The sequence below is a fragment of the Streptomyces cinerochromogenes genome (assembly GCF_014648635.1).
GTDB lineage: Bacteria > Actinomycetota > Actinomycetes > Streptomycetales > Streptomycetaceae > Streptomyces > Streptomyces cinerochromogenes.
Genome location: NZ_BMRM01000018.1, coordinates 129,635 through 186,640 on the forward strand (window position 1 = coordinate 129,635; position 57,006 = coordinate 186,640).

The 57,006-nt window shown below is 69.6% G+C and carries 46 protein-coding genes and 10 pseudogenes (1 of these 56 running past the window's edge); 27 read left to right on the plus strand and 29 right to left on the minus strand.

Annotated features, from left to right (window positions below; genetic code table 11):
• Together IEZ20_RS30325 and IEZ20_RS40790 are read right to left on the minus strand one after the other, a co-directional pair.
• On the minus strand, positions 1–1,012 hold a 1,012-nt coding region (locus tag IEZ20_RS30325; RefSeq protein ID WP_373303997.1), incomplete at its 3' end, for an alpha/beta hydrolase.
• Between the two features lie 301 nt (positions 1,013–1,313).
• Positions 1,314–2,572: pseudogene (locus tag IEZ20_RS40790) on the minus strand (MFS transporter).
• A gap of 125 nt (positions 2,573–2,697) precedes the next feature.
• On the opposite strand from IEZ20_RS40790, the pseudogene IEZ20_RS30335 reads away from it, so the two are divergent.
• Together IEZ20_RS30335 and IEZ20_RS30340 are read left to right on the plus strand one after the other, a co-directional pair.
• Positions 2,698–2,905: pseudogene (locus IEZ20_RS30335) on the plus strand (transcriptional regulator); the annotation flags it as partial.
• Positions 2,906–3,408: 503 nt separating this feature from the next.
• Entirely contained in the window at positions 3,409–6,174 is a 2,766-nt protein-coding gene (locus IEZ20_RS30340; protein WP_189304562.1) for an AfsR/SARP family transcriptional regulator, read from the plus strand.
• A 233-nt stretch (positions 6,175–6,407) separates the two neighbouring features.
• Here the strand turns inward: IEZ20_RS30340 and IEZ20_RS30345 are convergent, their stop codons facing one another.
• The 3 genes and pseudogenes from IEZ20_RS30345 to IEZ20_RS30355 form a co-directional block, all read right to left on the minus strand.
• Positions 6,408–6,986, minus strand: coding sequence for a TetR/AcrR family transcriptional regulator (locus IEZ20_RS30345; protein WP_189304565.1), 579 nt, complete (start codon positions 6,984–6,986; stop codon positions 6,408–6,410).
• 82 nt (positions 6,987–7,068) lie between these two features.
• Positions 7,069–7,959, minus strand: coding sequence for an SDR family NAD(P)-dependent oxidoreductase (locus IEZ20_RS30350; protein ID WP_189304567.1), 891 nt, complete (start codon positions 7,957–7,959; stop codon positions 7,069–7,071).
• A gap of 345 nt (positions 7,960–8,304) precedes the next feature.
• Positions 8,305–8,505, minus strand: a pseudogene (locus tag IEZ20_RS30355) (IS701 family transposase); the annotation flags it as partial.
• 590 nt (positions 8,506–9,095) lie between these two features.
• Between IEZ20_RS30355 and IEZ20_RS30360 the strand changes: the two are divergent.
• Complete coding sequence (locus IEZ20_RS30360) at positions 9,096–9,611, plus strand: transglycosylase SLT domain-containing protein (protein ID WP_189304570.1); 516 nt, start codon at positions 9,096–9,098, stop codon at positions 9,609–9,611.
• Between the two features lie 513 nt (positions 9,612–10,124).
• On the opposite strand, the gene IEZ20_RS30365 is transcribed toward IEZ20_RS30360, so the two are convergent.
• Positions 10,125–10,772 (minus strand): DUF7691 family protein, encoded by a 648-nt coding sequence (locus tag IEZ20_RS30365; RefSeq protein ID WP_189304571.1) that lies wholly within the window; start codon positions 10,770–10,772, stop codon positions 10,125–10,127.
• Positions 10,773–11,692: 920 nt separating this feature from the next.
• On the minus strand, positions 11,693–12,286 hold the full coding sequence (locus IEZ20_RS30370) for a YdeI/OmpD-associated family protein (protein WP_189304574.1): 594 nt from the start codon (positions 12,284–12,286) through the stop codon (positions 11,693–11,695).
• 432 nt (positions 12,287–12,718) lie between these two features.
• Between IEZ20_RS30370 and IEZ20_RS30375 the strand changes: the two are divergent.
• The 3 genes and pseudogenes from IEZ20_RS30375 to IEZ20_RS39985 form a co-directional block, all read left to right on the plus strand.
• Positions 12,719–13,306: pseudogene (locus IEZ20_RS30375) on the plus strand (hypothetical protein); the annotation flags it as partial.
• Positions 13,307–13,447: 141 nt separating this feature from the next.
• The gene (locus IEZ20_RS30380) at positions 13,448–14,374 is read left to right on the plus strand and encodes a YhjD/YihY/BrkB family envelope integrity protein (RefSeq protein WP_189304577.1); all 927 of its coding nucleotides are present in this window, start codon (positions 13,448–13,450) and stop codon (positions 14,372–14,374) included.
• Positions 14,375–14,376: 2 nt separating this feature from the next.
• Positions 14,377–14,524 (plus strand): annotated as a pseudogene (locus IEZ20_RS39985) (erythromycin esterase family protein); the annotation flags it as partial.
• A 31-nt stretch (positions 14,525–14,555) separates the two neighbouring features.
• Here IEZ20_RS39985 and IEZ20_RS30385 read toward each other — a convergent pair.
• Complete coding sequence (locus tag IEZ20_RS30385) at positions 14,556–15,314, minus strand: DUF2182 domain-containing protein (RefSeq protein WP_229896332.1); 759 nt, start codon at positions 15,312–15,314, stop codon at positions 14,556–14,558.
• Complete coding sequence (locus IEZ20_RS30390) at positions 15,311–15,925, minus strand: DUF1326 domain-containing protein (protein WP_189304580.1); 615 nt, start codon at positions 15,923–15,925, stop codon at positions 15,311–15,313. Before IEZ20_RS30390 ends, IEZ20_RS30385 begins: the two co-directional genes overlap by 4 nt.
• A gap of 637 nt (positions 15,926–16,562) precedes the next feature.
• On the opposite strand from IEZ20_RS30390, the gene IEZ20_RS30395 reads away from it, so the two are divergent.
• Together IEZ20_RS30395 and IEZ20_RS30400 are read left to right on the plus strand one after the other, a co-directional pair.
• The gene (locus tag IEZ20_RS30395) at positions 16,563–18,515 is read left to right on the plus strand and encodes a cytochrome P450 family protein (RefSeq protein ID WP_189304582.1); all 1,953 of its coding nucleotides are present in this window, start codon (positions 16,563–16,565) and stop codon (positions 18,513–18,515) included.
• 521 nt (positions 18,516–19,036) lie between these two features.
• Positions 19,037–19,771: a hypothetical protein gene (locus IEZ20_RS30400; protein ID WP_189304584.1), complete on the plus strand. Its 735-nt coding sequence runs from the start codon at positions 19,037–19,039 to the stop codon at positions 19,769–19,771.
• 245 nt (positions 19,772–20,016) lie between these two features.
• On the opposite strand, the gene ypfJ is transcribed toward IEZ20_RS30400, so the two are convergent.
• The 3 genes and pseudogenes from ypfJ to IEZ20_RS30410 form a co-directional block, all read right to left on the minus strand.
• Positions 20,017–20,904, minus strand: a complete 888-nt coding sequence (gene ypfJ / locus IEZ20_RS30405) for a KPN_02809 family neutral zinc metallopeptidase (RefSeq protein ID WP_189304585.1) — start codon at positions 20,902–20,904, stop codon at positions 20,017–20,019.
• Positions 20,905–21,369: 465 nt separating this feature from the next.
• A pseudogene (locus tag IEZ20_RS39990) lies at positions 21,370–21,570 on the minus strand (hypothetical protein); the annotation flags it as partial.
• Positions 21,571–21,690: 120 nt separating this feature from the next.
• Positions 21,691–22,683, minus strand: coding sequence for a LacI family DNA-binding transcriptional regulator (locus IEZ20_RS30410; RefSeq protein ID WP_189304586.1), 993 nt, complete (start codon positions 22,681–22,683; stop codon positions 21,691–21,693).
• A gap of 322 nt (positions 22,684–23,005) precedes the next feature.
• On the opposite strand from IEZ20_RS30410, the gene IEZ20_RS30415 reads away from it, so the two are divergent.
• From IEZ20_RS30415 to IEZ20_RS30425, 3 genes are all read left to right on the plus strand, one after another.
• Positions 23,006–24,736 (plus strand): discoidin domain-containing protein, encoded by a 1,731-nt coding sequence (locus IEZ20_RS30415; protein WP_189304588.1) that lies wholly within the window; start codon positions 23,006–23,008, stop codon positions 24,734–24,736.
• A 136-nt stretch (positions 24,737–24,872) separates the two neighbouring features.
• Positions 24,873–26,210 (plus strand): DUF1996 domain-containing protein, encoded by a 1,338-nt coding sequence (locus tag IEZ20_RS30420; RefSeq protein WP_229896333.1) that lies wholly within the window; start codon positions 24,873–24,875, stop codon positions 26,208–26,210.
• Positions 26,186–26,740, plus strand: a complete 555-nt coding sequence (locus IEZ20_RS30425) for a DUF305 domain-containing protein (RefSeq protein ID WP_189304592.1) — start codon at positions 26,186–26,188, stop codon at positions 26,738–26,740. Before IEZ20_RS30420 ends, IEZ20_RS30425 begins: the two co-directional genes overlap by 25 nt.
• Here IEZ20_RS30425 and IEZ20_RS40795 read toward each other — a convergent pair.
• Positions 26,733–26,888 (minus strand): hypothetical protein, encoded by a 156-nt coding sequence (locus IEZ20_RS40795; RefSeq protein WP_189304593.1) that lies wholly within the window; start codon positions 26,886–26,888, stop codon positions 26,733–26,735. The genes IEZ20_RS30425 and IEZ20_RS40795 overlap by 8 nt on opposite strands.
• 416 nt (positions 26,889–27,304) lie before the next feature.
• Between IEZ20_RS40795 and IEZ20_RS30435 the strand changes: the two genes are divergently transcribed.
• Together IEZ20_RS30435 and IEZ20_RS30440 are read left to right on the plus strand one after the other, a co-directional pair.
• Positions 27,305–27,478 (plus strand): hypothetical protein, encoded by a 174-nt coding sequence (locus IEZ20_RS30435; protein WP_189304595.1) that lies wholly within the window; start codon positions 27,305–27,307, stop codon positions 27,476–27,478.
• A gap of 866 nt (positions 27,479–28,344) precedes the next feature.
• Complete coding sequence (locus IEZ20_RS30440) at positions 28,345–28,737, plus strand: hypothetical protein (RefSeq protein WP_189304596.1); 393 nt, start codon at positions 28,345–28,347, stop codon at positions 28,735–28,737.
• Positions 28,738–29,178: 441 nt separating this feature from the next.
• On the opposite strand, the gene IEZ20_RS30445 is transcribed toward IEZ20_RS30440, so the two are convergent.
• From IEZ20_RS30445 to IEZ20_RS30455, 3 genes are all read right to left on the minus strand, one after another.
• The gene (locus IEZ20_RS30445; protein ID WP_189304598.1) at positions 29,179–30,066 is read right to left on the minus strand and encodes a helix-turn-helix transcriptional regulator; all 888 of its coding nucleotides are present in this window, start codon (positions 30,064–30,066) and stop codon (positions 29,179–29,181) included.
• A 70-nt stretch (positions 30,067–30,136) separates the two neighbouring features.
• The gene (locus tag IEZ20_RS30450) at positions 30,137–31,111 is read right to left on the minus strand and encodes an SDR family NAD(P)-dependent oxidoreductase (RefSeq protein WP_229896334.1); all 975 of its coding nucleotides are present in this window, start codon (positions 31,109–31,111) and stop codon (positions 30,137–30,139) included.
• 170 nt (positions 31,112–31,281) lie between these two features.
• The gene (locus tag IEZ20_RS30455; RefSeq protein WP_189304600.1) at positions 31,282–31,686 is read right to left on the minus strand and encodes a winged helix-turn-helix transcriptional regulator; all 405 of its coding nucleotides are present in this window, start codon (positions 31,684–31,686) and stop codon (positions 31,282–31,284) included.
• A 144-nt stretch (positions 31,687–31,830) separates the two neighbouring features.
• Here IEZ20_RS30455 and IEZ20_RS30460 point away from each other — a divergent pair, with 144 nt between their 5' ends.
• Positions 31,831–32,703 (plus strand): SDR family oxidoreductase, encoded by an 873-nt coding sequence (locus tag IEZ20_RS30460; RefSeq protein ID WP_189304602.1) that lies wholly within the window; start codon positions 31,831–31,833, stop codon positions 32,701–32,703.
• 130 nt (positions 32,704–32,833) lie between these two features.
• Here the strand turns inward: IEZ20_RS30460 and IEZ20_RS40625 are convergent.
• The 3 genes and pseudogenes from IEZ20_RS40625 to IEZ20_RS30475 all read right to left on the minus strand — a co-directional run.
• Positions 32,834–33,082 (minus strand): annotated as a pseudogene (locus IEZ20_RS40625) (helix-turn-helix domain-containing protein); the annotation flags it as partial.
• Between the two features lie 132 nt (positions 33,083–33,214).
• Complete coding sequence (locus IEZ20_RS30470) at positions 33,215–33,730, minus strand: SigE family RNA polymerase sigma factor (protein ID WP_229896335.1); 516 nt, start codon at positions 33,728–33,730, stop codon at positions 33,215–33,217.
• Between the two features lie 222 nt (positions 33,731–33,952).
• Positions 33,953–34,483: a peptidoglycan-binding domain-containing protein gene (locus IEZ20_RS30475; RefSeq protein WP_189304606.1), complete on the minus strand. Its 531-nt coding sequence runs from the start codon at positions 34,481–34,483 to the stop codon at positions 33,953–33,955.
• A 408-nt stretch (positions 34,484–34,891) separates the two neighbouring features.
• On the opposite strand from IEZ20_RS30475, the pseudogene IEZ20_RS40805 reads away from it, so the two are divergent.
• From IEZ20_RS40805 to IEZ20_RS30485, 3 genes and pseudogenes are all read left to right on the plus strand, one after another.
• Positions 34,892–38,164 (plus strand): annotated as a pseudogene (locus tag IEZ20_RS40805) (nSTAND1 domain-containing NTPase); the annotation flags it as partial.
• A gap of 7 nt (positions 38,165–38,171) precedes the next feature.
• Positions 38,172–38,447: a WD40 repeat domain-containing protein gene (locus IEZ20_RS40000; RefSeq protein ID WP_229896347.1), complete on the plus strand. Its 276-nt coding sequence runs from the start codon at positions 38,172–38,174 to the stop codon at positions 38,445–38,447.
• 539 nt (positions 38,448–38,986) lie between these two features.
• Positions 38,987–40,108, plus strand: a complete 1,122-nt coding sequence (locus tag IEZ20_RS30485) for an FAD-dependent oxidoreductase (RefSeq protein WP_189304608.1) — start codon at positions 38,987–38,989, stop codon at positions 40,106–40,108.
• A 191-nt stretch (positions 40,109–40,299) separates the two neighbouring features.
• Here IEZ20_RS30485 and IEZ20_RS40005 read toward each other — a convergent pair whose 3' ends face one another.
• Together IEZ20_RS40005 and IEZ20_RS30495 are read right to left on the minus strand one after the other, a co-directional pair.
• Positions 40,300–40,716: a class I SAM-dependent methyltransferase gene (locus IEZ20_RS40005; RefSeq protein WP_229896336.1), complete on the minus strand. Its 417-nt coding sequence runs from the start codon at positions 40,714–40,716 to the stop codon at positions 40,300–40,302.
• 341 nt (positions 40,717–41,057) lie between these two features.
• Positions 41,058–41,573 (minus strand): hypothetical protein, encoded by a 516-nt coding sequence (locus tag IEZ20_RS30495; protein ID WP_189304611.1) that lies wholly within the window; start codon positions 41,571–41,573, stop codon positions 41,058–41,060.
• 135 nt (positions 41,574–41,708) lie between these two features.
• On the opposite strand from IEZ20_RS30495, the gene IEZ20_RS30500 reads away from it, so the two are divergent.
• Positions 41,709–42,983, plus strand: coding sequence for a sensor histidine kinase (locus IEZ20_RS30500; protein WP_189304613.1), 1,275 nt, complete (start codon positions 41,709–41,711; stop codon positions 42,981–42,983).
• Positions 42,971–43,621, plus strand: a complete 651-nt coding sequence (locus tag IEZ20_RS30505) for a response regulator transcription factor (RefSeq protein WP_189304615.1) — start codon at positions 42,971–42,973, stop codon at positions 43,619–43,621. Before IEZ20_RS30500 ends, IEZ20_RS30505 begins: the two co-directional genes overlap by 13 nt.
• 167 nt (positions 43,622–43,788) lie before the next feature.
• On the opposite strand, the gene IEZ20_RS30510 is transcribed toward IEZ20_RS30505, so the two are convergent.
• Together IEZ20_RS30510 and IEZ20_RS30515 are read right to left on the minus strand one after the other, a co-directional pair.
• Entirely contained in the window at positions 43,789–44,553 is a 765-nt protein-coding gene (locus IEZ20_RS30510) for a transposase family protein (RefSeq protein ID WP_189304617.1), read from the minus strand.
• Between the two features lie 306 nt (positions 44,554–44,859).
• Positions 44,860–45,603: a dienelactone hydrolase family protein gene (locus IEZ20_RS30515; RefSeq protein WP_189304618.1), complete on the minus strand. Its 744-nt coding sequence runs from the start codon at positions 45,601–45,603 to the stop codon at positions 44,860–44,862.
• A 413-nt stretch (positions 45,604–46,016) separates the two neighbouring features.
• Between IEZ20_RS30515 and IEZ20_RS30520 the strand changes: the two genes are divergently transcribed.
• Entirely contained in the window at positions 46,017–46,619 is a 603-nt protein-coding gene (locus tag IEZ20_RS30520) for a transposase family protein (RefSeq protein ID WP_189304620.1), read from the plus strand.
• A gap of 367 nt (positions 46,620–46,986) precedes the next feature.
• Positions 46,987–47,364: an HIT family protein gene (locus IEZ20_RS30525; protein WP_229896337.1), complete on the plus strand. Its 378-nt coding sequence runs from the start codon at positions 46,987–46,989 to the stop codon at positions 47,362–47,364.
• 894 nt (positions 47,365–48,258) lie between these two features.
• On the opposite strand, the gene IEZ20_RS40810 is transcribed toward IEZ20_RS30525, so the two are convergent.
• Entirely contained in the window at positions 48,259–48,606 is a 348-nt protein-coding gene (locus tag IEZ20_RS40810; RefSeq protein WP_373303991.1) for a hypothetical protein, read from the minus strand.
• 72 nt (positions 48,607–48,678) lie between these two features.
• Positions 48,679–49,163 (minus strand): annotated as a pseudogene (locus IEZ20_RS30530) (DUF8841 domain-containing protein); the annotation flags it as partial.
• Positions 49,164–49,328: 165 nt separating this feature from the next.
• On the opposite strand from IEZ20_RS30530, the gene IEZ20_RS30535 reads away from it, so the two are divergent.
• The 5 genes from IEZ20_RS30535 to IEZ20_RS30555 all read left to right on the plus strand — a co-directional run bounded on the left by IEZ20_RS30535 (position 49,329) and on the right by IEZ20_RS30555 (position 52,933).
• Positions 49,329–49,724 carry a MerR family transcriptional regulator gene (locus IEZ20_RS30535; RefSeq protein WP_189304622.1) on the plus strand — a complete coding sequence of 132 codons (396 nt, stop codon included), beginning with the start codon at positions 49,329–49,331 and terminating at the stop codon, positions 49,722–49,724.
• A 106-nt stretch (positions 49,725–49,830) separates the two neighbouring features.
• Positions 49,831–50,754 (plus strand): NADP-dependent oxidoreductase, encoded by a 924-nt coding sequence (locus IEZ20_RS30540; RefSeq protein ID WP_189304624.1) that lies wholly within the window; start codon positions 49,831–49,833, stop codon positions 50,752–50,754.
• 390 nt (positions 50,755–51,144) lie between these two features.
• On the plus strand, positions 51,145–51,333 hold the full coding sequence (locus IEZ20_RS30545; RefSeq protein ID WP_189304626.1) for a hypothetical protein: 189 nt from the start codon (positions 51,145–51,147) through the stop codon (positions 51,331–51,333).
• A gap of 549 nt (positions 51,334–51,882) precedes the next feature.
• Positions 51,883–52,077 (plus strand): hypothetical protein, encoded by a 195-nt coding sequence (locus tag IEZ20_RS30550; protein ID WP_189304628.1) that lies wholly within the window; start codon positions 51,883–51,885, stop codon positions 52,075–52,077.
• Entirely contained in the window at positions 52,070–52,933 is an 864-nt protein-coding gene (locus IEZ20_RS30555; protein ID WP_189304630.1) for a sigma-70 family RNA polymerase sigma factor, read from the plus strand. The genes IEZ20_RS30550 and IEZ20_RS30555 overlap by 8 nt, the downstream gene beginning before the upstream one ends.
• Before the next feature lie 69 nt (positions 52,934–53,002).
• Here the strand turns inward: IEZ20_RS30555 and IEZ20_RS40010 are convergent, their stop codons facing one another.
• Together IEZ20_RS40010 and IEZ20_RS30560 are read right to left on the minus strand one after the other, a co-directional pair.
• Positions 53,003–53,464 carry a hypothetical protein gene (locus IEZ20_RS40010; RefSeq protein WP_229896338.1) on the minus strand — a complete coding sequence of 154 codons (462 nt, stop codon included), beginning with the start codon at positions 53,462–53,464 and terminating at the stop codon, positions 53,003–53,005.
• Entirely contained in the window at positions 53,461–54,030 is a 570-nt protein-coding gene (locus IEZ20_RS30560) for a hypothetical protein (protein WP_229896339.1), read from the minus strand. Before IEZ20_RS30560 ends, IEZ20_RS40010 begins: the two co-directional genes overlap by 4 nt.
• A gap of 510 nt (positions 54,031–54,540) precedes the next feature.
• Between IEZ20_RS30560 and IEZ20_RS30565 the strand changes: the two genes are divergently transcribed.
• Positions 54,541–54,948 (plus strand): HEAT repeat domain-containing protein, encoded by a 408-nt coding sequence (locus IEZ20_RS30565; RefSeq protein WP_189304678.1) that lies wholly within the window; start codon positions 54,541–54,543, stop codon positions 54,946–54,948.
• Between the two features lie 27 nt (positions 54,949–54,975).
• Here IEZ20_RS30565 and IEZ20_RS30570 read toward each other — a convergent pair.
• A pseudogene (locus IEZ20_RS30570) lies at positions 54,976–55,910 on the minus strand (IS110 family RNA-guided transposase); the annotation flags it as partial.
• A gap of 523 nt (positions 55,911–56,433) precedes the next feature.
• Positions 56,434–57,006 carry the 3' portion of a PfkB family carbohydrate kinase gene (locus tag IEZ20_RS30575; protein ID WP_189304633.1) on the minus strand. 327 nt of this gene lie beyond the right edge of the window, so 573 of the gene's 900 nt are visible here — the last part of the coding sequence; the start codon falls outside the window, past its right edge — the gene reads right to left on this strand; it ends in the stop codon at positions 56,434–56,436.

Below are 57,006 nucleotides of genomic sequence, written 5' to 3' on the forward strand. Positions count from 1 at the left end.
GGGGGGGGGGGGGGGGGGGCTTCAGCGCGTCGTGCTCCTGGGCGTGGCCTGCTCTGCGCGCCTTCAGGGCTGGGGTGTTGCAGCTTGGGAAAGGGCTCGCTGCAGCAGTCCTGGAGTGTGTCCTGCTCCTGCCGGGGGCCATAACGGCATCGGATGCACAGGCGGCAGCGCAGGTGCGGGCTGCTGCCGCTGGGCGGCTTGCCTGCCGCCTCGGCTGCACTTGCGAGGGCTCCCCGCCAGGCCGGTGGGGGTACCGGCCTGGCGGGGACATCCTCGGAGTAGTAGCGCGAGTGTGCGCGTTGCTGCCGGTCACCAGGAGGGCCTTGCGGGGCGCCAGCATGTCGATGTTCGTCATCTGCTGGAAGGCGAAGAACGACATCGGCGTGGTCGCGGTCCACACGGTGGTGGAGTTGATCGAGTGGGGTGGTAGCCGCGCTCGGTGCGGTAGTAATCGAAGAAGATATTCGTGATCGGGTCGGCGTCCGCCGGGAGGGTCTTGGGCAGGACGCGGTCGGAGGGGGGCGACGTTGCCGTCCGAGCCGAAGGGAACCTCGTGGGAGCCCCAGGCATAGGTGCCTTTCTCGGCGTCGGTCCAGCGCTGCCGGCTGAGGTAGTCGATGACCTTCTGGCGCTGCTCACGGGTGTAGGAGTCCTGGTAGCCGCGGGACATGCTGCGCGACATGTCGAACATCGCGGAGGTGACGACCGCCTTGATACGGCTGTCCGCGGCCGCCGCGGTGAGCGCCATGCCGCTCAGGCCGCACATGCCCTGGACGCCGATCCGCTCGCGATCGACCATCTTCTGCAGGCCGAGGAAGTCGATGGCGGCGCTGAAGTCCTCGGTATACATGTCGGGCGAGCCCACGTCGCGCACCGTGCCGCCGCTCTCCCCGGTGAAGGAGGGGGCGAAGGCGAGGGCGACGTAGCCGCGGCGGGTGAACCCGTTGGCGTCCAGGCCCGAGGACTGTTCCTTGACCGCGCTGCACGGGCCGCTGACCGCCAGCGCAGGCAGCCTGCCCGTCGCGTTCTTCGGTACGTAGAGGTCACCGGACGACCGTGAGGCCGTAGCGGTTCTTGAACCGCGCCGAGGTCCGCCTGACGTTCTTGTCCAGCGGGAAGGTGCAGCCGTCTGAGGTGGTCATTGCTCTCTCCTGGTGCCCAGCAGTGTTTCCTGTCCTGTCCTGTCCTGTCCGGGCCGGTGCTGGGGTCGATTCGTTTCTGGGTTCGGGGTCTCCGGGGCCGGTGGCACCCGCATGTCCGGGAAGCCGCCGTGGTCGCACCCGGAGAAGGGCGGACAGGTCGGGGAGGGGAGGTCAATGGGCCCCGGTGCCGACCGCAGCAGGGCGGTGGTGGCGCAGGGCGAGGGCGATGGTGGGGACCAGGGTCAGGGCGGCGATGGCGGTGCCGACCATGGTGGGGCGGGTGGCGCCGGTGCTCTCCAGGGTGAGGCCGGCGATCCAGGAGCCGATGGCGGTGCCGAGGTTGAACGCCGAGACGGTCAGGGCCGAGGCCAGGGCGGATGCCTGGCCGGCGTAGCGGACGGCCAGGGCCATCAGGACCGGGTGGGCGCCGAGGCCGAAGAAGCCCAGCAGGGCGACGAGGACGATGGTCGCGGGGGCGGAGTCGGCCGACAGCACGATTCCCAGCAGCAGGAGCGCGGCGCCGGCGGCGGCGGTGACGGTGACGGTCACTGTGTGCGGACGGCGGTCGCCGAGCCGCCCTCCCGCGATCGATCCGACCAGCGCGCCGAGGCCGAAGCCGACGAGGACCAGCGGCATGAGCCCGGCGGCGAGCCCGGCCCGGTCGGTCAGCAGCGGTGCGATGTGGGAGTACGCGGCCAGCACACCGCCGGTCGTGGTGGCGCAGGCGGTCAGCACGAGCCACAGGCGGCCGGAGCGCAGCGCGGTCAGCTCGGAGCGGATCGATCCCGGCGGCTGGGCCGGGCCGCCCTGGGGGACGGTGCGGGCGATCAGCGGGACGGCCGCGGCCGCGAGGGCGGCGGGGCCCAGAACGGTCCGCGCCAGCCCATGAGCTGTCCGGCGAACGCGCCCAGCGGCACGCCGACGACGTTGGCGAGTATGGCTCCTGCCCCGACCAGGCCCAGGGCGCGGGCACTGGCGGCCGGGCCGGCGGCGCGGGTGGCGGCCACGTTGGCCACGGCCCGGAACGTTCCGGTGGCGATCGCGGTCAGGAACCGTGCCGCCAGCAGCAGCGTGAAGCTGGAGCCGACGGCGACGATCACATGCCCGAGGGCGAACACGGCCAGGGCGAGCATCAGGGGCAGTCGGGTGGGGAGCCGCAGCGTGAGCATCGCCATCAGCGGTGCCCCGACGATCACCCCGACGGCGAAGACCGTCATCAAAAGTCCGGTCTGGGCGACGCTGACCTGCAGATCTCCCGCGATCTCGGGCAGCAGGCCGGCCACGACGAACTCCGTGGTGCCCATCAGGAACGTGCCCAGTGCGAGCACGTAGACGACCAGCGGAAGGCGGGCGGACGGAGGCTGACCGACTTCGGCCCGTACCGCCTCGGCCGGAGCGTGGAGGGTTGCGCTCGCGTACTCAAGGTTCATCTCCGTGGGGGTTGTGGTCGGGGTACGTCACCCAGAGAACAAGCTGCTCCACACTGGAGGAAGGCCGCGTTTACAGGGGGGACAAACTCAACCTCCCTCTTCGCGAGCCGGTGGCAACCGAAAGGCTGGAACCGCTCCCCGACGACCGCCCTGACCACCGCACCGAGATCCGCGACTTCCGCGCCAGCCGCCGCGCGAAGATCACCCCTCAGCAGGCGGGGCTGCCCACCAGCGGCCGACGCCGGGTGCCCGGGCTGCGGCGGGAGGAGGTTGCCGTGGTGGCCGGGGTGAGCACCGAGTGGTACACCCGCCTGGAGAAAGGCCAAAAGATCACCGCCCTCTCAGAAAGACCGCCGCACTCCTACAGAGGGCAATCCGCGCAGCAGCACGAGCAGCAAGCTGCTGCCGGGAACCTGAGCGGCCCCGTCAATTCGGGTACACGGCCTCCTCGTCGTCCGCGCCTGATCGACATGGCGCTGGAGTCCATCCCGCGGACAGTTCAACCGCGCATCAGGCATCCGTGCGGTGTCACGCCGCCACGGCGCGGATGGCCCTGCGACGGGCGCGTGCCGTGGCCATGAAGACGGTCCGGCGATGTCACGGACAACTGTGGGCAGCCGCCCCGGTGCAAACCTGGTGCCAATCTTGTATCTGCTACTGAGGCGGGGTATCCAAGACGCGGGGAGCCTTGGATACGAGAGGAACTATGGCGACGGTGCTTGGTCTGCCGGCGGCCGTGAGGCACATGTGGGCCCCATCGTTCGCCTGCAACGTGCCTGGCGATGGGTAAGCGGCGCTGGAGTGAACGATGTCCGGGAGCGTCTGGGGAGGGGACGATGACGGCTGAGTTCCGCTTACTGGGGGACATTGAGGCCCGTGTCGATGGCCAACTGGTTGATCTGGGACATCGTCGACAGCGGTCGGTGCTGGTCGTTCTGCTGGTGGAGGCCAATCGGATCGTGCCTGTCGACCAACTGGTCGAGCGGGTGTGGGCGGGGCGGCCCCCGCAACGCGCACGGGACACGCTCTACGGTTACTTGCACAGGTTGCGCAAAGCTTTGGCTGTCATGCCGGGGGTGGACATCCTTCGGCAAACCGGTGGCTACCTGATCTCGGTTGATGAATCCCTGGTCGATGTGCACCGGTTCGGTGAGCTGATTCGGCAAGCGCGCGCGGCGGAGGACGACTCAGATGCGATGGCGTTGTTCGACGAAGCGTTGGCATTGTGGCGGGGCGATCCGTTCCCCGGTGTGGACACGCCCTGGCTGAACGACGTCCGGGATGTCCTGCGGAAGGAACGGTTCGCGGCCGAACTTGACTTCACCGATCTCCGGCTGGCGCATGGCCAGCACACGGAGTTGGTGCCCACGTTGGTCAGCCGGGCCGGCGAATACCAGTGGGACGAGCGACTGGCGGCGCAGCTGATGCTCGCCCTGTACCGCTCGGGCCGGCAGGCTGACGCCCTTGCCCGCTACGAACAGACTCGAACGCGGTTGGCCGAGGAACTCGGTCTCGACCCCAGTCCCGCCCTGCGGCAGCTGCACCAGCGGATCCTGACCGCCGACCCGAACCTGGCCGCCTCCGGGGCGCCCGCGACCGCCGCTCCCGAAGAGCCCACACCGGACACTCAACTGGATCGGGCGGCCCGCGAACTGGCCACCGCCATAACCCGGCAGTGGACCGCGGAAGCCGAGATCCGCTCATTGCACCGGCCGGCGCCGGTACGCTTACGGTGGTCGACCACCGGTCGGCCAGTGACAGGCGTGAGTGAGGTGCTCAGTGGTGACATCTCTGACGTGGCCTTGAAGTTCCGGTCGCTTCCGGTACGTCAACTGGTGGTGCTCGGCGAGCCGGGGGCAGGCAAGACCGTGCTGGCGATCTTGCTGACCCTGGGGCTGCTGGCCGACCGCACGCCGGGCGATCCGACGCCGGTACTGCTGTCGCTGACGTCCTGGAATCCCCACCAAGACCACTTGCACACCTGGTTGGCGCGCAGGCTGTTGGAGGAGTACCCCGGTCTGGGCAACACCAAGGCGTACGGACGCGATGCCGCGACCCACCTGGTGACCGATGAGCGGGTGATACCGGTGCTCGACGGGCTCGACGAGACGCCACCGGGCCTGCACACCGCCGCGATCGACGCCATGGACCAGGCGATAGCGGGCGGCCGGCCACTCGTGGTGACCTGCCGCACCAACGAGTACGAGAACGCAGTCCGGCACGGCGCCATCCTTGCCAGCGCCGCGGTGGTGGAGATCGAACCCGTTGAACTCGACGACGCCATCACCTTCCTCACCGCACGCCACCACCGCGGCGACACCCGCTGGCAACCCGTCGTCGAACACCTGCGCCACCACCGCGACGGCCCGCTTGCACAGGCGCTGTCCACCCCGCTGATGGTCGACCTCGCCCGGACGGCGTACCGCGATCCCACAAGCGACCCGGCAGAACTCCTTGATCCGCAACAGTTCCCCGACCGAACCACGATCGAGGACCAACTGCTCGACACATGGGTGCCCGCCGTTTATGCCCGACGTCCTCAACCGCCGGGACCGCAGACCGCGGCGGTCCGGAACTACGGTCCGGACGAGGCCCAACAATGGCTGACATTCCTCGCTCGCCACCTACAGCACCTGCAAACCCGCGACTTCGCCTGGGAGCACCTGGTTCGCGCGCTACCCCGGCCGGTACGAGGACTTGTCTTCAGCCTGCCCGCGGCAGGTCTGTTCGCGATCGCCGGCCTGCTGGCCAGAGGCCCCGTCCTGGCCTGGGTCTACGGGCTTTCGACCGCCGTGGGCGGCTGTGCCGCCCACGGCTGGGGAACACGGTCAGGACCATTGCGGGTCAAGGTTCGCTTCCGGCGCACGGCGTTGCCGTTCCTCGGCCGGTTCGTGATCGGGGTGGTCATCAGTGTCGTGATCGGGGCGGTCTGGTCACTCCCGACCTGGACGGTGGTCGTGCTCGCGTTCGCCTTCGGGTTCAGCATGGGACTGCACGTCTGGCTGGAGGCACCGCGGGAGATAAGCCGTGCCTCCAGCCCGGCGACGACCTACGCTCAGGACCGTCTCGCGACACTCGCGTTCGCGTTGTCGGTGGCCGTGTCGATCGGGCTGTTCTACGGGTTCGCGATCTCCGTCAGCCAGCCGCACTCCAACCTCGGCGCGGCCGCGGACCCCTTTCACTTCGTCCGGGCACTGCCGGCCGGACTCGTGTCGGCATTGTTCGGATGGTTCGCATTCCGGTACATCGGCAGCGTGAGCTACGGGCTCGCTGGCTTCGCCATCGGCGGCCAAGCAATGGCCCAACACATTCCGCTGAGCCTCGGCCTCGCGGCAGGAGCGGTATTCGGGCTCGCCATCGGACTCACCACGACACTGTCTCGATCGTGGGGTGTCTACCTGTTCAGCAGGGCTTGGCTCGCGCTTCTCGGGCGGACGCCCCTGCGGCTGAACCGATTCCTCGAAGACGCCCACCGCCGTGGCGTGCTGCGTCAAGCCGGCTCGATCTACCAGTTCCGCCACGCTCGACTCCATGACCGTCTCTCACAGACCCGACTACGATCTCTCGGCCCTGCGACCTCCTCATGCGGCGACCATCGGTGACTATCCGCATCCTGCAACCGTGACTTCAGTCCTCCCGCACTGTCCGCCCCTAGAGCGTGTCCCTTTGATGGGTTGATCAGCCGATCGAATGTGTTCGTCCGATCAGTGATCACCGATGTGATGTAGGGGGGATCGCGATGGTGGACGTACATCGACACGCCCCCGGTCGTGGTCGATCTTGAGTCGCTGGGCGGGTGCGCCTGGAGGCTGCCGGTACACCGGGGGCGGGTCGCTTACGCGCTCGGTGGTGTCGCGCGCAAGCCCTCGAGGAGGGCGGCGAGGTAGCGGTGTGCGGTGTCGACCCGGTCGGCGGGGGTGCCGCCGTGGACGCTCACGGCGTGGGCGATGCCGCACATGAGCGGGACGAGGTCGGTGGCGGTGAGGTCGGGGCGGACCACGTTGGCATCGCGGGCCCGGGCAAGGAGGGTGGCGCCGGCTGACGCGAGTGACTTCTTGAGTTCCGTGGTGCGCGGTATGGCGTCCGTGGCCGCGGCGGCGACGGGGGGCAGGGCGGCGTCGGTGACCTGCGCCTCGACGGTGTGGAAGAGGAAGTCCGTCAGGCTGCGCCAGGGGTCGGCATCGGTCAGCGCCTGCCGGCCGTGGGCGGCGAGAGCCTCCAGGCACGGCGCGGCGACGGTCTCCAGCAGCGCCTCGGGCGTGGCGAAGTGCCGGTAGACGGTGCCGACCCCGAGCCCTGCCCGGCGTGCGACGTCGTTGAGCTGCAGCGGTGTGCCCTCGTCGACCAGGTCGCGGGCGACGGAGACGATCCGCTTCCAGTTGCGGGCCGCGTCCTTGCGTAGAGGTGTCGTCATGCGGCCATGCTAATCGGATGGTTCATCCGGATAGTGCCGCCGCTCGTCCGGTACCCGCAGCGCCGCGCTGCCCGTACGACGCTCAGGCGGGGGCGAGCGGCGCGTGCCGTTCGCTGAGTCGGCGTACGGCTCCGGCGACGCGGGGGTTGGTCGCCGCGCGGTGCGGGGCGACCGGGTGTGCCTGGGCGCCGATGACGATGCCGGTCCGGCCCGTCAGTGTGTCGTCGGTGGCGGCCATGATGGAGGGCCTGGCTGCCCCGGATGCCGGACCGGAGGTCGAGCGTTCGAATGTACGGCGCACCAGGGGCCACAGCAGCCGCAGAGCGGGTGAGACGATCTTCGGGTCGGTCATGGTGCCGCTGGTCATGTCGGTCGCGGCCCCTCCGGGATCGGCGGCGAAGACCGAGACGCCCGTGCCGTCCAGCCGGGCTGCCAGGTCCAAGGTGTAGGCCAGGTTGGCGAGCTTGGCGCGACCGTACCAGTGGAAGCCGTAGTAGCCGCCCGGCGGCTCGACGGCGTCGAACACTCGCTTGGCCACGGCGACCGCGCCCGACGTCACGTTCACGATCCTGCTCGGCGCACCGGCCGTGAGTGTGGGCAGCAGCAGTTCGGTCAGCAGGTAGGGCGAGAGGTGGTTGACGACGAACGACGCCTCGACACCGTCCCGGCTCTGGCGCTCGGCGAACATCGCCCCGACGTTGTTGACCAGCACCGTCAGCGGCTCCCCCGAGGTGGCGTGGTCGGCCGCGATCCTGCGGGCGAGCGCACGCACCTGTTCGAGCGAGGCGAGGTCCGCGGACAAGAAGCGGGCCGGGTGCGCCGGGCTCGTCGCGTTGATCCGCTCGACGGCCTTGGCTCCCCGTTCGGCATTACGCCCGATCACCGTGACCGCGAACCCGGCGACCGCCAGCCCCAGCGCCGTCTCCAGACCGATGCCCCCTGTTCCGGCCGTGACCACTGCTGTCTTCTTCATGTACTCCTCCACCCCGGCAGTCAAACGGATAGTTCATCCGATTAGTCCCGGACGGTAGCACACATTCGGATGAACTATCCGGTTGAGGTGGCGCAGCGGGGTCCGCCCGCCGGTAGGAGCCTGGGGAATTGCGTGACCGTCGACACCGGATGAAGGGCGGCGGCGAGGTGGGGAGCGGCCTGGTAGGCGATGGCGAGTTGGTCGGTGTGCGGTCAGACCGCAGCACTGCTTGAGGTGGTTGAGGCGAAGGCAGGCGTGTCACCGGCCTGGCCCGCAGTGACGTCCAGCACCAGGGCCGCGCATGATCGTCTGCGGCCAGTTGACGATCTTTCCCGAGCTGCCGGTGTACTCCAGGCCCGCCGGGTCGCGGTGGCCAGCCCATTCGGCCAGCTGCCAGCCGTTCTTACGTCCCACCTGCGCCGGCAGGCCACGGATGTAGTCCCGCATCCGCCGCCGCAGATCCGCCCAGGCGAACCGGCCCACCACCCGAGCGAACACCGACTCCAACTCGTCTTGCCAATGGCCGACTTCAGCGATCGCCTCCATGGCCGGACGACGACAACCACCAGCTCGGGACGAGGAAGTGTTCCGGCTTGCGCTCGTAGCGGCGGTGGAGGCGTCGGTAGTCGGACAGCCGATCCGCGCGGCCGTGCAGGGCCGTCGATGCGGGTTTCTGGTTCGGTGGCCACTGGGTCGTGGTCCCGGTGCTGGTGGGGTGCGGGATGTCGCGGGTGGTGGTGATGCGGCTGGAGCAGGCCGGCTGGCTCGGGGGGTGGGTGGAGGTCCGGGTTGGGGCTGATTTGTCCGGATGGTGGGTGACCGGGCCCATAGGGGCCATGTCACATCCTAAGAGGGGTCGTAGTGGCACGCTCCGGTAAGCAGCAGCAAAAGGCCTAGGAATGTCTCTTTTGTCTCGTTTCTACGATGTCGGATAGTACGTCACATTCTTGCTTTGGTGTCGGTGGGCCCCTAAACATGTTTCTCGTTGCCGCAAGCCGCAGGGCCGACCGGGTGTTGATCACCGGACGTTCCCGCTGTGCCGTGCAGCACAGGGCCTCACGCTGACGCCCTGCAGGCCGCGACCGGGACTCCCGGCCGGCGCCTTCAAAGACGTCCTACAGGAGAGTCCCTTTCTCATGACCGCGATCACCGCCACCCGCCGCCTTGCCCGCCTCCGCTCCCTCGCTCTGACCGGCATCGCTACGACCGGCGCCGCGGCCGCTGCCCTCACCCTGATGCCGGCCTCCGCGCATGCCGCCGAGGCGTCGCAGGGCGCCCACGCCGTTGTGGCCCCCACGCGGGACAGTCGCACCGACTCCGCCGCGGGCGGCGCGAACAATGTCGATGGCTGGATCAAGAAGTCCCTGGCCATTATGAAGGAGAAGGGCATCCCCGGCAGCTATGAGGGTCTGCGCCGCAACATCATGCGCGAGTCCGGCGGCAACCCCAACGCCCAGAACAACTGGGACGTCAACGCGCAGAAGGGCACCCCGTCCAAGGGCCTGCTGCAGGTGATCGAACCCACGTTCAACGCCTACCACGTCGCCGGAACCGCCAACAGTCTCACCGACCCGGTCGCGAACATCACCGCGGCCGCCAACTACGCCGCGCACCGCTACGGCTCCATCGACAACGTCAACTCCGCCTACTGAGCCACACCCTGGCCGTTCACGCCGGGCCGTGCGGTGATGATCCGTGCGGTGACGATCCGCACCCTGCACCATGCCCCTGGACGTCGCAGCGAGGCCTGGCGGATGACTCGCTGCCCCTTGCGGGCCAGGTGGCGCCGGACGCCGCGGAAGCGAGCCCCACTCGGTGAGCCGTCGGAAGGCGTGCGGCGGCCCCTCGACAGCCCGAAGTCTGGTGGCGGTTGGCTGCAGGTGCGCCCGTGCCGGCCACGAAGATGATCGCGGCCGGCACGTCGCGACCCCCTCGCCGATGGTGCCTTGTGCCCTGCGGGCGAACCGGCGCCGACGGGACACCTACCCCTTGTCGCGCCTGGTGCGACCACTTGACGGTGAGGACAGACGGCCGCGGTCCTGCTCATCGCTGGGCAGCGAGAGGGTGTGTGGAGCACGCGATGCCGCCTGTGGAATCCGCAGAGAGGCGTGAGGCGTGAGGCGAGGGGGCGGGGGAGGGGCGTGGCGACCGGGGGCAGGAGCCGGTCAGCCCTGGATCGAGAAGAACAGGGTGTCCATGGTGTGTCCGTAGCGCAGAGCGGTCTGCCATTCGTCGTGCTCGACCCGCATCCTGTCCATGAGGCTACGCACCTCATGGGTGAAGGCGATGTCGACGCGGTCCAGGACGGCGGCGTAGGCGTCGGCGAGCGGCTTGGCCTTCGCCAGCGGCAGACGGCCGATGGCCGGGTAGCCGTCCGTGGGCGCCGGGATGGGGAAGGGGATCTCCTCGGGCGGCCCGGCGAACAGGAAGTCCAGCGGCAGCAGGTCGTCGGGGACGCCGAGGCGCCGCAGTTCCTCGCCCATGCGCCCGAAGAACGTGGAGGGCTTGGAGTACACGCCGAAATCCATGGGGTCGGACCCGCTCCAGTCGATGATGTGCTGAAGCGCCTTGTAGTACGCGTGGCCGACGTGTTGGCCGTCCGCGGTGGCGTGGCCCGCGAGGAGGTGGTCGAGCGCTTCGGGGATGGTGAGGCCCAGATCGATGCCCTGGCGTTCGAGGCTGAGCTGGTCGGTGTGGGCGTCCTTGCGTATGTGGTCGCGGAGCACGCGCTGCTGGGTCGCGTCGAGTTCACCCTGCAGGTAGGACACGACGTGGCTCTGGTTGGCGGTGGTCATCGTGATGATGTGACTCATGGGCCTCATGGTGGCAGTAAGTGTTCCGCGAACGCGCCGGGGCCCTGCGCGACCCGCGGTGAGTGAGAATGTGGCGCGGCGGCCACACCCACGCGTTCTACGCTGCCTGACGTCCGGGAGAAGGCGGGGGCGCCGGCCGCAGGCGTACCCGGCGCCACCGTCGTCGGTCAGCCGATCAGCTTGTGCAGCACCGCAACGCTGCCTTAAGCGGCCATCAGGCCCGCCGCGACGGCCGGGGGCACGGACGTGTCGTGGAGGAACACGACCCCGCCCGTGACGAGGCTGACGATGACGGCGGCCAGGAACGCCACGGCGGCCTGTACCGGCGGCAGCCGAGCCTTCCGACGTCGAATGCCGGTAAGTATCGCGGTTCCTTCGTTCTGACCGGCATGCGTGGCGTTGAACCGGGCCGAACAGTCGGCTGGTTGAGACCGCCGGTGTGCTGTGTGCCGACGAGGTGCCGGGCGTTGCACGCGGGCCCGGACTCGACTCGGCGGCCCCGTGGACCCCGGAGCCCCTGCTCCGGTTCGATCTCGCGGGTGTTGAACACCGTCAACTGACGAGCATCCCCTCAGGCAATGACCACACGTCGTGCACCGTGCGCCTCCCGGACCTGGCCCTGGAGCAGTACCCCGCGCTGAGCGCCCGCCTGCCCGCCGCATGCTCGCCTACCGGGTGTCCGCGTACGACAGCCTGCCCCGGCAGGCGCGCCTGCCGGTGGCCGAGGCGCCTTCACGTCCCACACCACGGCCAGGACGCCGAGGACGCGCGCACGACACTGCAGGCGCTGACCGCTCAAGGCGGCCTTGGGCGTTCCGACGCGCGGTGAGGGCATGCGGTGGCTGCTGCCCGGGCCGCAGGGCCGCCGGAACCCCAGGGCACCACACGGCCACGGCCGGCCGGTCACCCCTTTCCCGTGCCTACGGGTGCAGCTTTTCGCCCTTCGCCAGCATCGCTACGTACTTCTCGATCCGGCGCGCCCGGGTCTCGGCCTTCTTCGCGTCCTGGATCCGGTACAGGATCGCGTAGCGGTTCCGCCGGTCCAGTGTCGCGAAGAACTCCGCCGCGGCCGGGTCGGCGGACAGGGCCGCCGTGAGGTCGTCCGGCACCGTGGCCCTCTTCGCACCGTCGTAGGCCGCCTCCCAGCGGCCGTCCGCCTTGGCGCGGTCGACCTCGGCCTGTCCCGGCGGACGCATCCGGCCCTGCTCGATCAGGGCGGTCGCCTTGTCCCGGTTGACCTTGGACCACCTGCTGCGCGGCGTGCGCGGGGTGAACCGCTGGAGCCACCACTGGTCGTCGAACGCGCCCTTCTGGCCGTCGATCCAGCCGTAGCAGAGTGCCACGTCGAGTGCCTGCGTGTAGTCCAGCGCGACGATTCCTGGGCCCTTCTTGCGAAGCTTGAGCCAGATGCCCGGCGAGAGGGCATGGTTCTCACCGAGCCATGCCTCGAACGCCTCGGCGGATTCGAATGCGACGATCTCAAAGTCCTGAGTCACCCCAGCAGCGAACCACACCCCCACCGACCTGATCGATGACCGTCTTGCCGGCGGAGGTGACACGCCAGACCCAAGCGCCGTCCCCGCGCTTGTACTACTTCCTGGAGTGCGCCTCGATGTAGTTGGTGACGCAGGCGGTGCGGGCCACGTCGACTTTGTAGCCGTTCCAGTGGCTGTACGTGCCTCCCGCGTGGTCGGCTTCCGTGCCGCCGGTGATGACGACAACGGCAGCCGCTTCGTTCCTTCAGGGTGATGACACCGTCGACGGTGAGCCCGGATGTCCCGCAGACTGGCTTCTTGTGGTTGCGGTCACTGCAGTTGCCGGAGGAGGACCGGGTGATGCCCGCTGCCTTCAGCCGGGCCATGGCCTGGGCGTCGGTGAGCTTACCCCCGCCAGTGGCGCCGCCGCCCGCGACCACGGCGGCCCAACACCGTAAAGTACCTCCGCGGCAGCCGGTGGCGGGCCTCGACACCGCTCCGGGACGTAACTCGGGGTCCTGGTCCGCCACCGTCGCACCGACGCGGTCGGCTTGGTGCGGGGCGCGATTGCTCCCGGCGGCCGGGTGGAGGAACTCACCATGGTCGAGGCCGTCGCCGACGACACCCAGCGCCTCCTGGCGCTGAACGAGATCTGCCCTGGGCCCGCCCGGCCACCAGACGGCCACGCTACCGCCTGGCCGCCGGCGGGGGCCGGGACGCGGGCGAGGCGCAGACCCCCTCCGGGGTGCTGGTCGGTACCCGCACCGGCGCCGCCGGGTGGCTGCGCGCTTCCCTGTGGCTGGAGCGCGGCGGCGCCACCGTGCTGCCCGCGCCACGCGATCCACGGCTGCTGTGGTTCGTGCGCGAGGTGTCCCCCCCACGACCGGGACGTCGAAGGTCGCGGGGGAGCAGGAACGAGGGCAGGCACTGCGGCTGACCGTGCAGTCGGACCGGATGGTGGTCTTCGGGAACGGCATGGAGGCCGACGCCCTGGAGCTGACCTGGGGGCGGAGTGTCCAGGTGGAGATCGCGGCGGTGTCGCTGCGCCGGGTGACGTGAACCCCCTCCGGCGGGTGCGGGTGCGGGTGCGGGTGCGGCGGGCGCTGAACTCGGCCACGCCGGCCGGCGGGAGAGCAGTGCAAACCTGACGTGCTGGAGCGCGCTGTTTCCCCCACCCTGGTGACAGGAGGGAGCAACGCCATGCCGAGTACGCCGCGGAGCGCCGGAGCGCCGCCGCAGGGCCGCCTCCGTCCGCGGCGCCGGCGGGCCGGGGCGTCCCGGCGGCGGGGGTGGACCCACCGGATCGCCGTCCGCGCCCGGACCGCGCACACCCGGGTGGAGGACCGGTTCCCGGTCCTGCCCCGCCTCGCCGAGCGCATGGTGTCGGTGAACATCCTCGACTCCGCCACCCGGCTGGCGGCGCAGTCCTTCCTGACCGCGGTCCCGCTGCTCTTCGTGGTCGCCGCGTACGCCCCACCCCTGGTACGGCACCAGATGGTCACGTCCCTGCGGACCGTGTTCGGGCTCACGGGCGCGGTGAACAGCGAACTCGAACACGTCCTGCAGCCCACGACCGGTGATCTGCGGCAGGCCACGGGCGTGGTGAGCGGGCTGATGGTGCTGCTGTCGGCCACCGCGATGAGCAGGGCGGTGCAGCGGCTGTGCAAACGGGCCTGGAAGATCCCCCGGGCGGGCACCAGGATCGCCCCGTGGCGGTGGCTGGCCTGGATCGTGCTGTGGCTGGCGGCCCTAGTGGTGCAGGGTCCCCTGCACCAGGGGTTCGGTGCCGGGCCCTGGCTGGGCATCCCGATGACCCTGGCGGGCTTGACGGGCCTGTGGTGGTGGACCCAGCACTTGCTGCTCGGCGGCTTGATCGGCTGGAGACCCCTGCTGCCCGGGGCGGTGATCACGGCGGCCGCTCTGACCGCGCTGACCGTGACCGCCCGGCTGTACATGCCGCGGGCGCTCGAACGCACCCTCGCCGAGTACGGCCCCCTGGGCTCGGTCTTCGTGATGCTGTCGTGGCTGATCGTGGTCTGCGTCGCCGTCGCGCTCAGCATCAGTGCGGGCGCGGTCCTGGCCGAAGAACCGGCGCGGGCCCGCCGCCTGCGGGCGGGATGCAACTGAAGGGGTGGGGCGCCGGTGGCCCAGGTGAGAGCCCGGCCCGGTGAGGAGTACGGCTTCGTGGTCACGGCTCGCGGCACGATCCGGCACCAGGGAGTGGATACGCCACCGCCGGGCACGGTCGAAGGGCTGCTGTACGCGCTCCCCGAGGACAGCCATGTCACCGCGAGGAAGGGGCACATGATCACATCCCGGCCGTACCATCGCCGGTGAGGCCCGGGGCCAGGCCCGGGACCCAGAAGACGGCGACGGCCAGGGCGATCGAGGCGATGCCCACGCCCCGGGCCAGCACCTGCCCGGCCGGAGCCAGCTTCTCGATGGTGATCACGGCGGTCAGGACCACCATGGCCCACAGGTTCATGACGCCGAACACCGCGAGCAGCGCCATCAACGACCAGCAGCAGCCCAAGCAGAACACCCCGTGGTGGGCACCGGCACGCAGATCGCGCGAGGGTCCCGGATACGAGGCGTAGCGCAGCATCATCCCCAGTGGGGACCGGCATTTCGCCAGGCAGCGGTCCTTGAGAGGGGTGAGCTGGTAGACGCCGCTGACCGCGAACACGGCCGCGGCCACCCAGGTCCCCGCCTGTGGGGGAAGGCTCGCCGCCCGGCCCAGGCCTTCGGACAGCGCGTACGCAGGCAGCCCCGCCGCGGCCCAGACGAGCACATAGGTCGCCGTGAAGACGGCCATGCGTGAGGCGCGGTGCGCGGTGACGGTGCGTGCGTACAGGGCGGCGACGGGCGCCGTGGCGGGCAGCATCATCGCGGCGATCATCAGGGTCCACATGCCCAGGAAGAGGGGCGGACTCAAGCCCATGGTGCCGGGCATGGCCTCCCTGCCGCCCCAGCGCGTCACCAGCCAGACCCAGGCGGCGGCCGCCGCGACCAGCAGCAGCCCGGCGGGAGCCGTCCGGTGGCGGGCAATGGCCGGGCCACCGCTCACGCGGACCATGCGAAGGGCGCCGAGTGGCCGTTGCCGCCGGTGAAGTCCCAGGACCGGCCGTACACACCGTTGCCCGTCGCCCGGGTGGACCGGGCGATCGTCAGAGTGCTGTTCGCCGGGTGGAACATGCCGGTCAGACCCATCACAGGACCGTCGTCGCCGTACTGCGGGGCGATCTGGTCCTCGATCTCGATGTCGATGGCGTCACCGATCCGTACGGCGTGGTGACGGCCGTCGTCGCGGTAGTCGATGGGGGTCCGCTCCACGCCGAGGACCTCGCCGATGAGCGGTGCGAGCGCCGCCATCGGCCCGCCGGCCTGGCCGGAGAAGACCCTGCCCAGCGCTTCCGCCTGGCCGTCGTCGGCCGAAGCGTCGACGTACAACGCCACCTGCCAGCCGCCGTCGGCCATCACCTGGGGCGCGTCGGCGAAGACAGCCACGCTGCGGCCGGACACGTTCACGCCGTCGACGTTTCCGTCGTCCACGTGGAAGACCAGGGTCACCTGGCAGCGCTCGTGGTCGGCCGGTGCGGTCATGCCGGAGGTGGTGCAGGGGCACACGGCGTCGCAGTTGCAGCTTTCCAGGTACGTGCCGTTCAGATTCCAGGGCATGGTTCCTCTCCCTGTTTCGCGTCCCCCCGGGGCGAAGGGACAGCATCGGGAGGGTCCGTCCCGCGCCGGTGCCGCTCTCCTCCAGGCTATTCCCGACGCCCCCCGGCGCGCAGTCCGCAGGGCGGTGGCCCCGCTCTCACCAGGACCGGGGCAGATACCGCCGGATCATCTCTGCACGGGGAACATTTTTGCGAGAAGGCGGGATACAGCAGGACTGATCGACCAGCGGACCATGTCGGACAGGTCGTCCGCTCCTCACCTCCCTGGGCGTCACCCGCAGTGACCTGGGCTTTTCAGGGGTGCTCGGCATGCAGCCGGGTGAGCAAGGCGCGATCCGCCTTGCACTCCTTGCACTCCTGCACGTCGGCAGGGCGGATTCGATATCGCGTGCTGGTGGCTTTCGTCAAGTGCCGAGTTCTCGGGGAGTGACTGTGTTGCGCCGACGGGGCCTACTTGATGCGCGGGGCTCGTCGGACATGCGCTCCGTAGGTCAGGCGGAAACCCGCATTGAGGGATCTTTCGTGCTTGCCGCCATCGCCGGATGCCCCGGGATGACGGCCATCCGCGCACCGATCCGCCGACCGTCGAGCCCGAAATCCGAACCACGTCGGAATACCCCTTTCGGAAGGACAAAACCATGCCCTGTGAGGTTCACACCCACCACGAAGGGCGCATCCGCCGTTTCCCGCACGGAGCGGTGCGCCGAGCGGTACTGGAGTACGCGATCAACCTCTGTGCCTGGCAGCGCACCGCCCTGACCACGCGTCACCGCACCGACGAGAGCTACGTACAACGCCGCCCGTTCGCCCTGCGCGGGCCGGACGGCGTAGCGGGCCTGCGTACACGAGTCGAGGAACTCGTGGCGGGGCTGCTGGAGGACTACCCCACTGAGGCAGGTGAATTCGCCGATCGGATGGCAGCGATCCTGCCCATTGTCGCGGACCGGCAGCAAGGGATCGACACGCTGAAGGAGCAGTTCCGCCGGCTGTACGTCATCGAGTACGGGACGAGCGGGACCGAGCCGCCGGACGACGGAGATTTCCGCATCGTCACAACCGAGGACGCGGCGAAAGTCCATGTCCGCTCGCGGGGGCACGACCAGGTGTCCGCGCACCGGCGTGAGCAAACGGACCTGGACAGTGATGACTATCTGACCGCTGTGGCCAGGTGTCTCGTCTCGGCCCGCGAACGCGGCAGGGCACTCGGCGAGGACGAGGTCCTCGCCGTACACCTCGCCTACACACTGGCCTCGGACGGGGAGCGAGTGCCGCTGCCCGTCCGCCCCTGGAGCAGCCCCGGCTTCCGAGACACCCAGAGCTACATGTCGATCACCGACCCCGGCGAAGGGCACCTCCTCGGTACGACACGGCGCAGCGAGAACCTCCGAGGGGTGATCGTGCACATCGAGCACCTCGAGCGGGGCAACACTCAGGACCGTGAGGCCGTGGAGCCCTACCGGATCCCGGCACCGCGGTCGATCTCCCGCGTTCGCCTGCACACCGGCACGCAGGCACCGGTCTCCTCCTACGTGGGCCGCCCCATGTTCGAGGGCGATGTCGCCGACTCCCTGCTGAAGACCGTGCACACCGTGTCCGCCGCATGCTCCGCGCTGTTCATGGACGGCCTGACCGAGTGCAAGCTGGCCATGGAGCGGATGACAGCCACCGAGGCGATCGACTTCATGCGTGCCATCACCGGGAACGTGCGGCGCAACCGCCACACCCAGACCCTGTCCGCCGCCTTCAACCTCAACACACCCATCGTTGACGACCGGCCCGCGACGAAGCGGTCCCATGGGGGACGTCCCCGTACCATCAGCGACCGCTTCCAGGTGGGGCTGCTCGGCATCGAGCTGGTCGCCGAGGCCGGGTTCGACAAGGTGACCTGGGACGGTACGGCCGACACCTACCCCAGCCGCTGTGTCATCGAGCAGCTCACCTTCGAGCAGGCGGTCACCCTGGTGCACCGCGCGCACGAGGCCGGTCTCCTCACCTATTTCTCCGCCGGCTTCCGTTTCCACCACCTCGCCGACGCCACGTACACCGGCACCGACGGGGTGGGGGTCGGCGGCGCCCAGATTCTGCGGTACATGGACCAGCAGACGGGGCACCACGGACCGTTCAAGGAGGAGAACATCGCAACGATCCTTCAGATCCGCGACGCGGCCGCCGCGTCCGTCCTCGGGCAGGGCGCGGCACTGCTGGCCCGGCTGGACCAGATGTTTTTCGAGAAGAGCATCACAGCAGGGCAGAACCAGGTGCGAGAGTCCCTGTACCCGGCTCTGGCAGAGCGCGACGAGGCGCGCGTGGCCGCCCTCCTGCCGACGATGCGCCATGCGAGGGTCATCCCCGACTCGGCCGTCGAACCTCCCGTACTCGGCTCCGCACGCAGACTCATCGCCGCAGGTCACGCGAGCCTGGCGGCCACCGCGTACACCCCGCTGGAATACTCGCGGCTGCTGGTGCGGCTGGAGTGCGCCGTGCGCCAGCACGACGCGGAGCACGCCGCCGAACTGCTCTCTGCGGCCAGAGCCCAAGTCGACGAGTCCGACGCGGACTTCTCGTCCGAGCAGCTCCCTTCCGTCGCCTGAACCACCCTGAAGGACAACGCTTGGAGGCGGGTGTTGGTGTGTGGGGTGGTGGTTGGCCGGGGTGTTGTGGGTGCCCGCAGCGCCCACCTGGACCGCCTCGCCGGTGAGCGGCCCCGTGTCGCCTGCCGCCGGACCGGAGGCGGCCCGTCCCAATACGTATGGCGAACATACGTAAACGACATCCTCTGCCGGACCTCCTGCAGCCCCCCAGCCCGGAACCACTCGTCGTTCCGCTGTCGCTCCCCTCGACTCGACCTGCCCGCCCGTCTCCTGGTACGTCCGCCCCGAGACGTAGAACAAGAACTGAAACGCAGGCTCCATGACGGCCCGCCAACGATAAGATCCTGCTGGTGTCTTTGCCTAGCACATGACGTTTCGGCCATCGGAGGGCAGAGGGCCGAAGTGAACATCAGGGACCTGCGCCTGACTGGCCGTCGGGTCCAGGAGAAGGCAAGGGGTTTGCTACCCCGCCCAAGATCAAGAGAGGCGTCATGGAATCGGACGGTCTGTTATCGACTGTCGTGGAAATCGTCACCAAGGCATCCGACAGTGCTGCTACCGGAATGGCGAGCGGCGCGGCGGCAATAGTGGTCGATCTTGTTCGTCGAAGACTCATTCGTTCTCCAGAAGGCCGCACGGCCCTGGCGCAGGTCGACGAAAGCCCGCAAGAACCCGCAAGCGTCGATTCATTGCGGTCGGTCCTGGCACGAGAGCTTGAAGGCGATGACGCCTTCCGGGCCCAACTGACCGCAGCCGTCGCCGGGCCCCCGCCGGCACATCAGCCGAGCTCGATCGCGCACAGCGTGGTTCTGGGAAGCGGAAACAAGTTGGGCAGGAGTCAGATCTCCCTGGGCCCGCTGACGATCAACAACACACGCGCGGCCCGCACCTCTCTTCTGGTGTCCGCAGTCGTACTGGCAGCACTGTTGTCCTTCGTCGGCTACATGCTGGCCGACACTTTCTCCTCCGGTGAGTCGGCCGACGTGAGCAACCAGGAAATTTGCAATCAGGCCACGCCATTGCGGGCACAAGTGGCGGATACGGACACAGCGACTTATGCCGCTCACATCGGTGAGTGGCGCAATGTTGTCGATCTGACCATGCGGGCGAGCGATGCACGACTTGCCAGATATGGCAGATTTGCCGACCAGCACTATCGAAACCTCGGAAACTACTACATTCCGCTCAGTAATATCATCGATTACTCCTGTGGAGGCGATGCCAGCGGAATAACTGACATTCCGGCGGCGCGGTGACCCGGACCTCGATCAGCGCGTTCGGAGCAGGAGCGGGGTCGACCGAAGCGGTCTGACCGGTGGCCCCGCCCAGCCTCCGCGCGGCCGCAGCGGTACAGGCCCGCACTGTGTACGCGATACGTACGCTTGGGGTACGCCAAAGGGGCAACTGACGTACGTATACCCACGTACGTATGTCGCACGACGAGCCCCGCGTCCACACGCCCAGTCTTCACGGTTCCCGGCAGCCGGCCGACGTGCGGTGGTCAGCTGAACGTGTTGCAGCTGGCGACGCGGCCGGAGCGGTAGCCGGTGGAGAACCATTGCTGGCGCTGGCTCGCGGAGCCGTGGGTCCAGGTGTCGGGTGTGACCTTGCCCTGGTAGCGCTGCTGGATACGGTCGTCTCCGACAGCGGCGGCCGCGTCCAGCCCGCGGTTGATGTCGTCCTTCGCCAAGTCGGTGATCAGTGGCTTACCGCTCTTGGGGTCGGGCGTGGTGGTGGCATGGTGGGCCCACACTCCGGCGTAGCAGTCCGCCTGCAACTCGAGTTTCACCGAGCCGCTGTTCCGGCCCTTTCCGCTGCCACGGGAGATCGATCCGCTGAGGTCCTGGAAGTGGTGGCCGTATTCGTGCGCGATGACGTAGGCCTCGGCGAACGGGCCACCCTTGGCGCCGAACTTGCTGCTCAGGTCGTCGAAGAAGCCGAGGTCCAGATAGACCCTGTCATCGGCTGAGCAGTAGAAGGGGCCGACATCGGAAGTCGCGTTCCCGCAGCCGGTGTTCACACTGCCGGTGAACAGGAACGTGGGGGCCTGCTGGTAGGGCTTGCCGGTGGCTGTCTCCGTCTGCTTCCAGAATGCCTGCACGCTGTCGACAATGGCGACGATCCGGCACTCCTCCTTGCGGTTGGCGTCGGCACCGGTCCGGCACTCCGCCGCGAGGTCCGCGGCTGGCTTGGCGGACGAGGACGTGTCGCTGCTGCCCGAGCCGAACATGCCGGGGTCGACACCCAGGAGCACGGACGCGACCAGCACCACGAGCCCGACCAGTCCTCCGCCGATGGTCTTCCCGCCGCCCGGGATCCCGCCCAGCGCACCTCCCCGCCCGTCCGTGACCTCGGACGTGTCCAGAGCGGCATCGTCGTCGAATTGCATTGACCCTCCTTCAAGCAGCGCGCCGGGCCACCCCGCGTCGTCCCGCTCGCCTACCCCGTATGAGGACATCCCCATCCCGTCCTTTTCCTGCTCCGCCTCCTGAGGAGCCGGCGGGCGACGCCGCGACGCCGCTCCGTGGGGGAACGGGGACCACCGCGCACGGTAACGGCCCCTCCATCTCGGCCGCCGTCTCCGGCAGCACCCAGAGAGTGCGGGCGTGCCCGTCGGCCGGCGGGCATCTCTCCGGACCGGTGGCGTGGAGGCAGGGGGCTGATCAGCGGGTGGTGGCAGTGGGACCCGGGCAGCCACGGCTCCCCGGTGAGCAGGCTGTGCACGAGGTCGAGGCGGGTGATCGGCGTGGTGGGAGGCGGTCATGACCAAGAGCTCGGCGAAGCGCTCGTCGCGGACGAGCGCAGTCGAGGGCGATGGCGGGCTGTGGCCGTCGGTCTCGACCGTGGACCCGGGCCAGGCCAGGGATTCGAGCCGGTAGACCCGTGTGCGCAGGAAGGCCGCGATGGTGGCGGCGTCGCGCGGGCTGGAGAAGTGCAGCAGTGCGGACTCGGCCGCGGCATCGGCGCCGTCCTGCTCCTGATCCTCGCCGTCGGCCCCGACGATGCGCCCGTCTTCGTCGCGCCGGATGCGGACCTTGCGCTGGCCGCTGGTGAAACCGACCGCCACGCGCTGAGTCGCGGCGGGTGCGCGTTCCGGCCCGGCGCCGTGCTCGTCGCAGCACGGCGCCGGACCACGCACGGCAGAGCAGCGGGGTCCCGAACGTCCGTCGTCCGTTCAGCTCGACTCGCGGACCACGAGATCGTTCGGCATGATCACCGGCTTCCTCGGGCCGCCCTTGATGAGCGCCAGCAGCAGACGCACCGTCGCGGTGGCCTGGTCGGCCATGGAACTGCGCACCGAGGTGAGCGCGGGCATGGTGTAGGCGGCGGCCTCGATGTCGTCGAACCCGACGACGGCCACGTCGTCGGGGACCCGGCGGCCCGCCTGGTGCAGGGCACGCAACGCCCCGATGGCCATGAGGTCGTTGGCCGCGAACACCGCGTCGAGGTCCGGGTCGTCTTCGAGCAGCTGCCGCATGGCCTCCGCGCCCGACGCCCGGGTGAAGTCGCCCAGCGCGACGATCGAGCGGCGCCCGGTGTCCCGCAGGGTCGCCCGGTACCCCTCCAGCCGTTCACGGGACTCGTACAGGTCCAGCGGCCCGGTGATGGTGGCGATGCGGCGTCTGCCCCGGTCGAGCAGGTGCCGTACGGCCAGCTCCGCGCCGCCCGCGTTGTCCAGCGCCACGTACGGGACATCCGTCGCGGCGGTGCGGTTGAAGGATGCGACGGGCAGGCCCATGCGGGCGAGCGCGGCCGGCAGGGGATCGGCGCCGTGCAGTGCCACGAGCATCACGCCGTCCACGTGGCCCCCCGCCACGTAGCGCTCCACTCGGGCCCGGCTCTCGTCGGACTCGGCGAGCATCAGCACCACGCGTCTGCCGACGGCCTCCAACTCCCGGCTGACGGTGCGCACCACGGTCGAGAACAGCGGGTCGTCGGACACCACGCCCTTGGGCGGGTCGGAGACGACCACGGCCACGGCGTCCGTGCGGCGGGTGACGAGGTTGCGGGCGGCGGCGTTCGGCACGTACCCGAGTTCCCGCACCGCCTGCATGACGACGTCCCGGATCTCCGGCGCGACGGTGGTCTCCCCGTTGATGACCCGGGAGACGCTCGACTTGGACACGCCGGCCCGGGCGGCGACCACCGCGAGCGTGGGTCGTTTCATCGCCTTCCGATCACCGGTGCCCGGTCCTCGAGTCCAGGGAGCGTTTTCCCTTCAGGATGGCCTCGGCCCGATCGGCCTGTCAACGGCCCCTTTTGCGCACCCTGGTGGGGGAAGCCGCCGTCAACTGATGCCTTCCGGCCGCCTGCCGACGGGTGGCGTGCGTACCGCCGAAGTGGATCTCAGAAACCGTTCCCCGGACCGGGCCGTGTGCGTCAGGGGCGTTACAGGCCTGTTGCCCAAAGCCTTGACAGTCCATGGGGACCGGCCCATTCTCACCCTTCAGGGAGCGCTCCCTCACCCTTCCCCCACTGAGGAGTCGCCCGTGCATCCCCTGCTCCGCCGCATCGGCTTACCCGCCGTCCTCGCGGCCGTCCTGCTCACCCTCGTCACCCTGCCCGCGCCCCGGGCCCACGCCGCCGAGACCCTGCTGTCGCAGGGCCGGCCCGTCGTCGCGTCGAGCACCGAGGACCCGTTCGGCGCGCCGGGAGCCGTCGACGGCAACCCGGCGACGCGCTGGTCCAGCGCCTTCTCCGACCCGCAGTGGATCAGGGTCGACCTCGGGGCCCCGGCCCGCATCAGCCGCGTGACCCTCCAGTGGGAGGCCGCCTACGGCAAGGCCTTCCGCATCCAGGTGTCGGACGACGCCGAGACCTGGTCCACCGTCCACGAGACGACGGACGGCACCGGCGGCACCCAGAACCTGACCCTCTCGGCCACCGGCCGCTACGTCCGCATGTACGGCACCCAGCGCGGCACCGGATACGGCTTCTCCCTCTGGGAGTTCCAGGTCTTCGGTACCAACGGCACCGGCGGCGACCCGGGCGGCGGTGGAGGGGACACGCTGCTGTCGTACGGGAAGACGGGTGCGGCCTCGTCCTCCCAGAGCGACCAGAACTGCTGGGAGTGCACGCCCGCCCGGGCCTTCGACCGCGACCCTGCCTCGCGGTGGGCGACCAGCTCCACCACCGGCTGGACCGACCCCGGCTGGATCTCCGTCGACCTCGGCGCGACCGCGCAGATCAGCAAGGTCGTCCTGCAGTGGGACCCGGCCTACGCCAAGTCCTTCCAGATCCAGGTCTCCTCCAACGGCACCGACTGGACGCCCGTCTACTCGACCACGTCCGGCACCGGCTTCAAACAGACTCTGGCGGTCTCCGGCACGGGACGCTACGTACGGATGTACGGCACCGAACGCGCCACCCCCTACGGCTACTCCCTGTGGGAGTTCCAGGTGTACGGCACCGGAGGCGCCCCCGTCCCGGCGCCGCCGCTGCCGCCGGACCCGGCGCAGCCGCCGCGGCTGGTGTGGAGCGACGACTTCGACGGAGCCGCCGGCAGCAAGCCGGACCCGGCGAAGTGGCGGGCCGACCCCGGCACCGGGCAGAACGGCGAACTGCAGTACTACACCGACCACGACAACGCCGCGCTCGACGGCGGCGGCCACCTCGTCATGGAGGCCCGCAAGGAGGCCAGCCCCGGCCGGGCCTGCCCGCCGGACCCGCTGACCGGCAGCACCACGTGCCAGTACACCTCGGCCCGCATGAACACCGGTGCCACCTTCCAGTTCACTTACGGGCGTGTCGAGGCGCGCATCAAGGTACCCAAGGGCAACGGGCTGTGGCCCGCGTTCTGGATGATGGGCGCCGACTTCCTCACCGGCCGTCCATGGCCGTACAACGGCGAGGTCGACATCATGGAGGTCCTCGGCAAGGACGTGAAGACGGCCTACTCGACCGTGCACGCCCCCGCCTACAACGGCGGCGGCGGGATCGGCTCGCCGTACCGGCTGCCGTCGGGCGCCGACCTCTCGGACGACTTCCACACCTGGGCCGCCGACTGGAACAGCAAGGGCATCGTCTTCAGCCTCGACGGCCGCACCGTGTTGACCCTGGACAAGGACCAGGTGGAACGCACCCGGGGCCCCTGGATCTTCGACCACCCGCACTACATGATCCTCAACCTCGCGGTCGGCGGCGACTGGCCCGGCCCGACCGACGCGTCGACGCCGTTCCCGTCCCGGATGCTCGTCGACTACGTACGCGTGTACCAGTAGCGCAGCCGGCACCGGCCCCCTTGCCAGGTCCGGCCCCGGACACCCCGTTCGCGGGCCGGACCGCAGCCGCACCACGCCCCACCCCCTCCGACGAGGAAGTGACATGCGCAGATACTCCTTATATCTCTATCCCGTCTTGGTCGGTGCCCTGGCGATCGCCCTGGCCGCCGCCCTGGGCATCACCCTCGGCGCCCCCGCCGCGCGGGCCGCCACGATCACCGTCCAGGCCGAGTCCTACGCGGCACAGTCCGGCGTCGCCCTGGAGCCGACCGCGGACATGGGCGGCGGGCAGAACGCTGCCTACCTCGCCGACGGCGACTGGATGCGGTTCGACCAGGTCGACCTCGGGGCGGCCGGCCGTCTGACGGTGTCGGCGCGCGTGGCCTCCGCCACGGGCACCGGTTCCGTCGAGCTGCGCACCGGTTCCCTGACCGGACCCCTGCTCGCCGTGGTCCAGATCAGCCCCACCGGGGGCTGGCAGACCTGGGCGACCCGCAGCGCCGACGTCACCACCCACCCGACCGGACCCCAGACCGTGTTCGCGGTGCTGCGCAGCACCACGCCCGGCGACTTCGTCAACATCAACTGGTTCTCGTTCGTCAGCGGCGGCGACGAGCCCGCGCCGGGCTGGGTCGACGTCGACCAGGCCAAGTGGCAGGCCCAGCTGACCCAGTTCCGGGCCATGACCCCGGCGCCGGTGCCCGCCGACGCGGTCCGCGTCCCCGAGTTCAACGCCACCTGCACCTACAGCCACTCCAAGCCGGACGACCCGATCGTCGCCCCCGGACTGCCGGGCGCGTCCCACATGCACAGCTTCTTCGGCAACAAGAGCACCGACGCCTTCACCACGACCCAGAGCCTGCTGGGCAACACGGGCACGAGCTGCACACCCGCCAAGGACCTCTCCGCCTACTGGATCCCCACGCTCTACGAGCGCGGCAAGGCGGTCGAGCCCGACGGGATGATCGTCTACTACGGGTCGCGGTTGCCCGACCCCACGGCGACCGTGCCGTTCCCGCAGGGCTTCCGCATGATCGCCGGCAACGCCAAGCTGCAGGTGGCGACCCCGGCCGGCTCGCCCAACCAGTTCTGGTGTGCCGGACCGGGCGGCGAGACCGGCCGCAGCACCGACGGCAACTGGCCGCTGTGCGCGCCGACCGCCAAGCTGGTGTACCAGCTGGTGTTCCCGGACTGCTGGGACGGCAAGCACCTCGACAGCCCGGACCACAAGTCGCACGTCGCCTTCACCTACGACGGCAAGTGCAGCGGCGCCTACCCGGTCGCCATCCCGTCGGTCTCGTTCGTCATCAGCTACCCGACCAGCGGGAGCGCCGACGGGTTCTCCCTGGCATCGGGCATGGCCTCGTCCATCCACGGGGACTTCTTCAACGCCTGGGACACCGCGGCCCTGGGGCAGCGTGTGAAGGACTGCATCGTGCAGAGCGCCAAGTGCAACTCTGCCGGAACGTTCTGACCCGGCGGACGGCGGCCGCCCTGCTCCTGGGCCTGGCGGTCGCCGACTGCACCCCGCAGCCGGCGGCCGACCGGCCCGCGCCCGCCGCCTTCAACGACACCGACACCGCGTGGATCCAGCTGATGATCCCCATGGACGAACGGGCCGAGCTGCTCACCGACTTGGCGCCCGCACACGCCGGCCGCCCGGCCCTGGCCGGGTGGGTGAAGGACGCGGGAAGGAGACTCGAGGACGAACTCGTCGATCTGCGAGAGCTGTTGAGGCTCTCGGGCGTGCCCGACACCCGTCCCCACGAGGGCCACAACATGCCCGGCATGGTCAGCCTCGACACGGTGCGCAGGGCGAAGACCGTGTCCGGGGAGAACTTCGACCGCCTCCTCACCGAGAGCATGCGGGCCCACCTCGTGCAGGTCCGCATGCTGTGTGCGAGCGAACGCACGTCGGGGAGCGCCGAGCAGGCGAAGGACCTCGCCGCCGCGATCGAACGGACTGCGGCCGAGCAGATCACGCGCCTCGACACGGTCACGTGAGGCCGCCGGCGCCCGGGCCGTCACCGTCGGCCGGGGGCGGAGCCGCCGACACGCACCGCCCCCCGAACGTGAAGAACTCGATCACCCGCTCCAGCCCCTTCTCGCCGAACGACGTCTCCAGGCTGACGGCGGACTCGGCGGCGGACACCTCGCTGCGCCCGAAGAGCGCCTCCCCGTACGCGGCGAGGGCCGCCCCCGGGCCGCCCGAGCGGGCGGCGACGGCCCCGGCGAGCTCGCCTCGCCAGGTCGGCGCCCCCGCCGCCGAAGCGGAACATCGGGTGGGCCGCGTCGCCGAGCAGGGTCACGCCGGGGGACACGGTCCCAGCGGCGCCAGACGACAGGGGGGACCGCAGTTGATGGTGGTCAAGCGTGAGGAGAACCCGGCGGGGTCGTCGAACAACCTGCGTGGTGACGTGCTGCGCGTGCTCGGGGTGCTGAAGGCTGCGACGGTCGAACAGATCCAGCAGATTTCAGCCCCGCACCTGAGCTACCGGCACACCGACAAGCCGACCCCGTCGAAGCGGAAGCAGGCCCGCACCGCCTCCCACAACGGCGCGCTGTCCGATGTGCGCAAGCACGGTCTGGCGGAGAACGGCGGGCAGCTCCCGGGCGGGGGACACGCTGCGCAACCTGACGCCCATGGGCCTGAAGGCCGCCGCTCGCGAGCTCGACCGGCTGGCGGGGGAGATGGACGACCCGGCCCGCGGCGCCGGGCGCGCCGGTGCCTTGCACCCGTAGACCGTCAACGAAGCCGTACTCGCCCTGCTGCGCCCGAAGCCGGACCTGTCCCAGCTTCTGCGCGGCGGCGCGGACATCGGCCGGCTCGCCTGTGTGATCCAAGCCTGGCAAGGGAGGCGCCCAGGCGGACATCGTCATCACCGCGCCCGAGGACGGGGTGCCGCCGTCGTTCGTGGAGATCGACAATTGCCTCGAGTCCGCCCAGGCCCTCACCGCGAAGATCGACAAGTACATGCGGTTCGGCCCGCGCAACCGCCGCCACTGAACGGGCCACGACCACCGTGAACCCCGAGCTCAGCCCGCTGACCTGCAACGAGACCCTACGACTGTTCGCAGCCCTGCTTGCGCCGGCCCGTCACATCGCCCACCGCCTGCACTGGTCCCCACAGGGAGCCGCCGACACCAAGCACGCTCCCGTGCCAGCCAGGAGACAGGGGTGAGCGGGGAAGTGCCCCGCACTCGACCTGGAATCGAACCCGTGAACGATCATTAGTCGTCCCGTCTTGACCTGCTCCACTTCCCACGCCGCGCTGTGGTCCAGCAGGCGACCGCGGCAGATCGACAGGTGGATCGCCGACGAGGAGCGGCGGTCGCCGCCACCGGCCTGGTCAGCCGGGGCAGGCCCTCGATGCCCTGCGGCCCCGCGATCCCGCTCGCCGTCGCTGACGCCCCAAGGAGCGGCTGGAGGGGATGCGGTACGCGGCGGTATGCCAGCACCCCAGGCGGGTGGCATCTGGCCGTACATGAATAGCGCAGTGCGCGAGCATGCCAAAAGATGATCACGACCAGCCCCCGCGCTGTGCATCGTCCCGGCGGGGGACCACTGCCTTACGGGGTCGGCGCTGCCGTCCCTGATGGAGGGCTACATGGCACTCGCATTCCGAGTAATTCGCTTCGATCTCGACGACGTTCGCATCGGGAAGCCTGCAGAAAGGAGGGAGAAGTTCTACTTCGAGGACGCACGCATTCGCCGGGACTACAAGGGAAACCGCGCCGTTGACGTGGCCATCAAATCGTTCGATCTGGTGGCTCACAGCACCGCGGGCGCGGGCGACGAATTCTGGTTTGGTCGCCAACAGGTAAGTGTGGACGTCAACCAGCACGGCCATCAGGACGGCGAAGTGACACTCAGCGTCTACTTGCGGCCCTCACCCGCCTATGAAGGCAGCAGGGCGTACAACATCACCTACTCGGCGACCGTCGAAGCTCTGGTCATCGCGGAGCTGGAAGGAATGCCGGACGGCTTCCCCGAGCGCTGACCCGCTATGAGCCCGTACCGCCACCAGCGGTGCGGGTACACCGCACTTGCACCCCAATCGCGGCGCCGAGGTCTAGCAGCACGAACAACAGCGCCCCCGGACCAAGGAAGGGCGCTGCTGCTGGGTGCTCGGGCTCTATGCCTTGTGATCGACCCCAGGGCGGTCATGAACCGCTTGCCCTCGGTGGCGGTCGCGACTGCCGGGCAGGCCGGGGCAGCAGGCATGGCGGGCGGACCGATCGGGAGAGGTGGATCACGCCACCCCGTCGTGTGCTGCACTCGCCTCGGCGAGCGGGGCTCGCCACGCCACACGGAATCGGCCGGGACCTGGCCTGCCGGTCTACGGTGCTCCATTCGTCGATGTGCTGGTCGGGGCATTGACCGATGGCGCGACTGACGCAGGTGTGGGTCGCCGGCGGTGAGGCGCGGACTGCCCAGAAGGTCAGCGAGCGCGGTCGTCGTCCGGCATCGGGGAGGGGGCGGGTGCCTCAGTGGCCCAGGCCAGCAGCATCCGCAGGCCGTCGTGCGATGGGCTGCCCGGCTCGGCGGCATACGTGATCAGGGCCTGATCAGGGTCGTCCGCTGCGCGCAGGGTCTCGTAGGCCAGTTCCAGCTGGCCGACCACCGGATGACGGAATCGCTTGGTCCCCGAGGTCTTGTCCTGCACCGGGTGCTCAGCCCACCAGCGACGGAAGTCCTCGCTCTTCATCGACAGTTCGCCGATCAGGCTCGCCAACTGGGGGTCCTCGGGGTGCCGTCCCGCGTCCAGGTGGAGGTAGGCGACGTTCTCGCGGGCGCACGAGGTCCAGTCCGCATATAGTTCCCGGGACGTCTCGTCGAGGAAAGTGATCCGGGCGATGTTGCGCTCGGTTCGGTCCAGGGCCGCGTAGTCGCCGAAGAGGGCGACCGCTGCCGTGTTCCAGGCCAGTATGTCCATGCGCCGGCCCATCACCATCGCCGGCATGTCCACCAGATCGTCCAGCAACCGCTGGAGCATGGGTCGCACGCGTTGCGGCCGGGCCTGGCGCCGGGGAGCGTGCCGGGCGGCGGACTGAGGTCGGGCAAGGCGGTGCAGGTGCCGCCGGGCATCCCCATCCAGCCGCAGGGCGCGGGCGAGGGCGTCGAGAACCGCGCCCGAGGGGTTGGGCACGCGGCCCTGTTCCATCCGGGTGTAGTAGTCGACGCTCACTCCGGCGAGCTGCGCGATCTCCTCGCGGCGCAGGCCCGCGACCCGGCGCTGGCCGCCGAAGTCCGGCAGGGCAACGTCCTCGGGATGCAGGAGGGAGCGGCGGGTGCGGAGGAACTCGCCCAGGTTGATCGCTGTGCTCATACGACGATTGTGGCCGGTCGTTATGGGTGGCTGCCTGGCCCTGCCGGGGCCAGGCAGCCACCACCCGCCGTCAGGAGGCGGGGATGGCGGTCACCAGGCCCCCGTCGACGGCGATGTCCTGGGCGGTGATGTACGACGACCGCGGGGAGAGGAGGAAGGCCACGGTCTCGGCGATGTCCTGGGCCTGGCCCAGCCGCCCCAGGGGCACCTGGGAGCGGATGGCGTCGTGCGAGGCAGGGTCCGGGTTGGCGGCATCGAACATCTCGGTCACGATGTAACCCGGGCTGATCGAATTGACCCGGATACCGCGCCCGGCGAGATCACTGCCCAGCGTGCGGGCCAGATTGTGGACGGCGGCCTTGGTGGCCGCGTACACCGGTGCGACGGCCAGGCCCCGGTGCAGGGTCCACGAGGCATTGATCACGATGGAACCGCCACCCGCCGCCTCCAGCAGCGGCAGAACCTTCTGAACCGTGAAGAACACCCCCTTGAAGTTGACGTCGACGCTGAGGTCGAAGTCCTGCTCAGTGACCTCGCCACTGCGCTGGAACACTCCGACCCCGGCATTGGCGAACACCCCGTCCAGGCGTCCGTGGCGTTCACGGATCAGGGCGGCCAAGCGGTCGAGATCCGTGAGGCTGGCGGAGTCGGCCCGGACCGTGAACAGCCGGGCACCCTGGTCGGACACCTTGTCCAGTTGTTCGGCCGCGCGGTCGAGGCGGGCATCGTCGCGGCCGGTGATGACGGTATCGGCGCCGGCTTCCAGGAGCAGACGCGCGGTGGCCAAGCCCATCCCGCTGGTTCCGCCGGTGATCAGGACGACCCGGTTGTGGAAGCCGGTCACATCGTTGTTGCTGTCGGTCATGACCACAGCTTCGCCACCGACCTTCGGGCCAACCAGGCCCCGAACAACCTGGGTCTCCAGAGCCCCCCTTCCGCAGGCAGCCGAGACAGCCGTCGCCCCGCCGCCCTGGACGTCCAACGATGCGACACGCACCACCCGGCCCTGGGCGTCAACCCCCGAAGGACTTCCGGAGCCGACCACTTAGGAACAGTGGGACTGTCACAGAGCCGGTGCCGTCTCGGTCGAGAGGATGGCGTCGGGGCGTTACTGAGGTTGAACTCGCGATGTCGCCGGGTTGCTCAGGTGAGTCTGATTGTCGGGCCGGTCTCGGCGAGGCAGCCGTCTATGACCAGACCGCCGGCCGCCGCCGATTACCTGCTGTGCTCAGTGCGGTCGTCATACTCTTCGCGGGCGGTGATGACTTCTCCGATGTGCAGCACGGACCACTCCGTGAGCGCCTTCAGCGGTTCCCGCAGCGTCTGGCCGAGCGCGGTCAGCTCATACTCCACGTGCGGCGGCACCTCTGGGTAGACGGTCCGGCTGACCAGCCCGTCGCGTTCGAGGGTGCGCAGCGTCTGGGTGAGCATCTTCTCGCTCACGCCCGCCAGCGCCTGCCGGAGCTGGCCGAACCGGGAGGTCCCGTTCCGGCCGAGTTCGCCCAGCACGAGGACCGCCCACTTGCTGCCGATCTGGTCAAGCAGGTCCCGCGACGGGCAGCCGCGCTCGTACGGATCGAATGACGGTATGGACCCGGTCACGTTCTCGACAGCAGCCATACGGCTCACCTCAATGCTTTCGCTCCGGTAAGTACCCTACCAATAAGTGGCTACTCCCCAACAGAGAGTGTCCAGGTCATTCTGTTTTCCATCCCGCCGCGGACGGACCGCGGCAGGCGTGCGAGGCACGCCCGGAAGGAAGGAATGACCACCATGCCGATCGTCGTCACCGGAGCCACCGGCCAGCTGGGCAGGCTCACCGTAGAGGCACTGCTGCGGCGCGGGATCCCGGCCGCGGACATCATCGCGACCGGCCGGGACATCGCCGGGATCAAGGATTTGGCCGACCGAGGCATCACGGTACGCCGCGCCGACTTCGCGGACACCGACGGCCTGGCCGAGGCATTCGCGGGGGCGGACAGGCTGCTGCTGATCTCGGCCTCGGTCCCCGTGGGCGAGCGGGTCGCCAACCACCGCCGCGTGATCGACGCCGCAGCGTCCGCAGGCGTGTCGCTGGTGGCGTACACGAGCACGACGCACGCGGACACGGCCACCACCATCATCGGCGCCACGCACGGCGAGACGGAGAAGTATCTGCGGGACCGCGGAATCCCCAGCGTGCTGCTGCGCAACGGCTGGTACCTGGAGAACTACACCAGCCAACTGCCGCAGATCCTGCAGAACGGCGCCGTCCTCGGCGCCGCAGGCGAGGGGCGGATCAGCGCCGCGTCCCGCGCCGACTACGCCGAGGCCGCAGCGGTCGTCCTCACCACCGAAGGCCACACCGGCGCCGTGTACGAGCTCGGCGGCGACGAATCCTTCACCCTGACTGAGCTCGCCGCCGCGATCTCCGCTGCAGCCGGAATGCAGGTTACCTACGCTGACCTCCCGGTGGCCGACTTCGCCCAGGCACTGGCCGCCGCGGGCCTACCCGCCGAGCTGGCGGAGGTCCTCGCCGACGCTGACCGCGGCATGAACCGCGGTGAGATGTACACCGATTCTGGCGACTTGCGCCGCCTGATCGGCCGCCCGCCCGTGACCCTGGCCGAGGCACTCGCGGCCGCCCTGCATGACTGAGGTTGAACTTGTGATGTGGCTGGGTCACTCAGGTGGGTCTGATTGCCAGGCCGGTCTCGGCGAGGCAGCCGTCTATGAGTTCGCTGCGGTACTGGATGTGCCGTAGGCCGCGCCGGATGCGCTGCACGAGGTCCAGCTGCGCGAACTGCTCCTGGCTCAGCCTCGGCAGCGATGCCGGCCCCTGCGACCGCAGGGCCCGCGGACCGCCCTCCTCCCACTTCTGCCGCCACCGTTGTACCGAGCGGACGTTGATGCGCAGGGCCCTGGCGATGACCGAACTCGCCTCGCCCTGGGCGAACCGCTCGGCCGCCTCGAGCCGTAACTCCTCGCGGAACTGCTGCCGTTCGGCAGTCAGCCCGCCTCCTTGTGGATACCGCATGCTCCGGTGAAACCGCACGGAGGACGAGCCATCAGCCTCTACGACACCACGAGTTCAACCTCAGTAGTGCCGACTGGACTACCGAGTGATCCGTCTCAGAAGGAGTTGAGCAGCTTCATCGTTTGCAGGTGTTCAAGCCAAGTCGGGGTCGCCGTGCTGCAGCTCCTGGCGGAGCTGGGCGAGCGCCCGGTGCAGTGTGCTCTTGACGGTTCCGGGCGCTATGCCGAGGGCGGTGGCCGTCTCGTCGGTAGACATCTGCTCCCAGTGTCGGAGCATCACGACGCTGCGCTGTTGCGGCGTCAGCCTCTTGATGATGTCCATCAGCAGCATGCGATCGGCGTACTGTTCGGTGCAGTCCTCGACGGGCGCGTCCGACAACTGCTCGATGGGGAGCTCCTGCACTTTCCGTGCCCGCCACCACTCCGTCCGGGTGTTGATCATGACGCGGCGAACATAGGCGTCCGCGAGCTGCTTGTCCGCTATGCCACCCCAGCGACCACACGTTCGCAATAACGCGGTCTGGAGTAGATCCTGAGCGGCGAACGGGTCGGGCACCAGGCGGCGGGCCTTGCGCAGCAGTGTGTCCTGCCGCGTACGGACGTACTCCTCGAAGTTCAGTGCCGGGTCAGGGTCTGTACGCGCATGCACGGTTGGACGCCTTTCGTGGATGGCCGTGAACGGCAGGAGAACCGCGGCGCGGCCGATGCATACCCCCGTAAGACATCGGCCGCGCGTCGTGCGGTCTGGCGGAGAGGAACTCGTCGCCCGGCTCGCGATGTCCTTCGCACCGGCGAGCGAGGCTCAGAGCGGCATATGCCGGCCTGTCACCCTCGTGCGACCGTGAGGCCGCACGAGGAAGGTGCGCGGGGTTCAGCTGCAGGTCCGGTAGTCGTAGCCGGCGATCCGTCCGTTGCCGTCCCCGTCGTAGAAGTGATACCGGCCTTGGTCGTCTCGGGTGACGCTGATCGCATGGTCGGTGCCGATGTACGTGTCGACGGCTCCGTCGCCGTCCGTGTCCCGCAGCCAGTCGCCCGCCTTCCCGAAGGTCTCCTTTCCGACTACCCCGTCGGGGCCGGCCTCCCAGTCACTCTGCCACGCCTTGGTGGCGGCCTTGGTCTGGGAGCCGAAGACGCCGTCGATGTCCGAGGCGGAGGTGAGGTTGCCGTCCGCCCACAGGATCTTCTGCCACAGGCAGGTGGCGTTGGAGGCGGTGTTGGTGTCCGTCGACAGGATGCCCTCGTCGTCCCAGTCGTTCGAGAAGGCACCGGCGCCGTAGACGTAGGGCTGACCGCTGTAGGTACCGCTTGCGGAGGCCGGGGAGGCGCTCAGCGCCAAGGTTGCGGCGGTCAATGCGCCGATCGAGCATGCGATCAGCTTGGCCCGTGTCGTACGTGAAGTCACCGTGCTGCTCCTTTGCCGTGATTCCGATTGCCCTGAGCCTGCGCGGCGACGAACAGGGCCGGCGCCGAGCTGCTCGCTACGAGGCCTTTCGTCATCGAGTTCAGCGGGCCGGGGATTGAATGGGCAGCCGGTTTCGCCGCCCTGAACAATGGACTCGCTGCAGGTCGCGGGCACGGCGTTGCGGCGGTGGCCAAAGCAGACGCCTACGGATTGCGTTCCTGCCACGAGGTTGCGTACCTTGTCCGGCCTCGCGCCGCGTCCACGGGGGAAGCGGGCGGCTGGAGGGGTGAGCTGCCGATGGCGGGACGTCCTGAGAGCCCACTCGATCCCAGCACCGGGCCGGTGGCGCGGTTCGCGGCTGAGCTACGCAAACTCCGGACGGAGGCCGGAAGCCCGACCTAACGGGTGATGGCACAGCGCGCGGGTCAGGGGACCAGCACCCTGTCGCAGGCCGCCGGCGGCGAGCGGTTGCCGACCCTGCCCGTCGTGCTGGCCTACGTGAGGGCGTGCGGCGGTGATCCGGAGGAGTGGGAGGGACGTTGGCGGCAGGCGGCCGCTGAAGTAGCGGCGGAACCCCGGGCCGGAGATGAGGACGCTGGGCCTCCGTACAGGGGGCTGGCCCGTTTCGAGCCGGGCGACGCCGACCTGTTCTTCGGCCGCGACGAGCTCACCGACCGCCTGTTCGAGCTGACCCGTTCCCGTCGGTTCACCGCGGTGTTCGGCCCGTCGGGCAGCGGCAAGTCCTCTCTGCTGCGTGCCGGCCTCATCCCCCGCCTCCGTGTCTCGGACCCCGCCACCCGACAGCCGGCCGCGCTGCGCGTCCTCACCCCTGGCGAGCACCCTGTGCGCACCCACGAACACCGGCTGGCACCGAAGGACGGAAACGGCGACACGTGGCTGGTCGTGGACCAGTTCGAAGAGCTCTACACCCTGTGCCACGACCCGGACGAGCGCGACCAGTTCATCGACCGCCTCCTGGCCGCTACCGATCCCGGGAACAGACTGCGCGTCGTCATCTCCGTGCGAGCGGACTTCCTCGGCCGGTGCGCTGAACACCCTGCCCTGACCGGCGCCCTGCAGGACGGCACCGTGCTCGTCGGCCCTATGAGCCGGGACGAACTGCGCCAGGCCATCGTCAAACCCGCACAGACCGCGGGTCTGATCGTGGAACGGGGACTGACGACGCGCATTCTCAACGAGGTCGAAGGAGAACCCGGGGCCCTGCCGCTGATGTCGCATGCACTGCTGGAGACCTGGCGTCGTCGCAAAGGCCGCGCCCTCACCCGGGAGGCATACGAGGCCGCCGGCGGCCTGCACGGCGCCATCACCCGCACCGCCGAGGACGTCCACGCGAGCCTCACCCCGACGCAGGCCGATCTTGCCCGCCGCATTCTGCTGCGGCTGATCACCCCTGGTGCCGGAGCCCCGGACACCCGTCGGCCCGCCCAGCGCGAGGAGTTCGGCTTCGGTGACTCCGCCGACACCGCGATCGTCCTGAACCGTCTGGCTCGGGCGCGCCTGGTCACACTCGACGAGAACACGGTCGATATCGCCCATGAAACCCTCATCACCGGGTGGCCCCGACTGCGGCATTGGATCGACGAAGCCCGTGAGCGCCTGCGCCTGCACCGTCAACTCACCGAAGCCGCACAGGCCTGGCACAGCCTCAGCCGCGACCCCGGCGCGCTCTACCGCGGCACACGCCTCGCGGTGGCGGCGGAAGCCTTCACCGACCCCGGCGAACTGACCGCCCTGGAAAGGGCCTTTCTGGCGGCGAGCCTGGACGCACACCGCCAGGAACAGCGAGCGGCCACCCGTACCACCCGGCGGCTGCGTGCCCTCAGCGCCGCCCTGGCCGCCCTGGTACTGCTCGCCTCCGTAGCCGCTGTCACGGCCTTCGACCAACGCTCCACGGCTCGGAGTCAACGGGACATCGCCGTGTCCCGGCAACTCACCGCTGAGGCCGCCGAGTTACGCGGCGCGGACACGTCGTACAAGAACCAGAACGTGTCCGTTGCAGCCCAATTGGACATCGCCGCATATCGCATGCACCCGTCGCCGCAGGCCTATACGGATCTGGTGAACGCCACGGCGACTCCGCTGTTCTCCGACATCACCAAGCCGAGTCCGTACCAGGCACAGACGGCCGCGCTGAGCCCGGACGGGCACACCCTCGCCACCAAGGCGAGCGACGACACGATCCAACTGTGGGATGCCACCGTCCCCACCGCGCCCAAGCGCATCGGCCGTCACATCGGCGGCGACCTGATGGCGTTCAGCGCGCGAGGACATGTACTCGCCGTCGTCGTTGACGGCAAGGGCAGGAGCACCAAGGACGTGCTCCGCCTGTGGGACGTCACACATCCGGCCGACCCTACCGCGCTCAGCGCCCCTATCACCGTCGGCGACGTCAGCGCGCTCGCCTTCAGCGCCGACGGGCGGACACTGGCCATCACCGCCAACGTCGGCGACGACGCGGACGCACAAGTCCAGCTGTGGGACACCAGCCGGCCGGCCCACCCCCGCCGTGGCAGCCCCTTGCCGGGTGACGAGGCGGCGTTCAGTCCCACAGGGCACTCCCTGGCCATCGCGGACTCCGAAGGGGAGAGAGTTCAGCTGTGGGACGTCAACGGACCGGCCCATGTCACGCGCATCAGCAAGTCATTACCCGGCCGAAATGTGGCATTCAGCCCGCGTGGGCATGTGCTGGCCGCCTCAAGCGTCGTCAGCGAGGAATTCAGCGGCAGCATCCAGATGTGGGACATCACCCGGCCAGAACACCCCGAGCGCCTCGGCAGTCCTTTCCAGATACCCCACGACGACATCTCAACGATGACCTTCAGCCCCGACGGATACGTCCTCGCCACCGCGCAGGAGAATACCGTCCACCTGTGGAACGTCACGAGCGAGGACGGCCCTGTCGCCGTCGGCCAGCCTCTCGGCCAGGCCGAGGTCGGCTCCCTGGATTTCGGTCCCGACGGACGTACCCTGATCGCCGCCGCTGACACGGTCCGCGTGTGGACTCTTCCCCCCACCTTCATGACGGGCCACGGAGACCCCGTCGACGCGGTCTCCCTGAGCCCTGACGGAACCACTCTGGTCACAGCGAGCGACTCCTCCGACATCTTCGATGTCAGCACCCGTGGGGTCTCGCTGTGGGACGTCAGTGACCGCGCACACCCGCGGCGCCTCGGTGCCCACATGTTCGGAGTCACCGCAGCGTTCGCGCCGCGCGGCCGAGTCCTCGCCACGGCCGGCAGCGGCAGGATATGGCTGTGGGACACCAGCGACCCCGGCCACCCCAAGCAGCTCGGTCCTCCCCTACGCGTGGGGGGAAACTGGATCCCGTCGGTGACCTTCAGCCCCGACGGGCATACGCTCGCAGCTGCCGTCGAGCAGAGCGAGATCTACCGGTGGGACACCAGGGACCCCATGCGCCCCAAGCGGCTCGGCAAGCCACTCACCAGCACCACGGGCGACTTCACCGACGTGGCTTTCAGCTCCGACGGACGCGTCCTCGCCGGTACGAACTACGACGAGGGATCCTTCTGGGACACCAGAAATCCCATCCACCCCAGAAAGCTCGCCAACCGCCGCACCGGTCTCGGCCTGCTCATCGACGACGGTGCAAACTCCTTCGGAGGAGTGGCGTTCGGCCCCGACGGGCACACCCTCGCCACCGCTGGCGATGACGAGGATCTCCGGCTCTGGGACATCCCGAGGAGCGAGGCCCACGCTCCTTGGGAATCCGCTCAGGGAGCACTCCAAGCCCGTGTCCGCCGTTGCCTTCAGCGCCGACGGGCGTTTCCTCGCTACGGGCAGCGAAGACGGTACGGCCCGGCTGTGGGAGCTGAATCCCGACCGGGCCATCAGACGCATCTGCGCTGTCACGAAACACACTCTGACGGAGAAGGAGTGGCGGCAGTACCTCGGAGACATCGCCTACCAGCCGCCGTGCCCGTGAAGAACGATGGAGGTCAAATCGAGGTGCACATTCTCATGTCGTTCACCGAAGGATGGGGCAAGGTCTCCGCTCCTGCCCCTCTTCAACGAGGCGAGCCGTATCCGGGCCGTGCAGGGGTGTGCTCCCACAGCGCGCCAGGCGTGGAACAGGGCGGTCGAGACGATGACGGACGCCAGAAGACCGGAGCAGGCGGACGAAGTCCGCGCCCACCTGCCAAGCCTGCCTCGCCTCCGCTACCTGCCCCGGTCAGTGAACGTGCTCACTCGGAGGAGGGGAGAGGGGCGAGTCTTCGGTCGCTGGATGAACGTGGCTGGCGCGGTGCGTCGCAGCGTGAGCGGTCCCGGTCACCGCGAGGCGGATGCTGAGTTATAGTCACGAGGTCGCGAAAAACGATGTTCAGCGGTCCACCCGCCGGACATCGCTCGTACATCGATGCAGATGGTTCTGATCGGTGAGCGTCTCCTTGCCGAGATCGGGCATCCCGTCCGCTTTTGGCGCTGACCACCGCCGGCGCGTGTCGGCGCACAGAGGAGCGCAGCATGCAGAAGACCATCGCCATTGTCGGAGCGGGACTGGGCGGGCTGACGCTCGCGCGGGTGCTTCAGACTCACGGCGTCGCCGCGACGATCTACGAGGGTGAGGCTTCGGCGACGACCCGTGCGCAGGGCGGCCTGCTTGACATCCACGAAGTAACCGGACAAGTCGCGCTGCGCGCAGCTGGCCTGTACGAAGAGTTCCGCACTCTGGTCCGCCCGGGCGAGGACGCCAAGCGTGTGGTCGACCGCCACGGCACGATCCTGTTCGACATGCCTGCGGACCCCGGTTCGGCCCGTCCTGAGGTGGATCGTGGCGAACTCAGGCGCCTGCTCGTCGACTCGTTGACGCCCGGGACGATCAGGTGGGATCACAAGGTCACCTCGGTCCGGCATCTTCCGGAGGGCGGCTACGTCCTCACCTTCGCGGAAGGTTCCGCCACGCGCGCCGACATCCTCATCGGCGCGGACGGTGCCTGGTCGAGGGTGCGTCCGCTGCTCACCCCCGCCAAGCCCGTCTACAGCGGAACCTGCTTCATCGAGATCGCCCTCGCCTCGGGCGTCCAGGACTGTCAGGCGAGCGTGGCCGCGATCGGCAGCGGCACGCTGATGGCGGTCGCGCCGGACAAAGGCATCATCGCGCATCGCTATGCCGACGGGCACGTGCGCGGGTACGTGGCGCTGAACAAGCCCGAGGAATGGATGAGGTCGATCGACTTCGGTGACCCGTCCGCGGGCCTCCGCCAACTTGCCGACGAATTCGATGGCTGGTCGCCGTTGCTCACCGCCATCCTGACACAGAGCGACGTGAAACCGTGGCTCCGACCCATCTACGCCCTGCCCGTCGGGCTCACCTGGGACAGGGTGCCCGGCGTGACGCTCGTCGGCGACGCCGCGCATCTGATGTCGCCCTTCGCCGGCGAGGGCGCGAACCTCGCCATGTACGACGGCGCGGACCTGGCGAGCAAGCTGGTTGAGCACTCCGACATCGAGGTCGCGCTCACCGCCTACGAAGAGCGGCTGTTCCCGCGTAGTGGCGACGCCGCCAGCCGCTCGGCGCAAAACCTGGAGATCTTCTTCGGCCAGGAAGCACCGCAGAGCGTAGTCAATCTGTTCGATCACTCCTGACACCTCGGTCCGGGTTCGCGATCTTGTCGCGGACTCACGCAGCAGAAGCCGCAGGACTCCCCTCTCACCTTGCGGGGGCGCCGCAGTTTTCGTGGCTGGCCGCGGTGGGGGCGGAGCCCCCTCGCCTCCCGGAGCGGCCTACCGCGCGCCAGATTGTTCAGCTCGGTGATCGCGGTCCCTGCGTGCGGTGCTCACGCTTCCCCGTCGTTGGTGTCCCGGCCGCTGTGGGCGAGGCGCTCGCTCTGGTGGCCTGGCGCGTCGGCTCTGCGGGGTCGGAAGCGGGCGAGGCATGCGGGGCTTGGGCCGCGGCGCTCCGTCAGGTAGAGGCCGGTGGCGTCGGCGAGCCGGTGCAGCCGGCCGAAGGGGATCCAGTGCCGGTCGAAGTACTCGCCGATCACCAGCCGCCCCCTGGTGCCCACCCGTGCCGCCTTGCGCAGTACCCGATCCGGGTCGGGGATCTCGCCGAGCGCGGTCACGGCGTATACGGCGTCGAATGTCCCATGGGCGTAGGGCGCGTCCGAGCGGGTGGGCCTGATTGTCGCCAGGCCGTCGCGCTCGGCGCGGCTGCACATCACGTGGTCGAGCATCTCCTGCTGGATGTCGAGCACATCGAGCCGTCCCTCCGGCCCGAGCTGCGGGGCGACGTGCAGCGACTGCAGGCCCGTCCCGGGCCGATCTCCAGGATCCGCTCCCTCGATAGCGGCCGCAGTACGGCGTCCAGCCGGCCGACGGTCAGGAACGGCAACGGCACGTCGAGCAAGCCGCGTTGGGCGCACGGACAGGGCGCCGTGCGCCCAGCCACCAGGCGGCGGCCAACGCGGCGCCGACGCCCGCGGCGACCGCCCAGCGGGTCCGGGCCGGGATCGGGGCGACGGGGCGGTGGTGATGCGGTGCATGGTGTTTTCCGGTGGATCGATTCGGTCCGTGACATGTGGCTGGGCGGTCGGCGTCACGCGAGCCGTCTCAGCGCCCGCAGCGCCAGCCGGCCGCACAGCGCTGCGAGCGGCAGCTCGGCGCCGAGCGCCATGGCGACCGCGGCGGCGAAGTCGCCGCCCGGGGCCGCGGTCGTGGTGTCGAACCAGGCGTCCACCACAAGCAGCGCCGCGGTCGCGGCGGCTGCCAGGGCGTGCCGCCGGTCGCCGCGGGCGGCGAGGAGGCCGGTGGAGATCAGGCCGAGCGCCTCCAGCGCGTCGAGCCCGACCCAGGCGGCCGGCCAGTGCGCCGCCGTCGCGGTGGCCGGCAGGCCGGTGGCCAGCACGTACAGCCACGGCATCAGGGCGAGCCCGCAGGCGACCAGCAGCCCCCCGGCCCGCCGCATGCCCCGCGCCGGGCGCGGCTCCTCCGCCTCTTCGTGGAGCGGGATGGCCTCGGCGCGGTCGAAGCCCTCGGTACCGGCCATTTCCTCGTCGTACAACACCAGTTGACGCATCGTCTTCCCCCGCTCTCCGCCGGCTCTCCCCTTCACGTGCTCCACCCTCCGCCGCACACCAGGGCGCCGTCAGTCACGCAGGGTTCCGACCCGGGGTGGAGATAAGTGCACCCCCGAACCGGGCGAGAGCTTCATGGCACGGGGATGGCCTGCGGCTTTACCGTTCGACGCATGCAACTCACCACGTGGCTGCGACTGGTGCCGGGCCGATCGTTCCGCAGGGCGGGACACCGGACCGCGCTCGTCGCCGCAGGCCTGCCGCTCCACCTCGCCGTGGTGCCCCTGTGGCTCTGGCTGCTCGGCGCGATGGCGGCGTTGGTGCGCGCGCCCGTCGCGGTGGCCGTGACTCCGCTGCCCGTGCTGCTCACGCTCATGGTGACACCCCTGCTGACCGTGGGGCAGCGGCGGCGCTACCGGGCGCTCGTCGGCAAGGACCTCCCGCGTCCCGCCGTACCCGGGCCGGGACGCAACTGGAAGTCGGCGGTGCGCCGGCTGACCGGCCGGGCCTTGTGGCGGCAGGTCTGCTACCACGCCGTGGCGGGTCCGCTGCTGGCCGTCCTGGACCTCGCCGTCCTCGCCGTCTGGGCCGCCGCTCTCGTGGCCGCTTCCATCTACGTGTGGATCTGGGCGCTGCCCCCGCAGTGGCGGGTCACCGACCTCGGGTACACCACGCAGGCCGCGTACATCACCGCCGGCGGCCTCGCCCTGCTGTTCCTCGGGCCCCGGCTGACCGGCGCTCTGGTGCGGCTGGAGACCCGGGCGGCCGAGGTCCTGCTCGGTCCCAGCCGCACGGAGAAGTTGGCCCGCCGGGTCGCCGACCTCGCCGAGAGCCGGGCCGGCGTGCTCGACGCCGCCGACGCCGAGCGGCGGCGGATCGAGCGCGACCTGCACGACGGCGCGCAACAGCGCCTCGTCGCACTCGCCGTCAACCTGGGCCTGGCCAGGTCCACCCTCGGCGACCTGCCGGCGGATGCCCGCAAGGTGATCGACGAGGCGCACCGCGAGGCCAAGGAGGCGATCGCCGAGCTGAACGACCTGGTGCGAGGCCTGCATCCGGCCGTCCTTGAGGACCGCGGCCTCGACGCCGCGCTGTCCGGGGTCGCCGCCCGCCTCCCGATCCCGGTGCGCGTGGCGGTGGACCTGCCGCGGCGCCCCTCGCCCACGGTCGAGGCCGTCGCGTACTTCGTGGTCTCCGAAGCCCTGACGAACGTGGTCAAACACGCCCAGGCGACCCGGGTGGACGTGACCGTGGAGCGGATCGGGGAGACACTGCTGGTGGTCGTCGCGGACGACGGCGCGGGCGGCGCGGATCTCGCGGCGGCCGGTGGTGGCACCGGGCTCGCCGGGCTCGCCAAGCGCGTCGCGTCCGTCGACGGCACGTTCTCCTGCCGCAGCCCCGCCGGGGGCCCGACCGTCATCACCGTGGAGCTGCCGTGCGCGCCGTGATCGCCGAGGATTCCCTTTTGCTGCGCATCGGCGTGGTCAAGGTACTGGAGGCGGCCGGCTTCGAGATGTGCGCGCAGGTCGCCGACGCGGAAGGGCTGCTGGCGGCCGTCGAGGAGCACCGGCCCGACATCGCCGTGGTCGACGTGCGCATGCCGCCCGGCTTCACCGACGAGGGAGTGCGCGCCGCGCTGGTGATCCGCCGCCAGTACCCGAGTACCGCCGTGCTCCTGCTGTCGCAGTACGTGGAGGAGCGGTACGCAGCCGATCTGCTCGCCGCCAACACCTCGGGTGTCGGCTATCTGCTCAAGCAACGGGTCGCTGATGTCGAGGAGTTCGCCGAGGCGGTACGCCGGGTGGCAGCCGGCGGTACCGCGCTCGACCCGCAGGTCGTCGCGCAGCTGCTGGTGCGCCGGCACAGCGATCCGCTCGACCGGCTGACACCGCGCGAGCGGGAGGTGCTGGAGCTGATGGCGGGCGGCCGGTCCAACTCCGGCGTCGCCGCCGAGCTGGTCGTGAGCGAGAGCGCGGTCGCCAAGCACATCAACAGCATCTTCACCAAGCTCGACCTGCCCAGGGCCGACGCCGACCACCGCCGCGTCCTGGCGGTGCTGCGCTTCCTGGGCGTTGCGACCGCATAATGCGCGATCACGCCCCCATGCCCACAACACGGTCGACCGCTGCATCAGGCGAGGCATCGCCACCCGCTATGAGAAGACAGCAGCCGTCTACCTGGCCGGACTCCACGTTGCGAGCAACTTCCTCTGGTCAGCCAGGTGATCCAAACGAGACTGAGCCTCTGCCAACCTCAGATTGGGCAGGTCAGGTGGAGGGTGAGGACGGCTCGGACGTGGCTGGTGATTCGAGTGGTGCTGCACCGAAGTTTCCGCAGCAGGCGCCAGGTCTTCAAGGTCGTCATGGCCTGCTCCCCGAGGGCCCGGTTGCGGGCGTGTGCGGCGTTGACCGCGCGTTGACCTGTCGAGAGCCGGTCCCACCGGCCGCGGAAGGGCACCCGTACGGTGCCGCCCGCGCCTTGGTAGCCCTTGTCTGCCCAGCAGGTCACGCCCGCCTCAGTGAGGGCGTCGATGATGCCGTGGGTTCGGGCGGCCCTGATGTCGTGCACGGCGCCGGGTAGGGCGGACGAGGCCCACAGCAGCTTCCCGTGTGGATCAGCGATGATCTGCACGTTCATGCCGTGTCTCTCGTGTTTGCCGGAGTAGAAGGGCCGGTCAGTGGCGATCCGGTCGATCGGCAGCAGCGTCCCGTCCAGGATCACGAACGCCTTCCTCGGGGCGGCCGCCACCGCCGTGGCGAGGTCGGGCGCCCGCACCGCGAGCAGTCCGACCGCTTCCGTGATGTACCGGTACACCGTGCTCACACCCACCTCGAACCCGGCCGCGAGCTGCGCGTAGGTGTGCCCCAGGCGCAGATGTGCCAGCACCAGCAGCGCCTGGCGGCCGGCGGACAGCCGCCGCCACCGAGTCCCGCGCGCCTCCCGATGCGCGGCCAACCGGTCGGTCAGGAACCGCAGGTGCCGGGTGGACAGGTCGAGGGCAGACGGGTGAACAAGCACATGAAGCTCCTGGCGGCACGGGTGATCTTGGTCGTGAACCCGTCTACCAGGAGCTTCATTGCGTGCGCAGGTCAACCGGCCAATGGGTCAATGGCTTTGTTCACGAGAACCGACAGCAGTTGTCAACGAGTTTGGGCGGCACTCGAAGCTGTGCAGAAATCGAACAGTTCACGGCGTCGGGCACCGTGGGCCCCTGCCGGGTTGGCAGGGGCCCACGGCAAACAGCAGAGGAGCGCCAGGACTGCCCTTGACGGGCAGTCCTGGCAGACACCGCTTATTGTCTGCTGGTGGCCTGACGGCCCGGCCTCAATTCAGGTGCCGGGCGAAAAACCGGGCGCTGGCGTCGAGCTCGAACTTCGGGACACCGGTGTGCCCGCCCATGTTGGCGTGCAGAGTCTTCTCCCTGGAGCCGAAGGCGTCGAACAGGTCCAGGGCCGCTTGTCGGTCGTTCCCCTCGTCGTCCCACTGCAGCAGGACCTGCAGCGGAACGGTGACCGCGCGTGCTTCCTCGAACATGGCGGCGGGCACGAAGCTCCCGGCGAAGAGACTGGCGGCCGCGATGCGCGGCTCGACCGCCGCCAGCCGGACGCCGATGGAGATGATGCCCCCCTCGTACCCGACCGGGCCGCCGATCTCGGGCAGCGCAAGGAGGGCGTCCAGGGTGGCCCGCCATTCAGGGACGGCCTTCTCGACCAGCGGGAGGATGAGGGCGTCGACGGTCTCGCCGCCGACCGGCTCGCCGGCCTCGACCATCCGGCGCAGGTCGGCGCGGGCGTGGTCGAGGACGGCCAGACGGGGCCGGTCACCGCTCCCGGGGAGCTCGATGGTGGCCACGGCGAAGCCGTACTCCGCCGCGTAGTGCCGGGCCCGCCCGGCCAGCCGGGGGTACATCTTGCTCAGCCCGAGCGGCGGCGGGCTGATCACGATCAGCGGCGCCGGTGCGGATGCGGACGCGGACTCGGGCGTCCACAGGAATCCGGGGATCTCGCCGAGGGTGAATTCGCGTTCGAGGACGCCGTTGGCGAAGCGCTGCTCAGAAGTGACGTGCATGGTCGTGCCTTTCGGGAGTGCTCTGAAACGGCGCTCCCGGACGACCTATCGCCCGACCGTGACCCCGGAGGGGAGCACCCATGTCGATACTGCGTTCACGGGTACCACCTCCTCGTTCTCTCGCACGGCCTCCGGAAACTTAGCAGTGATCTTCGTAGTCCGCCAAACGGTTTCTTGCACAGGGCTCCGTGGGCCGGGAGGCCTATTCACGGGGGTTTCGGGCTGGCTGCCCTTGATCACGAAGGAGGCCCTGCTCGGTAGCGTGGCGTTTGCGACGACGTCAGTTTTCCATCGAGGCAGGGACGTTGAGCTGAAACGTTACGACAGGGCTGGGCACGGATCAACCGGACGGGCTGGTAGCCAGCGTCCATGCCGAGCTGCGGGCCGTTCCTGACGGCCCGTCCCCGGAGCGGATGTGGGTGCTGGGCCCGTACAAGTCGGTGGTTCTGGTGCTGTTCCTGCTGCGGCAGAACCCCGTCCAGGAGGCGGCAGCCGAACTGTTCGGGATCTCCCAGGCCAGGGTCTCGCGCCGCTGGAGCATGCTGCTGACGGTGGTGGAGAAGGTCCTGAACAGGCATGTTCCCGACCCGGCCGAGGCCTCGGCCGGGCGGATCGTGCTGATCGACGGGACCCTCGTGCCGACCTGGGACCGGGCGAGCGAGGGCACCTCGATGTTCTCCGGCAAGCACCGTGACACCGGCCTCAACCTGCAGGTCGCCGCCACCCTGGTCGGGGATCTGCTCGCCGTCTCCGCTCCGGTGCCCGGCAGCCGGCACGACACCTTCGCCTGGCGGCAGTCCCACTTCCCGGGTGCATTCGCCGACCGCGACAAGCTCGGCGATCTCGGCTACGTCGGCACCGGGATCCGCACGGGGCGGCGCAAGCTGCCCGGCCGGGAACGGACTGCGGGAGACAAGATCGCCAACCAGTCGATCAATACGCTCTGCGCCGCCGTCGAACGCGCGATCGCCCACCTGAAGGACTGGAAGGTCCTCGCCACCAAAAAGGGCTGGTGAACCCTCGTGAATAGGGCTCCGGGTGCCGCGGAGCCGGAACAGAGCTACTTGGGATCTCATTGCGGCTTCCCGAGGTGAGGTCCTGCGACAGCGGGGCGTACTGGGGGCGCTGTCGTTTCTCATGAACATCGAACACGACGCGCCGCCGACGCCTCCCAAACTCGTGTACAGGTGCTGTCGGTTCTCGTGAACAGAGCTAGGTCAACGAAGTTGGGCTTCGACATCATCGCTGCGGGCTGCGTATAGGCTGGTGCGCGTGGATGTGACGGGGTGTCTCGGGTGTGACCTTCTGACCGGGCGCCGGGAGTTGCCCGGGGGCGTCCTGCACGAGACCGCTGCTTGGGTGGTGAACCACGTCGTCGGTCCGATGAATCTCGGCACCCTGATCGTCGGTCCACGGGAGCACGTCGTGGCCATCGCTGAACTCGACGACACGGCAGCGGCGGAACTCGGCCCCTTGCTGCGCGATACCGCTCGTGTCGTGGAGACGCTGTGCCGGCCCGAGCAGACCTACGTCTGCATGTGGTCACACGGCCGCGACGCACGCAAGCACCTGCACATCGCGGTCCAGCCGGTGACCGCCGAGGTGCGGGCCCGCTACGGCGGGTTGCGCTCCGAGCAACTCCAGGCCCGAATGCTGGCCGACGGTGACGAGCCGGACACCACGGAGGTCGAGCAGTTCTGCGAGCAGGCTCGCGAGCTGTTCCGAACGATCACCGACGGCAGCGCCGAACACCGCAGCTGATCACTGCGTGGCCTCAACATGAGGTTGGCAAAGACTCACTGCCTACCTTCAGCCCCCGGCCCATGACGATGGGCCTCTCTCGTGGGCTCGGCTGCCGCTTCCTCTTACCGCCAGGTCGAGGGCACGGCGCCGTGCGCACCGTCAGCGAGGGGCACCCATTCCCATGCACGCCATCGCCACCCACTCGGGATTTCGCCGCGCCGCCGACTTCACCCGCGTCTTCCGGCGCGCTTACGGCGTCTCTCCCAGGGGCTACCGGCACGAGGCGGCCCCCTGGGCCGTGAGTGGACTGGCTGCTAGCAACTGGCGACTGTTTGCTGACGACGCTGCTGTGGCTCTTTCGCCATTCTGGTGATGCGTTGCCCGATCTTGCTGCTCCGCCTGACGAGGCGGAGCAGCCTTTATGCAGGGAAGGAAGACATGCGTATTGCCAGGCGAGTCTCCACCGCGATCGCAGCGGCCGCGTTGATCGGAGTCGCGGCCGGCGCCACCCCGGCCTACGCAGGCACTGATATCGGATGGATCGAGGTGAACCTGCCCGCTCGTCCGCCTCTCGGTTACAACGGTGCGGGAAAGTTCGAGTCAAACGGTGACTTAGTGAGCGTCTGCGATGGAGACGCTGACGGTTTTGGCGTCAGCGCGTGGCTTGTCGACTCGGAGGGCTACGAGCTCGCGCCGCCAGTCCATGTGGGAGGGAAAGGCGACTGCGCCACCAGGACGCGTAACCTCCGGGAAGGCACGGCGGTCAAACTGCTGGTATGCCTCACCAAGGGCTCGGTGGGCTCTCCTTGCGTAACATCCAGGCTGGGAGCCGCGTAGGTACAACAAGACTGTCAGGAGTACCGATGTCGACTCCGGCGTCATGCCGCGCGGCCTCACGGGCTCCCTTCGCTGCTACCCAGGCGACGGCCTCCGCTCCGCATCGGCCCGTCCACTGCCGCCGTCCAGCCGGGCGGGGGAGTGGCGGCACGTCCGCAGCCGCAGCACGCCGGCGGCAGGCAGACCCTCGAGGCCGACCAGGCAGCGCTTCATGCACAACAGCCTCTCCTCGGGGCCGCGCATGTGGAAGCGGGGCAGGTGGGCCAGGACGGGGTGGCCGTCACTCGCCTCGCACGGCGCCGGGTCCACCGGCTCGGTGCCCAGCGACCCGGGCCGGTGCTCGCGGTGCCGCCGGCCGTCGGCGTCCGGCTGGCTGGCGCGGGTGGGCGGGTTGAGCGCGGTCATCAGGTGCAGTCCCGTCACCGCGGTGGAATACAGCGGCGTCACAACCCGCTGCGCGTACACGCCCAGCACCCGGGCCAGCTCCGTCGGCTCCAGTTGCGCGGCATGACCCCTCGCGCGGCCGTCCAGGGCGCGCCAGGAAGGGATGCACAGCTGCACGCACCGCCGCCGTTGCCCTGGATGGGGCGGTAGATCCGCGCCCACGGAGCCAGCCCTCGCTTGGCGAGCCGGCGCCGCCCGGCGAGCCGTTCGGACGCCGACAGCGAGGCGGGCATGCCGTAGCGCTCGCACGCGGCCTCGGTGAGTACTGGCAACGCATCGGCGTCCTTGCACGAACCGTGCAGCTTCTCCGCCCCGAGCTGCACCTCGGCCGGCGCCCACTCGATCAGGGCGGGCAGGCACTTGGCGGGCACGTCCGGGATCAGACCGCCGACGCCGTAGCCGGTCACCTGCCGGTCGGCCAGAGCTTCGCTATCCACCGCGAACCGGTGGGTAAGCGGATCACGACGGCGATTGCGGTGGCCGAACCCCGCCGGGGATGTCGCCGGCCGCCAGCTGTGACGGGGTGAGACCTGCACAGGGCCAGGGGTGTCGGCGTACCGAGAAAAGTGCTCAGGCGTGTACAGGCGAACGTGCTCAGCCGTGGACTCGGGAGGACAACCCTGCGGCTGTGGGGGTGTCCGCGAGCGTCCATGACTCGACGGCGGTCTGAACCTGGAGCACGCGGGCGTAGGCTCTCAGGGATGCGGATAGGCGAGTTGTCCAAGCGCACGGGCGTGAGTCCCCGCTCACTGCGGTACTACGAAGAGCAGGGCCTGTTGACCAGCTCACGCTCCGACGCAGGGCAGCGTCACTATTCCGATGCTGCGGTCCAGCGCGTGTCACTCATCCGGCAGCTGTTCGACGCGGGTATGTCCAGCAGGGTGATCGCGACTGTGCTGCCGTGTGTGGACGTCCCGGGTGACCTGGGCGTCGCCGAGGAGACGTTCACGGCGATGATGCGCGAGCGCGACCGGATCGACGCCGACATCGCGCACCTGATCGAGACCCGGGATGCACTCGACGTGCTGATCAGGGCCAACAGCCGACACCGGGCGGAGCTGTCCACGGCCCCGGAACCGGTGGCGCAGTCAGCCTGATGCTGTGATCTGCATCTCAGCCGGTTGCCCCTCACATCAATGTCAGAGGTGAGGATGGCGACTACGCCCGGAATCACCGGGTCGGTCATACGAGAGGCGGCGGAAGATGGGGCAGGCGTGGGGTTTCGGCAGGTATGGCGGGCCCGAGGTGCAGGAGTTCTTCGATCGTCCCGACCCCGTCCCCGGTCGCGGCGAGGTGCTGATCCAGGTCGACGTCGCCGGCGTGAATCCCCTCGACCACCTTCTGCGCTCGGGTCTGGTCGACGGGCTCGATGGCGGGCGTCCGTTTCCCCGCGTGCTGGGCATGGAGGCAGCCGGAACCGTTCTCGCCCGGGGCGAGGACGTCAACGGGCTCGAGGTGGGTGACGCGGTCTTCGGCTTCGCACTCACCGGTGGCGGCACCTACGCCGAGACGACGGTGCTGTCCGCGCCGAACACCGCGCGCGTCCCGGAGGGTCTGTCCGCGACCGTGGCGGCAACGCTGCCAGTAGCCGGGACGACCGCGGTGGACGTGCTCGACCAGCTCAGCCTCCCGGCCGGTGCCACGGTCCTGGTCAACGGAGTCGGGGGCGGGGTCGGCCTCGCCGTCGCCCGGCTGGCTATCGGGCGCGAGCTGTGTGTGATCGGCACCGGGAGTACCGCCAAACGCGAGCACGCCGAGGCCATCGGGGTGCGGTTCATCGACTACACCGCCGAGGACGTCGCCGCCGCGGCACGCGAGCTGGTTCCGGACGGCTTCGACGGGATCGTCGACCTGGCCGGAGGCACCTCGCTGCGGACGGTCGCTCCGCTGGCCCAGGATCCCCGCAACGTCATCGCTGTGGGTGATATGTCTGTGCCCGATCTCGGTGGGCGTTTCGTCGAGCGTCGCGTCGACCGCGAGAACCTGGAGCGGTCGGCCCGGCTGGCCCTCGACGGACTCCTCGCACCCGTAATCACCGCGGTCCATCCGCTCTCCGACGCCCCGGCCGCCCTCGCCACCGTCGAGAACGGTCACACGGCGGGCAAGGTTGTCATCAAGGTGGCATGAGAAGTGCCCGGCCGTCTGACGCTGTCGACCGTCCATTGCGGACTGACCAGAACCCGTGGTCAGCGCATCATCAACTGAGCACGTTCACCTGTACGGGGTTGAGCACGTTCTGGACTGTCGCACGCCGACAGCTGTCGCCGCGGGGGCCGGGCCCCACAACGAGAACCGCAGACCGGGCGCCACCTCTCGCCGTTCCGGCCCAAGGCCTTAGTCGACGACCTCCACGGAGCGGCCTTCGAAGAACGCCCGGACATGTGACTCAACGGCCCCCGCGGCCAACACCTTCGCATCACTCACCGCGCGATCACCCCACCGCGATCGACCGCCCCTGCCGGCTCACTCAGCGTCACAGGACTGGCGACGTCAGCTGCGCATACGCGACACCTCGACATGCGAGCCCACCAGTCCCGAGGCCGCATCCGTGCCGCCGAGGCCGATCTGATCGACGCCCTGCCCGGCGTCCGCCTGCCCGACCTGGACGAGCTGCGCGCCCGCGGTGCTCTCGGGGCCCACCCCGTGACCTCCCGGCCCGGCCGGCGGACGCTCGCGCCCGTCAGCCAGACCGACTCAGGAGGCTGACCCGCGTGCACGGCCACGTCGACGTGGCCGTGCCCCCGGCGCCCGCGCTGCTACCGCTGGGCCTCGGTGTTCTCGCGGATCGCCGCGGCGACCTCCAGCAGGGCGTAGGCGACGGCCGCCAGGCCCTCCCTCCCCGAACGCGTCGGTCTTGTGTTCGTCTCCCTGCCGGTTGGCCGCCCGGTCCGCGTTGCGCTACGCCTCGTACCCGGAGGTGGTCATGTCTGCCACGCCCGCCGTGGCCTTCCCTCCTCCGCCGGACCGTCCGGCAGGACTCCTGCTGCCTCACCTGCCGCATCAGCCGCGAACCGTACGAGTGCACGGCGACGGCCCCGGCCACCCAGCGGCGAACCCTCAGAGCCGGCGGCCGCGCTGGCGAGGAGGATCCGCCCAGCGTCGACCTGCGTCCGCCTTTCTCTCCGCCCAAGCGCCCTTGCCGTACGGCGCAGTTTTTCCGCACCCATGTAAAGAATCGTCCGCCGGGTCGCCTCTCAGCATGCGTACGGCCGTGCTTCACCGTGAGGCGCTGGGCCGCGAACTGGAGGAGGTCCGGTGGAGTCGACGGGTTCGGGGCTTGTGGTCCTGCTGTTGGTGCTCTTCGCGCCAGCGCTGAGCAGCGTGCTGCAAAGCATCGCGTTCCGCAACCGCGCGGCGGGCAAGGCCGAGATGATGCGTGCCAAGAACAACACGCCGGACGCCCCGGCGGGCAAGGGGCGCTCCGCGGGGAAGCGAGGGCGACGTGGCTGATCAGGACAGGCCGCGCTCGCGGCACGCCGAGGCGCTGGGAGCACTGGTTGAGCAGCGGTATCCACTGATGCGCCGCTACGCCGCAAACCGGCTGCGCAACCGCGGGGTACCCCTGTCGTCGGCGGACCCGGAGGACATCGTGCAGAACGCCCTCAAATGCGTGCTGGCCGTCACCGAGCCGATAAGCAACGTGCGTGCTTACCTCTACACATGCATGGACAACGAGATCAAACGAGCGGCTAAGCGTTACCACCAAGGTATGGGCTACGCCTCGCTCGACGCGGACGTGCGGCTGGCGGACGAGCTGACCGTCGAGCCCGTGACCGAGGTCGAGCTGCGGCACGTGGTCCACGAGGCGATGCGCGACCTGCCGCTGCAGCAGCGCAGGGTGCTGCTGCTGACCCGGGATCTGGGAATGACCCAGACGGAGGCGGCTCAGGTACTGGGATCTGCGCCGGGCACAGTGGGCGTCCACGCCCACCGCGCGATCCGCGCGCTGAGCGTCACGCTCGTCGGCCTCGGCACCGCCCTGGTTGCGTTGATCACCTGGGCGATGACAGCCGGCGACCGGGAGATCATTCCAGCCGCCGGCATCGACTCCCCGGTCGGCGCCGTGACGTGGGGCCTCACTGGCGTGATCGGCGTCCTGATCAGCGTGCTGGTGGGACTGTTTTCATGGACAACGGGCGCCGGCGGCTTGCGATGGTCGAAGGTACTGCGAGAACTGCTCAAGGCCGTGGAACCCGCTCGCCCCCAAGGCAACACCAGCGCCTCCAACTCCTCCGCCGGAACGGCGCCGCCGGACAGCACCGGTCGGTCTGCTCCGCAACGCGGGCCCGACGCGCCGCTGCAGTGACGTCCACTAGACCTGCGCCAGGAGCTTCCCGCCGTGGTCGGCCCGGTCACGGGCTCGACCACGTGGGGCTCATGACGAGGCAGGGTCCTCACCGAACACCGGTTCCTGCTCAACGCCGATGTCCGTGCGGATGCGGTGAGGGCGGGCCGGGTGGCGGAACCGTCCCGCAGCGTCCCGGGCGACGTCGACCGCCACCTCCAGCACCACCGCGGGCTCCATCAGGAGCATGTCGCCCCAGCCCGGCGGATGCGCCATGGCCGCGGCCTTGAGCCCACCGCGCAGGGCATCGTCGCCGACCCGGCTCGAGGAGCCGTCGGCGCATCTGCGTTCGGAGGAGAACAGCGGGGCACCGGGGCGGGTGCGGTCGTCGTCGAACTGGCCCCAGACGTCCTCGATGAACCACCGCAGCGTGCGGTCGGCGCCGTTGATCAGGGGGACCATCCGCTCGCGCGGGCCCGAGCCCCGGGCTCCTTTGCCATGGCGCACGTGGAGCTTGCCGAAGCGGCCCAGGTCCCAGTTGATGTCCGTCAATCGAGCTTGCACGCCTCGCTGACCCGCAGCCCGACCTGGGACATCAGCTTGGAGGCGGTGTAGTTCCGGGCGGTCGGGGCGAACTTCCGACAGGTCGCCAGCTCGCCGCCCCACCCGGCGAACAGCGTCTTCACCTCTGGCCCGGACGGCGGAATCCGCAGCGCCGCGTCCTTCGACCCGCGCGGCCGGTTCATCTCGTCAATCGGGCACTCGATCACCCGACCGGTCATCCGGTGGATCTCGACCTTGTGCCGCAGCTCCAGGAACAGGAAGTACGTGGGCAGCGCCTGAGAACGCCCCAGCCGGGTGCCGCTCGGCGAAGCCCGCAGCACCTTCCCGAAGTCCGCGTCGGCGTCCGGCGGATCCATCTCCCACAGCGGCCGCCCGAACCAGGGCCGCATCTGCTCCAGGTGTCCGACGTCCCCGTGGATCGTGCCGTCCGCCAGCCTCGCCGAGGCCCGCGCCAGCACGAACCCCGCCAGCACGTCGGTCTCGAACTGCGCCAGCTTCTCCGCCATGGCCAGCGGCCGGACATCGCGCAGGTCCCGTACGACAGCCAGGGCCAACCCGAGCCCCCTCACCTTCACGATGACTGTCGACCGGTCAGATACGGTGAGAACGCTTCAGGAATCCCGAAGTTACGTCAGGGCGCGAAGAGTTACCAGAGAGAGGGTGAATCCCCTGGCCACGAGGGTGGTGACTCTGCGGGGCTCAGGAGAACTCACGGGATGTCGCACACACGCTGCCGACCGGGGGCCGACGACGCTCTCGGGGGAACCATCCCCGCGGGCGCGGGGAGCACACTCATGGACCTGCATTCTTACCGCGCCATCGGCTTCCTTTTGACTTTCATCAAATCCGGCATATCTCCTAAAAAGCGTTTCTCGGGCGAACTGCCGCCCCGCGCATGGGCACGGGCGCGGAGACCAGGGCCGGACGTTCGGCCCCTCAGATGTGGGGGAGCGGCCATCCGCCAACGCGGGGGGTGCCTCTATGTCTTTCGTCAAGCGTGTGGGCAGCTTCTGCCCGGGGTTCGATCTTCTCTCTGGGCATGAGACCGTCTGGTCGTGCCAGAGATGACGAGTGGGTTGGAGGCGGCCTTGGCTGAGGCGTCGTCTCCTTCGTGGACGCAACGTGTTCGTGCCGGGCGTGACCTTGCCTCCTTCGCTGATGTTCCTGAGGCTGCGGAAACGCTGGTGGGGCTGCTGCTGGACGTCGAGGACACGGCGGTGACCCGGCAGACCGCAGAGGCCCTGGCCCGGGTGGGGACGGTGGCCGCCATAAGGCTCATCGCTCTCGCAGTTGCCGAGGCTGACGACAACCAGGCTGAATGGCTGCAGACTGGGGTGCATGACGCGCTCGTGGGACCGAGCGGTGTGCCAGGCGTCGCAGCGGCCTGCGGGAAGCTCGCCCGGGACCCGGAAGAAGCTGTCCGTCAAGGTGCCGCAGATATCTCGGCATGGACAGACAACACGAGGTGTTGATCTGCATCGACCTGCCTGTGGGCTGGTTCATGCGGCTGTCGCCTGGGAGACGCGGGATTCGTAGAAGGTGCCGTCGCGGAGCATAGCGAACAAGACGCTGATGCAATGGCGGGCGAGCCGGAGGAGGGCCTGGGCGTGGGTCTTCCCCCGGCTCCGGCATTTGTCTAGTAGGTGCGGGAGGCGGGGTCGTGCAGGGCGGCGAAGGCCGAGAAGAACATGGCCCGTTTGAGCTGCCGGTTTCCGCCTCGGGGTGCGTATTCGCCGTGGATCGAGGTCCCCGAGGATTTCGTGGCCGGGGCGAGTTCGGTGGGGGCGAGATGGGGTGGCGCTGGGGAAACTGGTGCCGTCGCCGACGGTGACCAGCAAGGTGGCGGCGGTCCTGACCGCGACCCCGGGCATCGAGGTCAGGACCTTGGAAAGAGGGTGCTCCTCCAGCAGGGCCGTGATCTGGGCTTCCAGAGCACGTCGTTGCTCGTGGACAGCGGCAAGGGACCGGGCCAGTGACGGGATCACGACGTCGAGTGTGCCGGTGCCGGGCACGACGACGGTCTGTTCGTCGAATGCGTCGAAGATGTCGTCGATGAGCCGGGCGGCCATGCGCGGGGCTTTGGGCCTGGTCGCCTCGACGAGCCTGCGGCGGCCGGCGTTCCGCAGCGAGGCCGGTGAGCCGTAGCGTTCCAGCAGCCAGGTCACGGCGGGGTGGTCCAGGCGCGGGCCGAGGACGCGCTCCAGGCTGGGGTGGAACTGGGTGAGCAGGCCGCGTATCCGGTTGGAGGCGCGGGTGGCCTCGGCCGCGAGGTCCTGGTCGAAGCCCGCCAGGACGGTCAGCTCGGCGGTGATCTCGTCGGTCAGCTCCAGCGAGCGCAGGGTGGGCGGCATCGTCCGTGCGCGTCCGCGACCACCGCAGCCTCTTTCGCGTCGGTCTTCGCCTCGCGCGGGTAGAGGTCGGCGATCCGTCGCATGGGGTCCTCCCGATTGAGGTTCGTGTGGTGCTGGCCAGGGAGTCGGCGCCGTACACACGCATCCGCGTTATGCAGACCTGCCGCCGCGAGTGGCCGGGCATTGCACCAGGCCAGGCAGTAGTCGGACCTCTCATCAGCGTCACCAACGGCACCCCTCGGGCCCGGTGACACCCACGGGGAACACCCAGCGAGTGACGGACGGGCGGGGTTGGCCCCTGGATCGAGACGACGTACCGGGCCTCGCGCGGAGGCTGGGGACCATCCCCGCGGATGCGGGGAGCAGGCTCACTGACCTGCACTCTTACCGGTCCGGTGGTGCGCACGCGCTGGTGTGTGCGCCGGACACCGCCCGCGCCCGGCTCGCCCTAGATGCGCTGTCCCGACAGGTTGGTGACGCGGCTGGCTGGTGTTCGGCCGTCGATGCCGGTGTGGAGTCGGTGGTAGTTTTACCAGTCCAGCCAGTCCAGCCAGTCCAGCCAGTCCGGGAACGCTGCCTTTCGTTCAGCGTCTGAGGCGCCGGCGCTCAGGCACCGGCCGGTGAAGGCGGCGCCTCCTCGAGTTCCGGGGCAGGCCGGCCGCGGCCGAAGGCGGCCTCGACGAGGCACTGGTCGTGGGCCGACCGCGCGCCGTGTCGCAGGGCGCGTTCCAGAGAGCCGCGCGACGGCGGATTGCGGCGGGACCAGCCGTCGTGGAGCAGGGACACCGCGAAACCGGCGAGGAACGCGTCACCGCAGCCCATGGTGTCGGCCATGGTCCGTGCGTCCGCCGCGCGGGCCGGTGCCGTCGCCAGGGTGTGGCCGTCGTACACGGCGGCCCCCGCCAGGCCCCGGGTCGCCAGGGCCATGCGCGCGCCCCGCGCCACCACGGCTTCGAGCAACCGCCGCGTGGCCGCCTCGTCCAGGTCCGAGCAGGACAGCAGGGCCAGGTCGAGGTGGGGGCAGACCCGGTCGAGGTAGGCGGGGGAGCGGAACTCGTCGTCGTCGGAGAGGTCGAAGCTCATCAGCGGACCGGCCGCGGCCAGCTTGGGCAGTTTACTCTCGGTGCGCGAATAGACGCTGGAGTGCACGAGCGAGAACGATGCCGCGTACGCGAGCAG

Coding starts and splice junctions, on each gene's coding strand:
- IEZ20_RS30340 (WP_189304562.1), top strand. CDS start 3,409: ATGACGGCTGAGTTCCGCTTACTGGGGGACATTGAGGCCCGTGTCGAT.
- IEZ20_RS30345 (WP_189304565.1), bottom strand. CDS start 6,986: ATGACGACACCTCTACGCAAGGACGCGGCCCGCAACTGGAAGCGGATC.
- IEZ20_RS30350 (WP_189304567.1), bottom strand. CDS start 7,959: ATGAAGAAGACAGCAGTGGTCACGGCCGGAACAGGGGGCATCGGTCTG.
- IEZ20_RS30360 (WP_189304570.1), top strand. CDS start 9,096: ATGACCGCGATCACCGCCACCCGCCGCCTTGCCCGCCTCCGCTCCCTC.
- IEZ20_RS30365 (WP_189304571.1), bottom strand. CDS start 10,772: ATGAGTCACATCATCACGATGACCACCGCCAACCAGAGCCACGTCGTG.
- IEZ20_RS30380 (WP_189304577.1), top strand. CDS start 13,448: ATGCCGAGTACGCCGCGGAGCGCCGGAGCGCCGCCGCAGGGCCGCCTC.
- IEZ20_RS30390 (WP_189304580.1), bottom strand. CDS start 15,925: ATGCCCTGGAATCTGAACGGCACGTACCTGGAAAGCTGCAACTGCGAC.
- IEZ20_RS30395 (WP_189304582.1), top strand. CDS start 16,563: ATGCCCTGTGAGGTTCACACCCACCACGAAGGGCGCATCCGCCGTTTC.
- ypfJ (WP_189304585.1), bottom strand. CDS start 20,904: ATGCAATTCGACGACGATGCCGCTCTGGACACGTCCGAGGTCACGGAC.
- IEZ20_RS30410 (WP_189304586.1), bottom strand. CDS start 22,683: ATGAAACGACCCACGCTCGCGGTGGTCGCCGCCCGGGCCGGCGTGTCC.
- IEZ20_RS30435 (WP_189304595.1), top strand. CDS start 27,305: ATGTGCGCAAGCACGGTCTGGCGGAGAACGGCGGGCAGCTCCCGGGCG.
- IEZ20_RS30440 (WP_189304596.1), top strand. CDS start 28,345: ATGGCACTCGCATTCCGAGTAATTCGCTTCGATCTCGACGACGTTCGC.
- IEZ20_RS30445 (WP_189304598.1), bottom strand. CDS start 30,066: ATGAGCACAGCGATCAACCTGGGCGAGTTCCTCCGCACCCGCCGCTCC.
- IEZ20_RS30455 (WP_189304600.1), bottom strand. CDS start 31,686: ATGGCTGCTGTCGAGAACGTGACCGGGTCCATACCGTCATTCGATCCG.
- IEZ20_RS30460 (WP_189304602.1), top strand. CDS start 31,831: ATGACCACCATGCCGATCGTCGTCACCGGAGCCACCGGCCAGCTGGGC.
- IEZ20_RS40000 (WP_229896347.1), top strand. CDS start 38,172: ATGACGAGGATCTCCGGCTCTGGGACATCCCGAGGAGCGAGGCCCACG.
- IEZ20_RS30485 (WP_189304608.1), top strand. CDS start 38,987: ATGCAGAAGACCATCGCCATTGTCGGAGCGGGACTGGGCGGGCTGACG.
- IEZ20_RS30500 (WP_189304613.1), top strand. CDS start 41,709: ATGCAACTCACCACGTGGCTGCGACTGGTGCCGGGCCGATCGTTCCGC.
- IEZ20_RS30515 (WP_189304618.1), bottom strand. CDS start 45,603: ATGCACGTCACTTCTGAGCAGCGCTTCGCCAACGGCGTCCTCGAACGC.
- IEZ20_RS30520 (WP_189304620.1), top strand. CDS start 46,017: ATGTGGGTGCTGGGCCCGTACAAGTCGGTGGTTCTGGTGCTGTTCCTG.
- IEZ20_RS30525 (WP_229896337.1), top strand. CDS start 46,987: ATGAATCTCGGCACCCTGATCGTCGGTCCACGGGAGCACGTCGTGGCC.
- IEZ20_RS30535 (WP_189304622.1), top strand. CDS start 49,329: ATGCGGATAGGCGAGTTGTCCAAGCGCACGGGCGTGAGTCCCCGCTCA.
- IEZ20_RS30540 (WP_189304624.1), top strand. CDS start 49,831: ATGGGGCAGGCGTGGGGTTTCGGCAGGTATGGCGGGCCCGAGGTGCAG.
- IEZ20_RS30545 (WP_189304626.1), top strand. CDS start 51,145: ATGCGAGCCCACCAGTCCCGAGGCCGCATCCGTGCCGCCGAGGCCGAT.
- IEZ20_RS30565 (WP_189304678.1), top strand. CDS start 54,541: ATGACGAGTGGGTTGGAGGCGGCCTTGGCTGAGGCGTCGTCTCCTTCG.